This window comes from Streptococcus australis, assembly GCF_003943615.1.
GTDB lineage: Bacteria > Bacillota > Bacilli > Lactobacillales > Streptococcaceae > Streptococcus > Streptococcus australis_C.
The window spans coordinates 1-57,671 of record NZ_RJPZ01000004.1; the positions used below are offsets into that span (position 1 = coordinate 1).

Here is a 57,671-nt window from a genome sequence, read left to right on the forward strand (position 1 = left end):
CCACTCTCACACTCGTTCTTCTCTTACAACAGAGCTTTACGATCCGAAAACCTTCTTCACTCACGCGGCGTTGCTCGGTCAGACTTCCGTCCATTGCCGAAGATTCCCTACTGCTGCCTCCCGTAGGAGTCTGGGCCGTGTCTCAGTCCCAGTGTGGCCGATCACCCTCTCAGGTCGGCTATGTATCGTCGCCTTGGTGAGCCGTTACCTCACCAACTAGCTAATACAACGCAGGTCCATCTGGTAGTGGTGCAATTGCACCTTTCAAGCAAATGTCATGCGACATCCACTGTTATGCGGTATTAGCTATCGTTTCCAATAGTTATCCCCCGCTACCAGGCAGGTTACCTACGCGTTACTCACCCGTTCGCAACTCATCCGCTCGGTGCAAGCACCAAGCTTCAGCGTTCTACTTGCATGTATTAGGCACGCCGCCAGCGTTCATCCTGAGCCAGGATCAAACTCTCATTAAAATAATTGTTTGTCTAAACTCATTCTGTCACTGACAGATTTATTGTTTTTTTATTGTTCAGTTACTATAACTTCCGTTATAGCGCCCTGCACATTGGTTCGTCTTGTTCAGTTTTCAAAGGTCTTTGTCGCTCTCGCGCGACAACTATATTAGTATATCACGACCAATTATTCTTGTCAATATCTTTTTTCTATTTTTTTAAAAAAAGTTTTTCTTTTTTTAAAAAAATAGAAAACGAGAAGCAGGTTCTCCTCGTTTTCTTATGATTACATAAGTTCTTTATACTTTTTCTGTTCTGCTTTATTTGCCCAAACGTAATGCCCTGGTTTGATTTCAACCATTTCTGGTTTGTCAGTTGAATAATCATGCTGATCAGGATCATAAACTTTCAGAACTTTTTTGCGTTCTAGGATTGGATCTGGAATTGGAACTGCAGATAGTAGAGATTGTGTGTAAGGATGAATTGGATTGTTAAACAATTCTTCCGTTTCAGCTACTTCTACAATAACACCTTTGTAAATAACCGCAATACGATCAGAGATAAAACGAACTACTGAAAGATCGTGTGCGATAAAGAGATAGGTCAAGCCCAACTCTTTTTGGAATTTCTTCAGGAGATTCAATACTTGTGCACGAACTGATACGTCTAGGGCAGAAATTGGTTCGTCTGCAATAACAAATTCTGGCTCCATTACCAAGGCACGAGCGATCCCAATCCGCTGGCGTTGTCCACCAGAGAATTCATGGGGATAACGAGTTAAATGCTCTGCTAGGAGACCAACTTCATGCATAATCTCTTTTACTTTACGTACTCGATCTTCTTCATTCTCGAAGAGGTGATAATTGTACAATCCTTCTGAAATAATATAGTCGACTGTTGCACGCTCATTTAAGCTAGCTGCTGGGTCTTGGAAAATCATTTGAATTTTTCGGATTAATTCATTTTCATCCTTGCGAGATTGCTTCCCGTTGATCTTTTTGCCATCATATAAAATGTCTCCTGCACTAGTGTCATTCAAACCAATGATTGCTCGACCAATTGTGGTCTTCCCACTACCAGACTCACCAACGAGGGAAAATGTTTCCCCTTTATTGATGAAGAAATTTGCATTCTTTACAGCTACAAATTTTTTACTTCCTTCACCGAAGGAAATTTCTAGATCTTTAACTTCTATTAATTTTTCTGACATTTCCTTCTCCTAGTCCTTGATTGTAGTGAATCCCATTTTCGCACTAATCTTTTCATGAAGATTATCAATAATTTCTGGTTTATTAACTTTTGGTGCATCTTCATGCAAGAGCCACGTTTTAGCCCAATGTGTATCTGAAACATTGAAAACCGGTGGGTGTTCCTCAAAATCAATTTGCATAGCATAGTCTGAGCGCAAAGCAAAGGCATCACCTTTCACTGGTGAATACAATGATGGAGGAGTCCCTGGGATAGAATATAAATCACCTTTAGAAGTAGACAACTGTGGCAAACTTGAAAGAAGACTCCATGTATAAGGATGTCTTGGATCATAGAAGATTTCTTCTACTTTACCAAATTCTACAATTTCACCAGCATACATTACGGCAACTTTATCTGCAATACTTGCCACTACACCTAAATCATGGGTGATAAAGATTGTTGTAAAGTTATATTCTTTTTGCAATGATTTCAACAAGTCAATAATTTGGGCTTGAATAGTTACGTCTAGGGCCGTTGTAGGCTCGTCACAGATCAAGATATCAGGACGGCAAGCAAGCGCAATAGCAATAACGATCCGTTGGCGCATCCCGCCTGAATATTGGAAAGGATATTCATCAAAGCGACGTTCTGCTTCCGGGATTCCCACCTTTTCCATATAGTCAATAGCCATTTCTCTGGCTTCTTTGGCACTCTTGCCTTGGTGTTTAATAATAACCTCTGTAATTTGTGATCCGATTGTATTAATCGGGTCCAAACTGGTCATTGGGTCTTGGAAGATCGTTGCAATTTTTGCACCACGAATTTCTTCCCAATCTTTGTTTGACTTGAGTTCTGTTAATTCTCGCCCGCGATAATTAATGGTCCCATTGGCAATTCGTCCGTTTTCTTCTAACATCCCAGTAAAAGTTTTTGTCAAAACAGATTTACCAGAACCTGATTCACCAACAAGCGCCATGACCTCTCCTTCAACAAGGTCCAAAGAGACATTGCGAATAGCTGTTAAGACACGATCCCGAACATCAAATTCTACTACGATATCGCGAGCAGATAAGATTACATTTTTATCATTTGTCATACCTACTCCTCCTATCTATGTGTACGTGGATCGCTGGCGTCTGCAAGGTTTTGTCCAACGATATAGAATGACAAGGATACCAAGACTAAGACTGTCAATGGAATCCAGAAAAGATACGCATTGGTTGTTACGTTTTGTGAGTAGTCTGAAATAAGACGTCCTAAACTTGGAACTGTAATCGGCAATCCCAATCCAAAGAAGGAAAGGAAGGCCTCAGTCGAAATAAAGGCTGGCAACAACTGTGTAGTTGTCGTCACAATAACAGAAACCAACTGTGGCAAAATATTTTTCGTCACGATTTTAAGAGTTGGTGTCCCCAAGGTGCGGCTGGCCAAGTTGTATTCCAAATCGCGGTAACGCATAATTTGGACACGGATAGAGTAAGCAATCCCAATCCATCCTGTCACTGTCATCGCCAAAATCAAGTTCCAGAAACCAGCACCGATTGAGTAAGTCAAGACAATAACAATCAACATAAATGGAACGTTTGAAATAACGTTATAAACTTCCATCATGAAGCGGTCGATTGATTTTGACACACCCCAAATCCCACCGATTACTACTCCGATCACAACGTTGATCAAGGTAGCAATAAAGGAGATGATAATCGAATTGCGGGCACCAAACCAAACTCCATCAAACAAGGATTTACCATTGTTATCTGTACCGAAGAAGGCTTTGGCGCTTGGCGGGTTCAAACGAGCAGTGAAGTCATTTACTTTACTTACATCATTGTAGTCAAAGTTTGAAAACATTGGATAAACAAAACTCATCAAGAGAATGCCAACCAAGACTGCTAACATGAAAATAGTTGATTTCTTTTTAAAAAATTGGCGAAATACTGATTTCCAGTAGGAGTACGACGGCGCATCAATTGTTTCAGAGGCAAAGTCATCACGTTCAACAAATTGGAATTTCTTTTTATCGATTGTAGACATTATTTGCCTCCTTTCTTAGTTGTCAATTTGATACGAGGGTCTACCATAACCATGAGAATATCACCGGCCATTGCTCCAAATACAGCAAGAACAGTAAAGATGAAGACAAGACCCACTACCATAGTGTTATTCGATGCCTTGATGGAATCAATCAACATTTTACCCATACCAGGGAAGGCAAAGACTGTTTCTGTCAAGGTTGCCCCTGAAATAACCAAAACCAATTGAACAGGAATCCCTGTAACGATTGGAACCATGGCATTCTTGAAAATATGCTTGCGTGAAATTTCTTTTTCAGAAAGTCCTTTAGCACGTGCAAAACGGACAAAGTCTTGTGAGTGCAAGTCAATCATATAACGGCGAATCCAAACAGCCAAACCTGGAGCGGTCAACAGTCCCAAAATGACAGAAGGAAGAACATACGATCTCCAGTCCTGAGCTCCTAAGACTGGGAAGGAGTCTGGAAGACCGATTGTTGAACCAATCAAGCGGACAATGTAGACCAAGGCAATCGTTGGAAGAGCCATCATCAATGTCAAGACAGCGGTTGAGGCGCTATCAAACCATGTATTCTTCAACAAGGCCATGTAAGATCCCAATGGAATCGCAATCAAATAAGCAATTGCAATCCCGATCAAGCCGATAATAGACGAGCTCACAATCATGGATGGATTTTCATAATTACTCAAAGTTGCTGTATAAGCATCTCCTTTACCAAAGCGGGCGATATCTTGAGCATCTGCCTTGCTTGGTGATTTGTAAGTACGAGAGTAGATATTGATAGAAGATTCTTTTTTCCCTGTTGGGAAGTTTACTTCACTCTTCTTAGTTGTACCTTGTCCTTGGGTAATAACCTGAAGAACTGGTGTATTTGAATAAGTTGGGTAAGATTCACCCAAGTTTAACGATACAAAATTTTGATGAATGAACGGGAATTGACCATTGAAATACAAAAGATATTTATGTTTAGTCCCCGAACCAACTACTGACCAACCAATAGCTGGGTCATTTTCAATGCGAATATAACGTTCAAGTTTTGGATTTGAAGCATCTTTGATGACATTTGGATGGTCAATCTGAATCAGATTACCATAGAATCCAATGACACGTTCAAAAACAGGGACTTCACGAGTAGCGTAAAAACCTTTATTTTCAGGGAAACGTTTCAATACCCAGCCATTTCCAAGGTTAGAAATGTACTTTTTGTAAATCTTCTCGTTTTCTTTAGTAGGCTCTACTGTTACTGATGAGTCTTCCTTACTTGCTTTTTCTTTCAAAGCTTTTGAATCAAGATATTCTATATACCCCATGCGATCATAGACTGTATTTTCATAATTGATTTTAGAGTCTTTTGTTTTCGCAATCTTATTATAGTTAGGGTCGTTTTTGAAAATTAAATTTCTTGGGGTTAGCGTATAAATAATTGTATACGTCAATGTCGTAACCAAAAAGATCGACACCAACGAACGTAAAATACGCATAAATATATATTTTTTCATATTCCGTTCCTTTAATGTTCAAAAGAACTTTCTCCCCTATTAGAGAAAGTTCTGATGAAGGTGATTATTTAACGTGTTTTTCAAGATCTTGCTGAGCCTTCTTGTTTGATTCAGCTTTTTCTTTCAACCATTTTTCACGTTCTTGATCATATTGTTTTTTAGTGACAGGTTCATCTTGAACTTCAACATATTTGAAATAAGTTGATCCTTTGTTACCTGTTTGTGATGAAGGTCCAGAGAATGGAACTACTTTTGAAACAACTGTTCCAGCACCTGAACTTGTCATAGTTGGAATCACTAATGCACTATCTGTTAACCAAGCTTGAGCTGCTGCAAATTTATCGTAACGAGTCACTACATCTTGAGTTTCTTTTTCTGCATCATCAAGCAATTTCGCAAATTCATCTAAACCGACTGCTTTAGCAGAAGCATTATCGACACCACCAGCAAATCCAAGGTAAGTCTTAGTCTGGTCTGGTGAAGATGGTTGCAAGGTGTCAAGGTAAGTAGATGGATCATCGTAGTCTGGATTCCATCCTACAAGCCCTTGAAGATCCCAGTCAGTTTCTGCAGCTGATGGTACGTTCAATGTAATGTTCAAGACTTCATCTTGGTCCATCATTTGAAGGTCCACAACAACGTTTTCTGTACCAAGTGTTTCTTCAACTGATTGTTTGAAGGATTGCATCCGTGACACAAAGTTTGTTGAGTTTTGTGCAACCGGAACATCCAAGTGGATTGGGAATTGAACACCATCTTTTTGGAGTTCAGCTTTTGCTTTTTCAAACTGAGCTTTTGCTTTCTCCTTACTATAAAGGCCGTTTTGACCATCTGCAAGGTTCACGCCACTCCATTGATCTCCATAAGTTTGCAACTTGTCTGCTACTACATCACCAAAGTCTTTACCGTTTACTTGAACAAAGGCAGGTGCAGTGTACATATTCCGAATAGCAGCCTTAGCATAGTCTTTACCATTGACTTGGGCTGAATAATTCTCACGGTTCAAGGCAAAGGTGATGGCTTGACGGAAATTCTTGTTTAAGATAGCTTTCTTAGTAGAAGATTTCTGGTCATCTGACGTCTTAGAAGTATGGTTGTAGGCTTGACGGTCAATGTTGAAACCTAAGACTGCTACACCAGAACCAGGCTGTGTGTTGTAGATATTGTCTTTGTATTTTTTTTCAACAGACGCAAAGTTAGAGCTAGCAGGGAATAGACGAGCTTGGGAATATGAACCATCGCTAAAGCCACGCGCCAATGAATCTTGGTCTGATCCATCATAATAAGAGAATTTGATCTTGTCGATATGAACGTTGTCTTTATCCCAATACTCTTCATTCTTTTCAAAAGTGATTTCTGATTTAGAAGTGATTGATTTCAAAAGGAATGGACCATTGAACAAGATTGATTTAACATTACCTGGTTGACCAAATTCATCACCCTTGCTCTTCAAGAAATCTGTACTAATTGGGAAAAGAACACCATTAGTTGTTTTTGAATTCCAGAAAGTTTCTGGTTGGTTCAAAGTATACTCAAGAGTATAGTCATCCACTGCTTTGACTCCAACCTCAGAGAAATCTGAAATTTTTCCTTCTGAGTAGTCTTTCAATCCTTTGATTGAGTCTTTTACCAATGGAAGAGATTCTGATTTTTTATCCGCCGCATGCTTCAATCCAGTAACGAAGTCATGAGCTGTTACTTCCCCATGCTCTTCACCATCAGCATCATACCATTTAACACCCTTACGGATTTTGTAAGTATAGGTCAAACCATCTTTTGAAACAGACCAGTCTTCAGCAATAGATGGTACAAGGTTTCCGTATTTGTCGTTTTCCAACAAACCATCTACACCGTTTGTTGTAATATCATGTACGGAAGCTTTGGAAGATACGGTGTAATCCAAAGTTGTTGGATCATCTGTATAAACATAGCCATATGTTGTATCTTTTTTTGATGCAGACTTGCTATCTTTTGAGCCAGAACATGCTGCAAGGAAAGTTGCTGCGAGCAATGTTACTCCGGCAAATGCAAAAACTTTACTTTTTTTCATTTTGAGTCTCCATTTTATTGAATTTAGATAGAATTATAGCATAAGTGAGGAAAAAAGTAAACTAAATTTTCTGAATATTTGGCAAGTGAAAGGAGCCACTGAGTGGGGGACTGTCTAAAAAATCAATCCTTTTAGTGGCTCCTTCCTTACATAAACTTATGCACTCTTACTATCCTAGTTATTTTTTTCTATTTCGATTCGATGTGGTTCTTTAATTCTTCTTGAGCTTTTTTATTGGATTCAGCCTTTTCTTTTAACCATTTTTCTTTGCTTGCATCGTAATCCTTTGTCTTGATGACTTCTTCTGAAAGTTCAAGATATTTATAGTTGGTTCCAGTTCCTTTTGTTCCAACCCATGAAGCCGCACGACTATATGGAACAGTCCGTTGCAACATTGGAGTTCCACCATTTGAAACAGTCGGCAAGATCAATGAACTATCTGTTAGCCATGCTTGAGCAGCTGCGTATTTCTCATAGCGTACAGCTTGATCATTCACTTCAGCATTGGCATCTTTTAAGAGTTCTGCATACTTCCCAAAGTCAACTGCTGAAATAGCAGGACTGTTTGAGCCTGCATCCACACCTAGATAGTAGAAAACAGAACCGTTAACAGGACTTAAACTCTCTAAATAAGTAGATGGATCTTGGTAGTCTGGAACCCATCCTCCGCCTGCAAGGTCATAATCTTTCTCAGCAGCAGTATCTGTGAAATAGGTAATATTGTTAAAGTCATCATCAGATAATTTCTGAATATCTACGACAACATTGTCTGCACCGAGAACAGCTTCTACGGATTGTTTAAAGGAGCTAGCTTGTTGTACCTGACTGTTATCCGTTTGACTGACAACGTAATCCAAATGAATTGGGAATTCTACCCCTTCTTTTTGCAGTTGTTCTTTAGCTTTTGCAAACTCAGCCTTGGCTTTTTCTTGATTGTAGAGAGTGGTTTGTGCATCATCTAGATTGACATCTTTCCACTCATCTCCATAGGTCACTAATTGCTTCTCAACAACCTTACCGAACTCTTCGCCATTCACTTGAACAAAAGTCGGTGGAACCAAGGTATTCCGAAGGATTTTGGTCGCTGCATCTGCTCCTGATGTTTGAGCTGCATAGGCTTCACGGTCAAAGGCAAAATTCACAGCTTGACGGAAATCTTTGTTTAAAATTGCTTGTTTTGTGGACGATTTTTGAGCATCTGTCGTTTTAGCTGTATGGTTATACTTCTGACGATCAATGTTGAAGCCTAGGTAGTATGATGTGCCGTATTGAACACCATAAACAATATTATCACCAAATTTCTTTTTCACACTCTTATAAGTGGAGCTGTTTGGCATTACTGTCGCAAATGAATATTGTCCATTCTCAAATTTCTTGATAACAGATTCTGGATCTGACCCGTCATTGTAGGTCAACTTCACATTATCAATATGAACATTCTTTTCATCATAGTATTCTTTATTTTTTACAAGCTCAATTTGAGATTTTGAAGTTAAATTCTTCAAATAATATGGACCGTTATAGAGAATACTACTTGGTTTCAAAGAACCAAAGTCTTTTCCTTGAGATTTTAAGAAAGCTTCGTTAACTGGGAAAAGGACGCCTGATGTCGTCTTAGAATTCCAAAAGCTTTCTGGACGTTCCAAGGTATATTGAACGGTGTAATCATCTAGGGCTTTCACGCCAACCGTCTTAAAATCTGTCGTTTCACCCTTGGCATAGGCATCCAAACCTTTAATGGAGTTTTGGATTAAGAAGAGACCTTCAGATTTTGATTCCACAGCATGTTTGACCCCTGTCACAAAATCGTGAGCTGTTACAGCACCATACTCTTCCCCTTCACTGGTGTACCATTTAGCATCTTTTCGAAGTTTATAGGTATAGACTAAGCCATCTTCTGAAACTGTCCAGTCTTCTGCCAAACTTGGGATTAAATTTCCATATTTATCATTTTCTAACAAACCATCAACAAGGTTACTTGTAATATCAGACGTCGTTGTACGAGTCGATGCTATGTAGTCCAATGTATTTGGATCTGTTGAATAAATATAAGAATAAGTAGATTGATTGCTGCTTCCACCACCGCAGGCTGTCAATAGAAGAGCGCTGGCTAGAGAAACACCGGCCAGTACGAACCGTTTATTTACTTTCATCACTATCTCCTTATGTTAGGTTTTCTACCATTATACACTATTTCTTCCATTTTACCAACTATCTTTCAAATTTGCCTATGACCTTCGAGTCCTAAGAGAGCAAAAATAGGATTAGAGCAGTTGCCTTCTTTTATGATACAATAGTAGAGACAAAAAACAATCGAGGATTCAAACGTGAAAAAAATAATCACTTTACTTCTTTGTCTAATGCTTGCGCTTCTCAGTACTTCTCCTGTAAAAGCGGAGGACCTAGACCTTGGAGCCCAGCATGCTATTGCGATTGATGGGACAACAGGTAAAATACTCTACGAAAAAAATAGCGAAGAGAAAAAAGAGGTTGGTGGAATCAGCAACCTTTTGACCACTTATCTCGTCTATGAAGCCATTCAACAAGGAAAATTATCTTTAAATGACGACGTGGATATTTCGGACAAAGCCTACCAACTAACAGCTGTCGAAGGAATCAGTAACGTCCCCATGGAAGCTCGCAAGTACAAGGTTAAAGACCTGCTCACTGCTCTCCTTGTATCAAACGCCAATAGCGCTGCCATCGCCTTAGCTGAAAAAGTAGCTGGAAGCGAGGAAAAATTCATCATCCTCATGCAAGCAAAACTAAAGAAATGGGGGATTAAAGACGCTACGATTATTAATGCTAGTGGGTTGAATCAAGCTATCATTGATGGTGATGAGGAAAACAAAAAGCAAAACACCGAAAATAAGCTGAGCGCTTATGATGTTGCAGTCATTGCAAAACATCTCTTAGAAGACTACCCTGAAGTTACCAAAATCACCTCCCTTTCCCACGCAGAATTTGCTGGAATTCAATTGGAGAGCAGCAATTATATGCTGGAGAACATGCCCAACTATCGAGCAGGAGTAGATGGTCTAAAAACTGGAAATTCCGAAAAAGGAGGCATTTCATTTGTAGCTTCTACTAATCAAAACGGCATTCGAATAATTACTGTTGTCATTGGTGTCGAAGCAATCGATGAAGATCCCTACGCACGATTTGTTGCAACAGCTAATCTGATGAATTACGTGAGCCAAAATTTTGTTGCAAACTTGATTGTCAGCAAAGGCGAAGCCTACAACAACAGCAAATCAACGGTCCTTGATGGCAAGAAAACCAGCGCTATTGCTGTTGCCAAGGATGACTTCATCGTGATCGAACGGCAAGGAAGCCAAGCAGAACCTAAAATCACCTTCGAAAGCAGCCAACCTTCTTTTAGCGCTCCCTTAAAGAAAGGTACTTCCCTAGGGACCCTCACCTACACCGACCCAGAACCCATCGGGCGAGGGTATATCGAAGGTAAAGCTCCTAGTATGGAAATGGTGAGCGGAGAAACTATCCAAAAAAGTTTCTTCTTAAAGGTATGGTGGAATAAATTTGTTCGTTACGTCAACGAAAAGCTATAAATGCTAATAAACAAAAAAAGAGGTCCCCCTCTTTTTTTGTTTAGTTGAATCGGCCAATAGAACTTCTATCGAACTTCGAAATAAGGAAAAGCAGTGTCGCTGTCTATTGGATGAGTAGGGATTTCTTCTTCAATCACCCCACGCCAACCTGCTACCAATTCTTCAAAAGATAAGCTAGCTTCAGGAGTAGCTGTTGTTAATTTACGACCAAACCAAGCCATGGTTGCCGTTTCTAATTGAAGCATGGCATAGATAATCACAGGAACACTCGCAGCTTCGTAATTTTCATTTACTGCACGGGCTACAGCTGGTGCTTGTGGCAAGAGTTGAAGACGAATTTTTTCCACTAGCGCTGGATCTAATTCTTGCCAAGAAATTAATTTCCCATCGACTTGATAATACAAGTCAAATGTTTCTTGACCTGGCTTAAAATTCACTAGCATGAAGACACGATCAGCTTTATCAGGGCCACCAACGGCCTTCACAGCATTGATCAAGAGATTTTGTTCCATTTGTCTCCAATAACCATCCGCTTCTTCGGCTAGATCGTTTGTAAATGAGGGAACAATTTCCTCTGCAGGAATTTCGCCCTTATTCGCTTTTTCAACATTACCAAATAATTTTTTTAAGAAGCCCATTTACTACTCCTTGCTCCTATTAGCCGACAGATCCTTCCATTTCATAGCTAATCAAGCGGTTAAGCTCAACTGCATATTCCATCGGTAGTTCTTTGGTGAAGGGTTCTACAAATCCCATGACAATCATTTCAGTCGCCTCAGATTCTGACAAACCTCGGCTCATGAGGTAATACAATTGTTCCTCTGAAATTTTTGAGACCTTAGCTTCATGTTCCAATGCAACTTGTGAATTGTGGATTTCATTAAATGGAATGGTGTCAGATGCAGACAAGTCATCCATAATAATGGTATCACACTCGATGTGACTAACCGATTTCGCTGAATCTTTATTGAAGGTCACTTGTCCACGGTAGTCAACCTTTCCTCCACCTTTAGCAATAGATTTCGAAACAATTGAAGAGCTCGTGTGAGGAGCATTGTGGATCATTTTAGCACCTGTATCTTGGTGTTGCCCAGCATTGGCAAAAGCGATCGACAACATGGTCCCACGTGCACCTTCTCCATCTAGGTAAACTGATGGGTATTTCATAGTTGTTTTGGCACCGAGATTCCCATCGATCCATTCAACCGTCGCATCTTTCATCGCCTTGGCCCGTTTCGTTACCAAGTTATAGACGTTATCAGACCAGTTTTGGATAGTTGTATAACGCATATAAGCGCCATCCAAAGCAAAGATTTCGACAATAGCAGCATGCAAGCTGTTGCTTGAATAAGTTGGCGCTGTACATCCTTCTACGTAGTGGACACTTGCTCCTTCATCGACAATAATCAAGGTTCGTTCAAACTGACCTGTATTTTCATTGTTAATTCGGAAGTAAGTCTGCAAAGGAACATCAACCTTTACACCCTTCGGTACATAGATAAAGGTTCCGCCTGACCATACTGCTGAGTTTAATGCTGCTAACTTGTTATCTGTCGGAGGTACCAACTTAGCAAAGTATTGCTTGAACAAGTCTGGATATTCCTTCAAGGCAGAATCTGTATCGGTAAAGATGATTCCTAACTTCTCAAATTCTTCCTTCATATTGTGGTAAACCACTTCAGACTCATACTGAGCTGCTGCTCCGGCCAAGTAAGCACGCTCTGCTTCTGGAATCCCAATCCGTTCAAACGTCTCCTTGATTTTTTCAGGCACTTCATCCCAGCTACGTGCAGGTTTATCAGATGGTTTTTGATAGTAAATCAAATCATCAAAATCGATATCTGACAAGTCTGCCCCCCATGTTTGCATAGGCATTTTTTTAAATGCTTCATAGGACTTCAAACGGAACTCCAGCATCCATTCCGGCTCATTTTTCGCAGCAGATAACTCACGAATAACTGATTCATTCAACCCTTTTCCTGTCGACAAGATCGGGTCTACATCATCGTGAAAGCCAAATTTATATTCACCAAGATCAATTGGTTTTGGTTCTACTCTTTCTTCTGTCATATCTTTCCTTTCATTTTCTTTTTAGCGCTCTTTCCATATGATTCATCTTCTAGTCTGGACCATAAGCATCCAAGTTTTGAGTCAATTAAGTAAGAAGAAAATCGGTTAAAGGGCACACTAGAATTTGCACACTCTTATGCATCATTACGATTGAGAATCAATTGCTTTTTTGAGAGCATTCCAGGCTAGGGTCGAACACTTGATCCGTTGCGGGAATTTAGCAACCCCAGCTAAAAAAGCAGCATCTCCCAACTGGTCTTGACGGGCATCTTCTTTGCCTTGAACCATTTCTGAAAAAATAGTCGCCAACTCTAGCACTTCTTCCTTTGATTTTCCTAGGACAACATCCGTCATCATACTAGCAGAAGCCGTCGAAATCGTACAACCTGAGTTGACAAAGGCAATATCCTTGACCACTCCTTTATCATCAAACTGAACAGACAAACTAATCACATCCCCACAGGTAGGATTGTTCAGGTTGATTTGTTCAACTCCTTCAATCTTTCCATGATGATGGGGATTTTTTGAATGGTCAGCCACTACTGCCATATAGAGGCTATCTAATTTAGAAAGTGCCATTGAAAAACTCCTTTGTTTTTATCAGCGCTTCTACAAGCTTATCGCAGTCTTCTTTTGTATTGTAGAGATAAAAGCTAGCTCGAGCAGTCGCCGGAACCTCCAAATACTGGATTAAAGGTTGAGCACAATGGTGGCCTGCCCGAACGGCAACCCCTTCATAATCCAAGGCAGTCGCAAGATCATGAGGATGCAAATCCCCTAAATTGAAGGAAATCACCCCTGAACGTTTCGCTAAATCTTGGGAGCCATAAATTTTTAAGCCTTCAATCGCTTGAAGTTTGGGAAAGACATAGGCAATCAAGTCTTGCTCGTGACGCTCAATCGCATCCATGCCAATAGCCTCCAAATAATCAATCGCCGCAGCTAAACCAATGGCGCCAGCCATATTGGGAGTCCCTGCTTCGAATTTCCAAGGAAGTTCCTTCCAGGTTGCTGATTGTTCATAGACAAAGTCAATCATTTCTCCACCAAATTCAACAGGTGACATTTGGTTGAGATATTGCTCTTTTCCATACAAGACTCCAATCCCTGTAGGACCAGCCATTTTATGCCCCGAAAAGACAAAGAAGTCTGCATCTAGTTTTTGAACATCTATTTTCATATGAGGGACTGATTGAGCCCCATCCACTACCACAATGGCTCCTTTTTCATGGGCCAATTGAGCGATTTCTTGGACAGGATTTATCACCCCGAGTACATTAGAGGCATGAGCAATGGAAACAAACTTGGTTCGATCTGTCAATTTTTTTCGGAAATCCTCTAGATCCAGACCACCGTCTTTCAAATAGACATACACCAGTTTTGCTCCTGCCTTCCGACAAGCTTCCTGCCAAGGAAGGATGTTGGAATGGTGTTCCATAATGGAAATGAGAACCTCATCCCCCTCTTTTAGGATTTCTTCTGCAAACCGACCAATCCAGTTCAAGCCTGTCGTGGTCCCTCTTGTAAACAAGACCTCTTTAGTTGAGGAAGCGTTTATAAAGCGACGGACAGTTTCTCTTGCTGCTTCGTAGAAAGCGGTCGCCCGTTCGGCCAAGGTATGGACCCCGCGGTGAACATTGGCATTATCCTCTTGATAATATTGATTCATAGCTTCTAAGACAGCTTTTGGTTTTTGTGTCGTCGCTGCATTATCCAAATAGACAAGCGGCTCATCATTCACAATTTGATCTAAAATCGGGAAATCTTTCCGAATCTTTTCGACATCTATCATCTTTATCTCTTCAATAATTTATCTTCAATGGTTTGGATCATTTCTTCACGAACTTCTTTAACTGGAATCTCCACAATCACTGATCCAAGGAAGCCACGAACCACTAGGCGTTCTGCAGTTGCTTGATCCAAGCCACGGCTCATCAAATAATACATATCTTCAGGGTCAACTTGACCGATAGAAGCTGCGTGACCCGCTGTCACATCGTTTTCATCAATCAAAAGAATTGGATTGGCATCAGAACGTGCTTGATCAGAAAGCATTAACACACGGCTTTCTTGTTGGGCATCAGCCCCTTTTGCTCCCTTGATAATGTGGCCAATCCCGTTAAAGGTCAAGGTTGCCTTTTCAAGAATAACACCATGTTGCAGAATATTCCCCACTGAATTGCAACCATAGTTGGTTACACGGGTATCAATCCCTTGCACTTGACGCCCACTAGATAAGGCTACAACCTTAAGGTCTGCATGGCTTCCATTTCCTATCAAGTCACTATCAAAGTCAGCAACGACATTTCCTTCGTTCATAACACCGATCGCCCAGTCAATGCTGGCATCCTTGCCTAGTTTGCCACGGCGGCTAATGTAGGCAGTAACATTCTCCCCGAGGCGATCAATCGCTGCAAACTTCACTTGCGCTCCAGAACGCGCAATCACTTCGACCGTGATATTGGCAGTTGCTTTAGCACTTCCCTCTCCGCGAGATTCTAAGCGTTCGAGGTAGCTAAACTTACTGTTTTTACCAGCGATAATCAGGATGTGCTTGTTAAATGGTACATCGCTATCACTATCTTGGTAGAATACACCCTCGATTGGCTCTGCAATTTCTACATTATCTGGAATATAGAGAACAGCTCCACTATTGAAATAAGCTGTGTGGTAAGCGGCCAACTTGTCGTCATCGTATTTAACGGATGACATAAAAAATTCTTCTACTTGCTCTGGAATTTCTTCCAAGGCTGAGTGAAAATCTGTGAAGACAACACCCTGGTTCGCCAAGTCAACTGGAATTTGTTCAAATACTGTATGAGTCCCATGCTGAACCAATTTTAATTGATTGTCAATCGCAGTGAAGTCCGGTACAGCAGTGAGAGGTTCACTTTCTATGATTGTGCCATCTCCAAGATTCCAACGATGAAATTTCACACGTTCAATCACGGGTAGCTCTAAGTCATCCATTTTATCAAAAGCCTTCTGGCGCAAGTCTTGCAACCATTGAGGCTCTGCATGCATTTCTGAAAAAAGTTTGATATTTTCTTTGGTCATTTACTCCTCCTCAAAGATCCTGTTCAGTTGTTGACACAAGATTAGAGTTCTTCTTTGTAGTCGTAACCTAACTCTTCTGCTAATTTTGCGTATCCTTCACGTTCCAAACGCACAGCAAGTTCAGGACCACCTGAAAGGACCACACGACCTTCCATCATCACGTGAACCACATCAGGAGTAATATAGTTTAAGAGACGTTGGTAGTGGGTAATGATCATGGCACCGAAACCTTCACCACGCATTTCATTGACTCCTTTTGAAACCACTTTAAGGGCGTCAATATCCAAACCAGAGTCAATCTCATCAAGAAGAGCAAACTTCGGCTCCAACATCAACAATTGCAGAATTTCATTGCGTTTCTTCTCACCACCTGAGAAGCCTTCATTCAAATAGCGTTCTGCCATTTCTTCCTTCATATTGAGGAGTTCCATTTTTTCATCCAATTTTGTGATGAAATCACGAACAGAAATTTTTTCGTCCTCTTCTTTTCCAGCATTCATAGCTGCACGAAGGAATTCAGCATTGGTAATTCCTGGAATTTCTGATGGGTATTGCATAGCAAGGAAAAGTCCCATACGAGCACGCTCATCCACTTCCAACTCAAGGATATTTACGCCATCAAATAGAATTTCACCTTTGGTGACTTCATAGTTTGGATTCCCCATAATGGCTGCAGATAGGGTTGATTTCCCTGTTCCGTTAGGACCCATAATGGCTGCGATTTCTCCTGTTCTAAGAGTCAAGTTCACGCCTTTTAAAATTTCCTTACCTTCAATTTCTACATGAAGATCTTTAATCTCTAATACTGACATTTGTATTCCTTTCTGCTATAGAGTTTTGTCTTATCTAGTATAACAAAAAAAAGCCTAAAAGGCTTTTCTCATGTTTAGAATCGTTCTTATTTAATCTTATTTTTTCTATTTTGTCGAACTTCCTCTCGATAGGCAGAATTCCCTATATAGCGTAAACAATTGAGGAGCGGACTATGGTGAGGACCTAGGACTCCAATTAATTCCGCCAAGAGCTCAACCCCTAATACCAAACCGATGACCAGAAGAACGCCACCAATACGAGTAGAGATATTCAACAGCAGAGAGATCATAGCAAAAATCATCGAAATTCCATAGATAACCAAAACGGTTCCGCGATGCGTTAAGCCCAAAGTAAGTAAACGATGGTGCAAGTGATTCCGATCTGGTGCATAAAACTTCTGACCAGAGAGAGTCCGACGGACAATTGCTAAAAAGGTATCCGTAATTGGAACTCCCAAGATAATCATCGGCGTAACAACCGCAACAGCTGTCGCATTCTTAAGACCTTGCAAGGACAAAACAGAGATCATAAAACCAATGAAGAGGGCTCCTGTATCCCCTAAATAAAGAATCGCTGGATGATAATTAAAGGGGAAGAAACCAGCAATGGCCATGACTAAGACAAAAATCGTCATGGTCAAAAAGAGATTGGGCACTGGGAGAAAGAAATGAGAAACAATCCCCATCGTCACCAAGGAAATAATCGAAACTCCACTGACCAGGCCATCCAAACCATCAATTAGGTTGACTGCATTGGTAATAGAAATGATCCAAATGACTGTTAAAATATACGATAACCAAGGATCAAAATGAAGAAATGGTCCCCCGAAAGGTATCTTGAAATCATTTAAGCGAAAATCTGTAAAAAACCAGATTACACTAGCTCCTAGGAAAATCCCCAGCATCTTTAACCGCGGTGATAATTCTTTTATGTCATCGACTAAACCAGTCAGGCCAATAATCCATCCTCCAACGACAACTGGTAGGGTATAGGTCAGATAAGATGTCTTAGCTACATGCCCCTTTGTAATCATCGGCAACAAAATGACGGTTGCAATGGTAAAAGCAAGAATAATAGCTAAACCACCAGCGCTGGGCATGGGTTTATTATTGATCCGACGCGCATTTGGATAGTCTACGGCATCTATTTTAAACGCCAATAACCTCACAAAGGGAGTTAGAATCAAACTGATCAAAAAAGTTGCAATCAGGACCAGGATAAATTGTAACGGAAAAGTAATCATACCAAATTAACCTTTTGAAGTTCGTGAATAGCATCTGAGACGAGCAAGAGATGCCCATGTTCCTGAAGGACAGCTCTAGTAGTATCTGTATCTTCCGCATATTCACGCATGGTTGCCAAAAGCCAACCTGGATAATCCTGCGGACACCCTTCCAAATCGATCAGGATGGTTAAATAGTACATCCCGTCCATTTTATAAAGTTCAGAAGTCTCAACAGCATAATGAACTGTTTTTGTAAACCGAATCACTTCTTCTAACTGAGAAAACTGGAGGATATAATAAATATACCGTGTATCTACTGGATGATTCGATGTATCTTCTTCTGAAAGCTGATTTTCGTCAGCCAATTCCTCAGCTTCTAAATGACGGATCGCATCGCCGTCTCCCTTACTCTTTTCAGAGATGGTTTTTTCCAAGGTTTTGATAAATTCGTCCGGAGACATTTGCGACAATTCTTCCATATCAGGCAAGTCGGAAAAATCTTCAAAATTTAAATGCTGATCAATTTTTGATTTGGTCACAAAAACATCGAGTTTATCTGGTTTAGGGGTCACTCGGAAACTTAACATACCACTGTCTAAGAAACTTTCTGGCATTTCTAATTCATCTAAGATGGTATAGAAAAATTCTTCTGTTTTTTCTTGAGGCACCAAAAAATCGGCCATTTCCATGCCCCGTTCTTCTAAGTCCTCTAATTGAATCGTGATTTTAATGGTTGAATCACTGATTTGCTTCATCTTCATGACTGCACCTCATACTATTAGTCTTTCTATTATACTAAAAAGGGACATATTTTTCAAAACATGACCCCCTCCTTAGATATGAAACAAGACTTAAACAAAAGAGCACTTCCTCCCCCGCAACCATAGCAGTTTTAAGAAAAGGAAGAAGCACTCCAATTTCATTATTAGATAAAGATTTTAATCACTGCGTAGACGAGCAAAATCGCTCCCAGAACAATCCGATATTTCCCAAAGACTGTGAAGTCATGAGTTTTGACATAATCTGTCAAGAAGCGAATCGCTACCATACTAACACCGAAGGCTACCGCCATAGCAACTAAAAGGATTGTTCCCTGGCTGAAGCTTAAAGCATTTCCTCCCAAGACAAACTTAGCGACCTTTAATAGGCTAGCCCCAAACATGGCAGGAATCCCCAGATAAAAGGTGAATTCTGTCACAACTGAGCGACTAACTCCATTGACCAAACCACCTACAATTGTTGCACCTGACCGACTGGTTCCTGGGAAAAGCGACAAGACTTGGAACAACCCAATATAGAGAGCTGTCTTATAAGGCAACTTGTGTAATTCCGTCACTTCTGGCTCCACTTGCTCCCGTTTTTCAAGATAAATAAAGGCCCAACCATAGGTAATCAGCATGATGGCTACAGAAAAAGAGTTATGAAAATGAGCTTCAAACCAATCATCCAATTTAAAGACAAAGAGCAGCGGTAGAGTCGCCACAGCAACCTTGGCCCACAATTGCCAAGTCCGTCTTACCTCTTTTTTCGATTTTCCAGGCTTAAATGGATAAAGCTTGTCGAAGTAAATCACAACGACAGCCATAATGGCACCTAGCTGAATAACGACATTAAACATCTCCATAAAGGCAGGGTTTTGATCCTTAAACTGGATAAAGTCTTGAATCAAAATCAAATGGCCTGTACTTGAGATTGGAAGCCACTCTGTGACTCCTTCAACAATTCCAAAAAGAATCGCTTTTATCAGTTCAATGATAAACATCTTTTTCTCCTAAACTTACATTTGCTATATTATAACACATTTCTAGCCATAGAACCAGATGCGCTTGCAAGGATGCATAGACTAAAAGAGAGTGGGATAGAAATCGGTCATTCGTTCGAATTCGATTTCGTCGTCCCACCTCCGCACAGTTGAGTAGGGCTGTAAAAGCTGATAAAATCAGCGTAGTAGAGCCCACTCAACCACTGCGTCTTGCTCGACAATCCAAAGACAATTGAGAGGCTAGGACTTTTGTCCCAGCCTCCTATGAATTTGTATACACAAGATTGGCTAGACGGCACTTTTGTGACTCTAAAAAGCACCAAAGCCACCGCCTCCACCGCCTCCAGAGAAACCACCCCCAGAACTACCGCCTGAAGATACTGTGAAATGACTAGCGGTTGTAGCGGTCGTTCCATAATTAGATAAGAGACGGCTGGAATGGATTAGATTACTACGAAACGGAGTGTAGACATAGGCATCCATACTTGGGTTCTCTAAGTGGATTTGACGAAGCTTCATCACTTTGCTTACTTGATCTGCAAAACCAAACAGAGTAGCATAGACTAATAAACGATTCCATAAAACCAGCGATTGAATTTCTGCTTCTTCCAAATGAGCGATATCCCGCAACATATTACGGAAACTATCCCAATAATAGCGTTGCTCAGCCCCGATCTCCGTTGGGACCCCATCCCGTTGATAAAGGCTGAACTTCCCTTGGAAGGATGTCGGAAGGATCCACATCACCAACACATATATCACGCAAAAGATAGAGAGCCAGTTTAAGACAAAATAAGCTACTAAACCAGCTACCAAGGCAATGCTCCATGCAGCCCATCCAAAGAAGAGACTTTTACGTCCTGCACTTTCCTCCCCAGACTCTAAGGGACGATAATAAGAAGGAAGGGTAAATGTTTGGATCTTCTGCTGAACAGCTTGAGCGACACGAGAAATCGCTGTATCAATCCGATTTTGCGCTTGTTTTCCTCGCTCGCGAATCTCATCTTGGTCTTTCTTAGAAGCGTATTTATAGAGGGAATCTGAAATTTCATAATCTGAAAACAAGTCATCTGTTCTACAAGTTTTTTGAGAACCGAATGCAAGTCTAAGAAACTCTCGCTCAAATTCATCCAATGTATCTTCATTTTGAATCGTTAAAACTGTATGAGTGTCGTATTGCTCACAGATGATATTTTTTCGATCAATCAAATCAAGTAAGGTAGCTTGCACCAACTGATCAAATTTAAAGGCTCCCCGAGCGTGTTTTTTGGTTGGAGAGATTTCATCTAGCTCTGTAGAATAAACTATTGAAGCCATTAGTAGAGGCGCAACGTTATTTGGAATCTCATACAAGCGACTATTTTTCGGAAAAACCTTGGTAGAAGTAACAGATTGCATGAAGCGATGACGATAATAAATAGCAAGAAGAAGGAAAAGCAGAACAAGGATTGGAAGTAGGACCTTCATAAATAGGCGAATCCAGGTCCGTTTTTGAACAATTCCAGCTTCCGTCCGATGATAGTTGTCCTCCTCCATCAAGCCTGTATCCCTATCTGACTCCCCAAAGGAAGCTACATCCGATTTCAACCAGTAAGCATAAATTTCAACACCTTCTTTGCGCTTTAAATTTTTTAAGCTCGCAATATAGTTGGCACCTTCCTTCTTGATTGATGCATCTGGACCCATATAAGATGTATGAATATTTAATTCTGATTTTGAAACCTCTGAAGCAAATTTAGGGATAACCATCAATTCTACTTCACCGACCCCCTGATCCCCATCACTGATCGGCTTCCAGTTCAATAACAAGATATCCCGATGAACATAGAGCAGGTTTTTTAACTGCCAGGTAACCTTCACCTTGACGGTATCTCCTGCGCTTCCGCCATTGTAAATCTTAACCTGATAACCATCACCTAAATTTTGAACTTCTGGTTCTTGTGACAAGGTTCTGCCTTCTACTTCCACCAGGGGAGGAGTTGCTATTTCAAAACCTTGAGGCATTTTACCCGCCGATCCCAAGGTGACATATTGGCCATTATAGGAAGTTGTAAAATGATAGACCAATTCTTCCTCATAAGTAGCATCGTCCCAAGTTTCCATGATTAAAGTCCCCCGATAAGACTGAATCTCATAGGAAGGACCATCCGCCTTGACAAGACCCGTTACAAATAGACAGGTCATCACTGCAAATAGAACATACAGAATTTTTTTCATTTTCCTATACTCCTTTGGTATATTATAGCATTTTTTTATGAAAAGGCTATCAGGTTTGAAAAGTAGGCCAATTTCCTGTACAATAAGATGATACTATTTATATAGGAAGAGGAGACTACATGAAAAAAACAATTTATGCTCTCTTTACAGGACTACTTTTATGCCTGGGAATGAGCCATATTGTCAAAGCAGACGAATATCTCCGGATCGGGATGGAAGCCGCCTACGCTCCTTTCAACTGGACCCAAGAGGATGATGCAAATGGAGCCGTGAAGATTGATGGCACTAACCAATATGCCAACGGATACGATGTCCAAATCGCCAAAAAGGTTGCTGAGGGACTAGGTAAAAAACCGCTGATCGTAAAAACATCTTGGAACGGACTAATTCCCGCCCTCACCTCTGGTAAAATCGATATGATCATCGCTGGAATGAGTCCTACTGCTGAACGCAAGAAAGAGGTTGCTTTCTCTAATAGCTACTATACCAGTGAGCCGGTCATGCTGGTGCGCAAAGACGGGAACTATGCAAATGCGACTAGTCTAGATGACTTCAAGGATGCAAAGGTCACCTCTCAACAAGGGGTCTACCTCTATTCTCTCATCTCCCAACTCAAGGGCGCCAAACAAGAAACCGCTATGGGGGATTTCGCCCAGATGCGTCAAGCTTTAGAATCTGGCGTTATCGATGCCTATGTTTCTGAGCGGCCTGAAGCCTTGACAGCTGAATCTGCTAATTCAAAATTTAAGATGATCCAATTCAAAAAAGGTTTTGAAGTCGGGGAGGAAGATGCGACCATTGCTATCGGGATGAAAAAAGGCGACAGTCGAATCGACCAAGTCAATGCTACACTAGCTAAAATTTCGGCTGAAGACCAAGTCAAACTCATGGATGATATGATTGAGAAGCAACCCGCTTCCAACGATGCTAGTGATGATGAGCAGACTTTCTTCAGCCAAATGATGAAAATTTTGAAAGATAATGGACCACAGTTCTTACGAGGAACTGGAATGACCCTCTTAATCTCTATGACAGGGACCATTGCTGGTTTGATTATCGGTTTGTTAATCGGTGTTTTCCGAACTGCTCCTACGTCTAAAAACAAGGCTCTAGCTACCTTGCAAAAATTCTTCGGTTGGTTCCTCAATGTCTACATTGAAATCTTCCGTGGTACTCCGATGATCGTTCAATCCATGGTTATTTTCTACGGTTCAGCCCAAGCCTTTAACATTTCCTTGGATCGTACCTGGGCTGCTATCTTTATTGTTTCGATCAACACAGGAGCTTATATGAGTGAGATTGTTCGTGGAGGAATCTTAGCAGTGGATACTGGCCAGTTTGAAGCGGCTACCGCTCTGGGGATGACCCATGGACAAACCATGCGCAAGGTCGTTCTCCCACAGGTCGTTCGGAATATCTTGCCAGCGACAGGGAATGAATTTGTCATCAACATCAAGGATACATCTGTCTTGAATGTTATCTCTGTGGTTGAACTCTACTTTACAGGAAATACGGTTGCAACTCAAAACTACCAATACTTCCCAACCTTTACCATTATTGCGGTAATTTACTTTATCCTGACTTTCACCATCACCCGTATCCTTCGATACATCGAACGTCGCTTAGACTCTGATACCTACACAACTGGTGCCAATCAAATGCAAGTCAAAGAGGTGAAATAATGGCAGAAAAAATACTTGAAATCAAACACTTAAAAAAATCCTACGGTCAAAACGAAGTTTTGAAGGACATCTCTCTTTCTGTTGAGAAGGGCGAAGTTATCTCCATCATTGGGAGCTCTGGTAGCGGGAAATCTACCTTCCTTCGCTCCATTAATCTCTTAGAAACTCCGACTGATGGAGAAATCCTCTACCGGGGACAGAACGTTCTTGATCCTGATTACGATCTCACCCACTATCGGGAAAAATTGGGCATGGTTTTCCAAAGCTTCAATCTATTTGAAAACTTAAATGTCTTGGAAAATACCATTGTGGCACAAACAACCGTTCTCAAGCGTGATCGTGAAACAGCAGAGAAAATTGCTAAAGCGAACTTGGAGAAAGTTGGCATGGGAGAACCTTATTGGGCTGCTCGTCCAAAACAACTCTCAGGCGGCCAAAAGCAACGGGTGGCTATCGCTCGAGCCCTTTCTATGGATCCTGATGCCATTTTGTTTGATGAACCAACCTCAGCTTTGGACCCTGAAATGGTCGGAGAAGTTCTTAAAATTATGCAAGACTTAGCCAAAGAAGGCCTAACCATGATCGTGGTCACCCACGAAATGGAATTTGCCCGAGACGTCTCAAGTCGTGTTATCTTTATGGACAAAGGGGTCATCGCTGAACAAGGTGATCCAAAAGAAATCTTTACCAATCCAAAAGAAGAACGGACCAAAGAATTCTTACAACGTTTCTTAAATTAAAACAAACTCCCTCACTGGAATGATTCCGATGAGGGAGTTTTCGAATACCATTAAATGAAAGTGAAATTCCACACATAAACTTGTTAAAATCCTTTAATAGCCAGGGATCCAGCTAGTGATACTTTCCTACGATATCCTGATTTATACTATATAAAAAAGAAGGGAAGCTTGTTCCCTTCTTTTTTATATAGTATTTTAATTTTCAAATTTTTGATGATTCTTATCATAAAAATCGATTAAGCCAAGCGCAGTTTCAAACGAGATGTTTTTCACTTTTGCACGACCTTGCGCAAGTGCAATGATAGACATTTCACGGGCGTTCGTTTCTTTACTGATACGATACCCAGTGATCTTTTTATCACGTACCCAACCAACAACTGATTCCACTTTTTCGAAGTTCGATTTAGCCATGATCATTCTCCTATATTATTATTTCCAATACTAATATAAAATTTTTTGCATATTTTGTCAACCATAATAGCTGAAAGTACGAACATTTTTAAAAAAGTCAGATATTTTATTATTTTGCTTTTAAAGCTGAAAGTATTTGAGTACGAATATTCTCTACGCCATCCGGATTTGCTGGTAAGAAGAGGGTATTGGTTCCTTGCTTTTCTGCAAAGTTATTCAAAGTATCCAAATATTGGTTGGTCAAAAGAATGGACATAATCTGTTCTTCTGTCAAATTCACATTGGTATCTTTCAATTCCTTGATAGAATCAGCCAAACCATCTACGATAGCCTTCCGTTGTTCTGCAATTCCGACCCCGTGAAGACGATCCTTTTCAGCTTCTGCCTCGGCTGCTGTAACAATCTTGATCTTATCAGCTTCTGCCAGTTCTTGGGCTGCCACACGTTTCCGTTGAGCCGCATTAATCTCGTTCATGGATTGTTTCACTTCGGCATCTGGTTCAACTTTAGTAATCAAGGTTTTTACGATAATGTACCCATAGGTCGACATTTCTTCAGCTACTTGCTTTTGAACTTCAAGGGCGATTTCATCTTTTTTCTCGAACAATTCATCCAAGGTCAACTTGGGAACAGATGAGCGCAAGGCATCTTCAATGTAAGACTTGATCTGAGCTTCTGGGCGCATCAATTTGTAGTAAGCATCCGTTACATTGTTTTCATTTACGCGGTATTGTGTCGCTACATTCATGGTAACAAATACGTTATCTTGTGTCTTTGTTTCGACCACAATCTCGCTTTGCAAGAGACGCAATTGCACACGCGCCGCAATTTTATCGATTCCAAATGGTGCACGGACATGAATCCCACTGTTGCTGATCTTTTGATAGCGTCCAAAACGCTCAATAATTGCAACAGATTGTTGTTTCACCACATAGAGCGAGCTAATGAATACAGTAGCTCCAACGACTAAAATAGCCAATAGAAAAATCCAAATCATTTTCTGATTCTCCTTTATATTTTATTTACTTTTTAGAAGTGATTCTTTGTTAAAGAATCCATCATACCAACATGTTGTAGAGAGTTTCATTTCCATTTAAATTAATGAAAGAGGGGTCAAATTGTTCAATCCGATTGATCAGTCCTGCGTAATCATGCTTATCCGCTAAAGCAACCCCAATCAAAACTGGGCCCGTCCCCTTGCTTGCCCGTTTGATGTACTCAAACCGCGTGATATCGTCATTTGGCCCTAAGATATCATTTACAAACTCTCTCAAAGCTCCTGGACGTTGCGGGAAGTTGACGATGAAGTAGTGTTTGATACCATCATAGATCAAAGCTCGCTCTTCCATCTCTGGCATCCGGTTAATATCATTGTTCCCACCAGAAATCACACAACAAATGGTCTTCCCTTTGATATACTCTCTCAACACTTCTAAAGCCGCAACACTGGCAGCACCAGCCGGTTCTGCAACCAAGCCTTGCTTGGAATAAAGATCAATCAAGGTCTCAGAGATCAAGCCCTCGTTTACTCCAATTAGCGTCTCAACATTTTTTTTCGTTGCTTCATAAGTCAGCTGGCCAACCTTTTGAACAGCGATTCCATCCGCAAACTTATCAATTTGTTTGAGTTTGACCGGGCCTCCGGCTTCAAATGCCGCCTTCATCGACCGAGCTCCATCTGCTTCGATCCCAATAACATCGATCTCTGGTGCTTGCTCCTTTATATAGGTGGATACTCCAGCGATGAGACCTCCCCCACCAACTGGTACTAACACAGCATCAAAGTCAATCGACTCTTTTTTAGCTTCCTCTAGGATTTCGTAGGCTACAGTCCCTTGACCCGCTTGGACGTTGGCATCATCAAATGGATCAATGAAGGTACAGTTTTTAACCTCGGTGTATTCCTGCGCTGCCTTAGAAGAAGCATCAAAGGTATCTCCTACTAATTTAATGGTCACATACTCTCCGCCGAAGAAACGAACCTGGCTAATCTTCTGCTGAGGTGTCGTAATGGGCATAAAGATGGTCGCTGGGATTTTCATCTCTCTACATGTATAGGCGACCCCTTGTGCATGGTTTCCCGCTGAGGCACAGACAACTCCTCGCTCTCTTTCTTTAGCAGTCAGCTGAGAAATTGCATAGTAGGCACCACGAATTTTAAAGGAACGTACCCGCTGGGCATTCTCCTTTTTCAAATAGATTTTCGCTCCATACTTTTCAGATAAGTAATGATCATAATCTAAGGGAGTCTCAACAACCACACCTTTTAAGACCTTGTGGGCTTTAATAATATCTTTCGATGTTATCATGTCTTCCTCTTCTTCTCCTTATTTCATCTAATTATATCAAAAGACTGCAAAAATTTCATCGTGTTTTCCAAATTTTCAGAAAAATCACCCAAAATGCTCGCAATGGCACGTCTCTTCATACAGATTCTGCTAAGTGGTTGAAAACACCTTCCAAACCATCTCTACCATTGATGAAAAAGAAGTTGGGATTTCTCCCAACTTCAATCTCGATGGCTTAGTTGTAAATCTTAAATGCATCGTCATCGTTTTTTCCGACGAATGGCATTGCTTTACGCAATTCTGCACCAACTTTTTCGATTTCAAGGTTAGCAGCTTGTTCACGGTAAGCTGTCATTTTCGGACGACCTGCTTTGTAGTCGTTGACAAAGTCATTGGCAAATTTACCGCTTTGGATATCAGCAAGAACAGCCTTCATGTTTTCTTTTACTTGCTCAGTGATGACACGTGGGCCTGATACATAGTCACCGTATTCAGCAGTATTTGAAATTGATTGACGCATTTTCTTGAATCCACCTTCGTAGATCAAGTCAACGATCAATTTCATTTCGTGAAGAACTTCGAAGTAAGCCAATTCTGGAGCGTATCCAGCTTCAGTCAAGACTTCGAAACCTGCTTCGATAAGAGCAGTCAAACCACCACAAAGAACGGCTTGTTCACCAAACAAATCTTCTTCAGTTTCTTCTTTATAAGTTGTTTCCAAAAGACCAACGCGTGCTGAACCAACACCTTTACACCAGTCCATGGCGATATCTTTAGCATTTCCTGTAGCATCTTGGTAGACAGCGTAGAGCGCTGGCACACCAAATCCTTCTTCATAGGTACGACGTACCAAGTGTCCTGGTCCTTTAGGCGCACACATGAAGACATCAACATCTGCAGGAACTTTGATGAATTCGAAGTGGATGTTGAAACCATGAGCAAAACCAACAGCGTTACCAGCTTCCAAGTTTGGCGCAATTTCTGTTTCGTACAATTCTTGTTGGATTTCGTCTGGTGCCAAGATCATGATGACATCCGCCAATTTAGTTGCTTCTGCTACTGTGTAAGTATCAAAACCATCTTCTTTTGCTTTCTCAAAAGATTTACCAGGACGAACCCCGATGATCACATCATGACCTGAATCACGCAAGTTTTGAGCATGGGCATGACCTTGTGATCCGTAACCGATCACAGCAATTTTCTTACCGTCAAGTGCTGCTACTTTAACATCTTTTTCATATTCCATTTTTACTGCCATTGTGCTTTCTCTCTTTTCTATATTTATTTCCTGTTAGGCTGTTTTAACAAATTTAGGTTGGATTTTTAGTCGCGGGTAAATCCAGTTGCACCAGTCCGTGCGACATTCTTAATCCCATAAGGACGAATGACACGCAGAAGAGCTTCGTTCTTCTCTGCATTTCCTGTCATCTGCACTGTGATGGAGCTTGGAGCTACGTCTACCACAGTCGCGCGGAAGGGCTGGATAATCGCCAGCAATTCTGCCCGTTTCTCTGCAGGTGCTGAGACCTTGATCAGAATCACTTCACGTTCTAGGTGAGGTTTATCTGTGATATCTCGAACGCGAATCACATCGACCTGGCGGTTGAGTTGCTTGATAATTTGTTCCACTTCATCATGAGACGCAACATCAATGATAATGGTAATCCGTGATACATTAGGGTTTTCTGTCGCTCCCACTGAGATACTCTCAATATTGACTTGGCGTCTCGACAAGACACCGGTAAAGCGATTGAGGACCCCAGACCGGTTTTGAAGTTTGGCTGTTAACATTCTACGCATTAAACTTCACCCCCAACATCTCATGATTGCTCTTACCAGCTGGTACCATCGGTAATACATGTTCTTTACGAGAAATGTCAATCTCGATAAACATCGGTACATCTTCGGTAATGACTTCTAAATCTTTCTCAAGGGTTTCAGGATTATCAAATTTGTAGTTTTTAATCCCGTAGGCTTGGGCCATCAATTGGAAGTCAGGCAAGGTTTCAAAGACAGACTCTGATGTCCGTCCATCATAGAAGGCTTCTTGCCACTGACGAACCATCCCCAGTGAATGGTTGTTGAGCATGATGACCTTGATTGGAATCTTGTAAACATTCAAGATAGCCAATTCCTGGTTGGTCATCTGGAAACCACCATCTCCGACAAAGAGTACGACTTCTTTATCCGGATTGGCAATCTTAGCACCAATAGCGGCTGGCACACCGAATCCCATGGTTCCTAGTCCACCAGAAGTCACCAACTGCCGTTCATTTTGATATGGGTAGTACTGAGCTGCCCACATTTGGTGTTGTCCAACGTCTGTCACGACGATGGCATCCCCCTTAGTCAACTCACCAACACGTTCAATAACCGCTTGGGGTTGGACGACACGTTCTTTCTTATCATAAGAACGAACCCGATTTTTATCTTTGGTAACCTTCTCAACCCATTTCTCCGTATTGTTATGAACCAACGGCTCTGCTAACAACTGTTGTAGGGCTTTTTTGGCATCGCCAACGACTGGAATATCGACTGCAATGATTTTACCAATCTCTGCTGGGTCAATATCAATGTGAGCGACTTTGGCATTCTTCGCAAAGGTCTTAGGATTTCCTGTCAGACGATCATCAAAACGACAACCGATGCTAATCATAAAATCCGCTTCGGTCATGGCAATGTTGGCCGCAAAGGAACCGTGCATGCCTCCCATCCCAAGGAAGAGAGGATGACTGGTCGCAATCGTTCCCTGTCCTAAAAGACTAGTTACCACAGGAATCTGATAGCGTTCAGCCAAGGCTACCAATTCGTCCGCCGCTTCTGCATAGCTGACGCCACCACCAACTAAAAGAACTGGCTGTTTAGCCTTGCCAAGTTGCTTCAAGATTTTCTTAATCTGTAATTCATTTGGTTCAATAGTCGGCTGGTAACTTGGAATATTGATGGCCGGATTGTAAATATAATCTATTTCTAAGGCAGAGACATCTTTTGGAAGGTCAATGACGACAGGTCCTGGACGCCCAGTTGTCGCAATATGAACGGCTTCCGTGATAACCCGTGGAATATCAGCTGTCTCACGTACTTGGTAATTGTACTTGGTAATCGGCATGGTAATCCCAACAATATCTGCCTCTTGAAAGGCATCTTTCCCGATCCCAGAACGGTTGACCTGACCAGTAAACACAAGAAGAGGAACGCTATCACTCATGGCATCCGCAATCCCTGTAATGGCATTGGTTGCTCCAGGTCCACTTGTGACGACGGCCACACCTAGCTTCCCAGTTGATTTGGCGTAGCCTTCAGCTTCATGCAAGCACCCTTGTTCATGTCGACCAAGAATGTGTTTGATCCCTTTAAAACTATAAATAGCATCATAAAGGGGCAAAACCGCTCCACCTGGATAACCAAAAATGGTATCAATCCCAAGGTCTCGAAGCGTTTCTAGCACAAGCTCTGAACCTGTCTTTGCAGTTTCTAAGGTAATTTTCTCCATGTCTCTCCTTTCTGTTTCTTTGATTATCAAATGAGCATGCTACTATCATACCTTTTTTCAAATAACTTTTCAAGTAAAAATAACAAATTTTCTGAATTTTCTATCCAAATCCGAATAATGAGAGCTCTCCTAAAAAATTGACAAATCTAATCAAAAAAGAGGCTGGGACAAAAAGTTCCCAGTCACAAAAAAGCTAGAGATTCCCAATTGCGGAACCGTTGCTTTTTTTGGATATAAGGGACTTTTGTCCCAGCCTCTTTTTCAGTATCGTTACTAGCATTTTCATCACATACTACCAATAGCTAAAACGATGAAGGAGAGGCTGTTGCTTAACATATGAACAAGTAGGGGATAGTAGATATTCTCCTTTTCTTTCACAAAAATAATAGAAAAGGCAAGGCCAGTACCTAGGTAACCGACTGCACCAACCCACTCGGACAAATCCAAGCTGTGCATATGAGTTAAGGCAAAAGCAAATCCGACTATGAAAATACTCAGCCAAGTTGGCAGACTTTTTCTCAAATATCTCAATAGAGTTTGACGGAAAAATAATTCTTCTACCAGAGGTCCAATGACACAAGCCAAAACAGCTATCAGTATCGGTTGCTCTTGAAAGGCGCTTTGAATATTCGACTGGTTTAGACCTTGTCCGACTAGCCCAAAAAACTGCTTCAACATCTCTGATACAAATTCAAAGATAACAGTCATCAGAATGAAAAAGAGCCAGCCTTTTAAAACGCCAAAGAAGAATTTTCTTTTAGTTTTTCTGATCTCATTCCATTGTTGGATTAATTTATCCTTGAACAAGAAAGAGCCATATAGAGCTAATACTACATAGAGTAGATATTGTAGATAATTCGCAATGGCAGATGGCATCAAAGAAGCCAGCAATTTATCACCATCAAACTCAAATAGAACTGTATAGAATATCGAAAAAATCAGAATTCCCTTATATTTGTTAGACATCATTTAATTTTCCTTTCCATTCACAATCATTCTCATGATCATTGACCAGTCCTGCTGCTTGTAGGTAGGATAGGACCGCAATGGGGCCTGTAAACTTAAAACCACGCTTTTTGAGGTCTTTGGCAAGCTGTTCAGAAAGAGCTGTCTTCGCAGGAGCATCCCGGTAATCCAGAACATCATTGACGATGGTTTTCCCCTCGACAAAAGACCAGAGATAAGCATCAAAAGAGCCGAATTCTGCTTGGAATTGTAAAAAGACCTGGGCGTTAGCCCGTGTCGCAAAGATCTTAGCTCGATTTCGAATGATGGCTGGATTGTCTAACAAAGCTTCCAGCTCCTCATCCGACATCTCTGCGACACCTTGAAGGTGATAGCCATGAAAAGCCTCACGGAAAGCTTGACGTTTATTGAGTACCGTCTCCCAAGACAGACCAGCTTGATAGGTCTCTAAGCAAAGCAACTCAAAAAGGGCGTGGTCGTCATGGAGGGGCTGGCCCCACTCCTCATCATGGCAGGCTACATATAGTGGGTTGTTCATTTTGACCCAGCTACTCTCAATTGTCTTTGGATTGTCGAGCAAGACGCAGTGGTTGAGTGGGCTCTACTACGCTGATTTCATCAGCTTTTACAGCCCTACTCAACTGTGCGGAGGTGGGACGACGAAATCGAATTCTAACGAAATTACAGATTTCTGTCCCACTCTCTTTTCTTCCTTATAACCAACCCTTTTCTTGGGCAATCTTTGCTGCCTCAGTCCGATTCTCTGCATCCAACTTGGTCAGAATGGCTGACATATAATTGCGGATGGTCCCGTTAGAGAGAAATAACCGATCAGCAATTTCTTGGTTAGAAGCTCCTTTGGCAACTTCTTTTAGGACCGCTTGCTCCTGAGAGCTTAGAGGATTGGGGTGGGTTAGGATTCCCTCCATTAATTCAGGAGAATATTCTTTTTGCCCTGCCAAGACTGTATGCAGGGTGGCCATCAAGTCTGTAATGCGGCGTTCTTTTAAAACATAGGCATCGACTCCAGCCTTGAGGGCCCGCTCAAAATAACCCGGTCGCTTAAAGGTGGTAACGATGACGACCTTGAGCTGGGGTTGTTGACTTTTAGCCCATTCCAAGACTTCTAGTCCTGTTTTGATCGGCATCTCGATATCTAAGATAGCAATATCAACTGGATGGCTTTCGAGTAAGCGAATAGCTTCTTGTCCATCTCCAGCCTGCAAGACTTCTTCCACGTCCTCTTGCAAAAGCAAGAGCTGGCAGAGCGCATCACGCAACATACTTTGGTCTTCAGCAACTAATAAGCGCATCTTATTTCCTTTCTTGATAGGGGATCCGTATTTCTATCCGGGTCGGCTTGTATTGATGACTGATATCTAGCTCTCCTCCCAACAAGGCAATCCGTTCGCGGATCGAGTGCAGGTCCTTATCGGAGACCTTATCAAAGCCAATACCGTTGTCTTCTGCGACCATTTCTACCCCTGTTTCGGTGGAGCGATAAGTGAGAAGGGCCTGCGTTGCTCTGGCATGTTTGATCATATTGGTGGCTAGTTCCAGAGACACCATGGCCAGAGCAGACTCTAGGATCGGGGAAATACTAGCTGTATCGAGCTCGTTTTGGATCTCCACTTTGACTTGCGCCACTTCTAGCATTTGCCGGACAGTTTCTAACTCTCTTGCTAGGGTTCGTTGCTTCAAGTTCTCCACAATCTCCCGGACTTGGTGCATGGACTCTTGGCTAATGGCTTGAATCTCTTGTACCTGCTCCCGAGCCTTCTCAACCTGTCCGAATGCTAAGAATTGATCGGCTAGATCTGCCTTGACACTAAGCATGGCAAAGGTGTGTCCTAGACTGTCATGTAGATCGCGGCCAATCCGCTGACGTTCATTTTCCGCCAGCAAGAGATTGATCTGGGCGTTTTGCTTGGCATGATCAACTTTCAGCTCCTCCATCATTCGAATCCGGACCATGCTATAGGTCATCACCGCGATGAACAAACAAATAATCAGTATAAAAAGCCACTCGTCTTTTCTCAAATAGGGATTAAATAACAAGGCTCCAAAGAGGATTAATTGCGATAAAACAGCCGTCCAAAGAAAAGGGGAACGAAAATTATAGATTCGAAAATGATAGACTAAAATATTGCTAATATAGTAGTAAAACCATATATAGTTACTTCCAATATAAAAGGTACTTCCTGCAATATAAAACAAAAGATAGAGCCAAAAAAACCAGGTCAGTTTCTTATCTTCCGTAATGAGGATCCCTAGATAGCTCACCATAAAGAAGAGGGCAAAAAAGAAATGCCACCAGGGAATTTGCCCAAAGAAAATAGTAGCAAAAGGGAAGGTCATAAAGACCAAGCTTACGTAAAACATATAATGAATACGTTTCAGTTTTTCAATCATGAACGAACCTCAGAATGACGACGATAAACGATGACAAGAGTAAACAAGACCAAGGTAAACAAGCTTAAATAAAGACTTGCAAAGACATTAACCTGGCCCTTATTTAAAAAGGTCTTGATCAGTTCCATCAATTGATAGGTTGGCAGGCATTTGCCAATAGCCTGCATCCATTCTGGAAAGACATTAATCGGCATCCATAGACCACCCATGACAGCCAGTCCCATATAGAGGAGATTGCCCGCAACCGACATCAATTGACTGGAAGGAAGCAAGGTCAAGACCAGACCGATAGCTACAAAAGCTAGACTTCCTAGGATGAGAAGGAAGGCTGCCAAGACCCAATCCTGTAAGGGCATGTTCACATGGCGCACCACATGACCCACGGTAAAGACGACCCCAATAGAGAGGAGAAAGTCGACAAAGAGACCCGCAACCTTTATTAGATAATATTCTACCATAGATGCGGGGGTATGGCGCAAGACTTTTTGCCAATTATTAAGCCGATCGGTTTCAAGAACTGTTGGAAAGGAAAATAGAGCCGTAGACATCATGGAAAAAGCCGTCATGGAGAGGAGATAATCCCTCATAAAATGAGCTGGTGCCCCTGGTGTGTCCTGGTACATCCCTGAAAAGAAGAGATAAAAGGCCGTGGGCATCCCAATTGATAACAAGTAATAAATGGCTTGGCGTCTGGTCAAATGCCACTCAACCACGCCGAGAGCTTTCATGCGTTTCATCTTCTCAACCTACTTCCTTTGTATTTTCAAAAATAGAATCTAATAAACTTCGATTGGTCACTTCGATCTCTTGGATCGAACAGCCTTCTTCTTGCAATCGCGCCCACAAACGATTGGCATCGCTTGTCACAACTTGGAGGGCATCGGGTTTGACCGTCACTTGACCAATTCCGTCCATCCCTGCCACTAGAGCTTGGTAGCGCAAAGGCAGGGTGAAATGTTTTTCTACTTCTTCGCTTCTCATAGCGAGAGGAGTCGTATCCCGAAGCAAACGTCCCTGATGCAAGACCAGGATCCGATCGGCCGTATGCTCAACTTCCTCGATGTAATGGGAAGAATAGACAATGGTCACACCTTGATCTTTTAAATGCTCAACAATCTCCCAAAAGCGTTGGCGAGTGGACGTATCCATAGCAGCCGTTGGCTCATCCAAAAACAGAAGACTGGGACGACCAATCAAGGTCAGTACAAAGGATAGGAGACGTTTTTGCCCACCAGACAGCTTACTGGCCAATTGTCTCTTCTGTTCTGAACTAAAACGCAATAGATCATCGATTTCATTGACCGTTAAGGGTTGGGGATAAATAGAGCGAAAGAAGCTGATCAGTTCCTGCACGGTTAGTTTTTGCACGATGGCATTCTCTTGAGGAAGATAAGAGACACTAGCCTTTAATTGAGGATGACCAGGAGCTTTTCCCTCCACTTCAATGATTCCAGCTGTTGCCTTTATATCTCCTAGGAGGCAATTCATCAAGGTTGTCTTCCCTGCTCCATTTGGCCCAATCAAGGCCAGGCAATCTCCTCTCTCAACTGTGAAAGAAAGATCTTCTAAAATCACCTTTCCTTTAATACTTTTCTTCAAGTTCTCTACTCTAATGACACTCATGATGCTCTCCTTTCAACCAGATTTGGCCAGCTGGAATGATGACAGAGACGACCAAGGTCACTCCCCAAACCGTTTGGAAAAACCAGCTAGGGAAATGGGCAGAGAACCAACCCGTCATCTGCTCAGTTACCCAGAGGACCATACACAAAGCAAACATCCAGCCAATTTCTAGTTTCTTGTTCATTGCTCCATCTCCTTTTTAACAGCCTTGACCATTTTCAACACTTCTTGAACAGCCCAGCTCATGATTCCAATTCCCGCAAACAATTCCCATGGGAAATGGTAATAAAGACTATCATCTCCTGAAAATATTAAATAAACGACCATTCCAATAATTGTCATCGTAAAAACTTTCATTAACCACTGTTTCATTTTTATACCTCTCACTTTCTGACTTTATTATAGCCAAAGAAAAGAAAGGCCACTAGATGATTTTGTCACTGGCTCACATGACAAATGTCATAGAAAATAAAAAAGGCCGGACATGAGTCCGAACCTATGGTGCTGGCGTTTCTTCTTTGAAACCGTGGAGTTTTAATCCTGTGAAAACAGTAGAGGCCTTGATGTCTTTTAGGTCACCAATACCGAGATCTTTAAAGTAAGATAAGTCTTTGACCTTGTCCCAATCAATGGTTTCCATATCAACAGAAACTGTTGAGGCTAATTTTTTCTCTGGAGTGACCTTATATTCGATATTGAAACCAGCCATGTCTTTCAGTGCTGTGTATTCTGAATCTGACTGCAAGCCTTCATTAATAATTTTTGTCATCTCTTCAGGACTTAGATTAGCTGAATTGGTAGCAATTTTTTCAGGTAGGGCCGATAAAACATCTAACTTCAATTTCTGAACCTTGTCACCTTTTGTCGTGATGGTGTAGCGATGTTGATTGCCATTGATTTCTGCAGTGAGAACTTTGGTTTCTTCCTTTGCCTCACTTGTAACAGTTTCACTTTTTTCTATCGAAGTAGTGGTTGAGCTTTTTGATGTTTCTGTGGATTGAGACTTAGTGGCACAACCTGTCATCACAAAAATCAAAGCTCCTAAAAAGCAGATTACCTTTTTCATGTGCTTTTTCTCCTATTTCTATTTTTCTAAAGTATAACATATCAAACAAAAATTGTCTAAAAACACCTATCTAATCGCTTTCATAAAGCTTTTTTTTACCAAAAAAAGAGCTAAAAAATCATTTTTTGGCTCTTTTTCTTTCTATTTTTGAAATCTTTTGATTATTCGACGCTAAACAAATATGGGTAAACTGGTTGATTTCCTTGATGAATTTCGACTTCAACATCTTCATATTTAGCCATCAAGTTTTGAGCCAACTCATTGGCTAGATCTTCTTGACCATCTTCACCGATATAGATCGTAACAATTTCACTATCTTCGTCCAACATCTTATCAAAGGTAGCAGTCAAGGTTTCCATCATATCTGGATTGGAAACAACGATTTTACCATCGACCATTCCAAGATTGTCGTTTTCATGGATTTCAAGACCATCAATAGTGGTATCACGAACAGCTGTCGTCACACTACCTGAAACAACATCTTCCAATGAAGCGCTCATGCGCTCGTAGTTTTCTTCGATAGACTTGCTTTCATCGAAGGCAAGAAGACTGGTCAATCCTTGAGGGATGGTCTTGGTCTCTACAACGGCTGCAGATTGTTCAATGACTTCTGCTGCTGATTGAGCAGCCATCAAGATGTTCTTATTGTTTGGCAAGATAATGATGTTGCGCGCATTCAACTCTTCAACAGCTTTGACAAAATCTTCTGTTGAAGGGTTCATTGTTTGGCCACCAGAGATGATGTAATCCACTCCTTGCGCTTTGAAGATATCCGCTAATCCATCACCTGCAACGACTGCGATGATAGCATATTCTTTTGCTTCAGCTGGTTTAGCTTGACGCTCTTCTTTTTCAACCTGCGCTTCGTGTTGGTTACGCATGTTGTCTACTTTTACTTTAACCAAGCTACCATATTTCAATCCTTCTTGCATGACAAGACCTGGATCTTCAGTATGGACATGGACTTTGACGATTTCATCATCGTTGACGACTAGTAGAGAATCCCCAAGGTTGTTCAAATAGTTACGGAACTCGTCGTAGTCAAAGTCTTTCACATAGGTTGGGCCTTGTTTCAAAGCTACCATGATCTCTGTACAGTAACCAAATTGGATATCTTCGGTTGCCACATGACCTGCTACTGACTTGTGGTGCTCTGCGTTGATCATTTCTGACATGGTTGCTGGAGTCGCCACAAATTCTTCAGATGCGATGAACTCTCCTGTCAAAGCTGATAGGAACCCTTCATAGATGAAGACCAAACCTTGACCACCAGAGTCCACTACACCGACTTCCTTCAAGACAGGAAGCATATCTGGTGTTTTGGCAAGAGCTGTCTTAGCTCCTTCAAGGGCCGCACGCATGACTTCAACCGCATCATTAGTAGATTCTGCTTTTTTCTTAGCACCGATGGCAGCACCACGAGAAACGGTCAAGATGGTTCCTTCTACAGGCTTCATAACTGCTTTATAAGCAACTTCAACCCCTGCTTGGAAGGCTGCTGCAAGAGCTGCTCCATCCAATTCATCCTTGTCTTTGACACTTTGAGAAAATCCGCGGAACAACTGAGAAGTGATGACTCCTGAGTTTCCACGCGCTCCCATCAAAAGCCCCTTAGCAAAGATATTTGCTGCTTCTCCAACAGTTGAAGCAGAGCGATCAGCTACTTCTTTTGCACCATTTTCAATGGTCATTCCCATATTGGTTCCAGTATCACCGTCCGGTACAGGAAAAACGTTCAATGAATTGACATACTCGGCTTGTTTATTTAAGCGAGTAGCCCCTGCTTGGACCATTTCTTGAAATAAACTAGTTGTAATTTTAGACACGATTATTCTCCCACAATTTTAATGTTTTGGATATAGACGTTGACTGTATCCGTTGTGATTCCAAGTTGATTTTCTAGACTGAATTTGACACGCTCTTGAATATTTTTTGAAACTTCGCTAATCTTTGTACCATAGCTCAAAACAGTGTAAACATCAACCGCAATACTTCCTGCTTCTGTTGTCTTCACAACTACACCCTTAGAGTAGTTTTCCTTACCTAAGAGAGCTTGGAAATTATCTTTAATCGCTTTTTTGCTGGCCATTCCAACCACTCCAAAAATTTCAGTGGCTGCACCGCCTACAACAGTTGCGATGACATCATCGGTCAATTCAATTTGACCATCTTTTGTATTGATTTTTACTGTCATAATTTCTACCTCAAAAGTATTTTATATTCTATTTTACCATAAAAGAGGGCGCGTGTAAAAGGGATACACCTTTCTCCTATCGGTTGATACAAATGTCCAAAAAGAGAAAAAAACGAAGAAAAAAGAAAAGGACCTCCAAGAGATCCTGATTTCTGATTAAACGCGTTCTACTTTACCAGATTTCAATGCACGAGCTGAAGCCCAAACTTTTTTAGGTTTACCATCGATAAGGACAGTTACTTTTTGAAGGTTTGGTTTTACGGCACGTTTGGTTTGGTTCATCGCGTGTGAACGGTTGTTTCCTGATACAGTCTTACGACCAGTGAAATAACATACTTTAGCCATTCTGTTTTGCCTCCTATTAGATCTAATATTACGGATGTGCTAGCACCACATACCGTACTATATTACCAAAAAAACTTCCTCTTGGCAAGACCTTTGAATAAGTTTTTCTTAGATAGGCTTATTCGAAGGATTTCTCACCTACATAGATGATTTCTAGGTTCCCCAGTGAGACCTCTCCGACGATGTAAAAGTCCTTGCTGGTTAAATTGCTTGGATTTTCCTGGTGTTGGATGGCTGACAGAGAATTTTCTACATTGACATGAACCCGCCAGTCGCTTGGAACATAGAGGCTCAGACTTCCAAGGGAAACATCCACTGCGAACTGGGCAGACGGACCTTCCATCCGGCAATTATCAAAATAGATCGAAGCTTCTCCAAAACTCACATCGGCACTTCCACCTGTAAAGTTCTGGTCGTTCAAATACTTAGTCACTGTAGAAAAGGAAACATCGATATCATTTCCAGCAGCTTGGGCATGTGATCCTGCTGAATAGGAACTCCAAGTCGTTTTTGCTTTTTTAGAGGGCTTAAAGAGAATATTCAGACCAATCACCGCTAAAATAGAAGAAAAGATGACCACCGAATTGGATACTGGAAGAAAATGATATTGACCATTAAGGGAGAAGAGAGCCAAGATCCCATATAGGAAGCCCCAGCCAAAGTGTCGCTTCAAAAAACTTGAGAGGGAAAGGACTGCTAGGAAAACAACCCAAGCCAGCGTCCAGATACTGATTTCCCATTTTACAAAATAACCTTGTAAGAGCACTAGGGCTGCTAGGAGGATTAAGAAAATCCCAATTAATTTATTTTTCATCTTGCTACCTCATTTCCTTTAACCGTTCTTTTAAGAGTTGATAATAGTGCCGGGACACGTGTACCTGTTTATGGGTTTGATAAAAGTTTACTGTACTGGTTCCCGAAAAAGATTTTTCAATAGAATAAATCTGCTTGGCATTGACAATGGTCGACTTGGAGATGCGACAGAAAGCAATCGGCAAGATTTCTTCCAACTCATAGAGTTTTTGACGAACCTCATAGGCCTCTTCTCTGGTATGCCCATAGATCTTTTCGCCATCTGTCTCAAAAAAGAGAATTTCTGACACATCTACGAAGTACTCGCTTCGATCCTTGTAAAAGGTCAGTGGCGTCATTTTTTGCTCCAAGATCAACTGTTGCAAGCGGGCGACTTCCTCCGTCAATCGAGGAGCCCGGATGATCATTTCTGGCTCATCCATCTGCGGATCTAATTCGATACGAACTTTCATAGGACTCCTTTCTTAACCTTTGTTAGTAACATTATAACAGCTGTTCAAAATCTTACAAGTCCTTTTCGGTAAGTGGTTATTTTCAGCCCCTAAGTGGTTATTTCAGATAGCTAAAAAGAGGCTAGGACAAAAGTCCTAGTCTCTCAATTGTCTTTGGATTGTCGAGCATGACGCAGTGGTTGACTGGGCTCTACTACGCTGATTTCATCAGCTTTTACAGCCCTACTCAACTGTGCGGAGGTGGGACGGCGAAATCGAATTCTAACGAATTACCGATTTCTGTCCCACTCTCCTAAAGCGAATGAAATCGGAAGCATTATTTTTCTTTTGGTGCGTCTGGAAAGAGAAAACCTAGACCAAGACAGGCCAAGACCCCAGCAGTCATCACGACCCCATTTGAAATTGGAAGAAGATCATAGATGGCATTGGCAATGATGAAGCCAATCACTGCACAAATCAAGCTGGACTTGTAGTCTTTCTTGAGTGCATTTTCAAGAGTAAAGAAAGCAAACAAGACAACTGGAACCAAGGGCCAAAGATTGGCATCTATTTTTGGATAACCAATGATACCAAAGGTGATGACGGCGATAGCTGCAAGGATAAATCCAAAACCAATTAATTTTTTCATGATACTACCTCTTTTTATAATGTTATCAGAAGACTAGCTTCTTTTGATAATCCTACTATAGCAAACAGAGGCAAGAGTGACAAGGAAATTTGGATAAGTGGTTGAATTATCGGACTATCTGGTCACATGAACATTGATGAGCCAGATGAAGTATCCATATTTAAGTTATGGTTCCTCTCCTTCATTAAACAATTAAAGTCCGTATCGATCGATAAGATTAACGATGAATATGAGAACATCCGAAAACTTTTATAATTTTTTGGTACAAAAAGAAATTTAATATCAAAAAATCCCGTTATAACGGGATTTTTTTGATATCATTTGATGCCGAATGCAGGGATCGAACCTGTGACCTACGCGTTACGAGTGCGTTGCTCTACCAACTGAGCTAATTCGGCTTTTACAAGGTATATTATAGCACTTTAAAAGAGCGTGTCAATGGGGACTAGAAGACATAAGCTTCATCTCCTCTTGCTCAATAAAAAAGGCTTATCCTTACGGATAAGCCTTCTCACATGTTTATTTCTTTATTCAATCACTTGGCTTCCTGCTACTTTCTTGTACCAGTGAGCTGATTTCTTTGGATAACGTTCTTGGGTTTCAAAGTCCACATAAAAGAGACCATAGCGTTTTTCGTAACCATTTGACCAAGAGAAGACGTCCATGAGTGACCAAATGAAGTAGCCTTTGACGTTTGCCCCATCCGCAATCGCATCGGACAGAACTTCCAAGTGTTGTTTCACATAATCAATCCGTCCATCGTCATAAACTGTATTGTCCACAAACTCATCTTTGTAGCCCAGTCCGTTTTCAGTGATGTAGATTTTCTTATAATTTGGATAATCCGCCTTCACACGCATGATCTGATCATATAGCCCTTGAGGATAAATGATCCAGTCCCAGTCAGTGCGAGGTACATAGTCAGGAGCTACACGACGACCAACACCTTTAATTTGGTACTTAGAGCTTCCTTTTTCCCCTTTACCGTTGTGGATGATTTCAGTTTCACCATCAAATGCTTCCATCCAATCACTCATGTAGTAGTTAATTCCAAGGAAGTCGTTCAAATCTTTAGCTGCTTCAAGCGCTACAAAGTCTTCGTCACGAAGATCCAAGCTACCACCATTTACTGATAAGATGTGGTTTACCCCTTCCATGGTTGCATCTGAGTAGTGTCCAAGGTAAGTAGCATCCAAGATAAATTTGTTGTGGATGATATCTTCCAACTCAGCCGCACGAACATCTGCTGGATTTTTCGGATCCAAAGGATACTTAGTTGGAAGAGCATGTACGACACCAATTTCACCCGCATAACCTTTGTCTTTGTACAATTTCACAGCACGGGCGTGCGAAATCATCATATTATGGTGTGATTGGAAAACTTTGGCAAGATCATACTGGATTCCTGGCGGGAATTTACCTACCAGGTACTGACCATCACCGATGGGACCAATTTCATTGAAGGTTGTCCAATAGTTAACTTCTGGGAATTCTTCAAAACAGAAGGCAGCATAATCTACAAAGTGTTGGATGTTTTCACGATTCAAGAAATCTCCATTTGAATGAAGAGCTTCTGGTGTATCAAAGTGATGGAGGGTTACAAAAGGCTCCACATGGCGTTTGTGGCATTCCGCAAATAGATTGTGGTAGAATTCAACCCCTTTAGGATTGACTTCCCCGTAGCCAGTTGGGAAGATCCGCGACCAAGCGATGGAAATCCGGATGCCATTGACACCGTATTCTTCAGCCAATTGAAGATCTACTGGATATTTGTGGTAGAAATCACTTGCTGGTTCTGCTGTATACCAATAGTTATCAGCTAAGTATTTGTCCCAAGCAACTGGACCTTTTCCATCAGTATGAGTAGCACCTTCTGCTTGATAGGCAGCCGTTGCCCCACCAAAAATAAAATCTTTAGGAAGTGTTTTTGTCATTATTTCACCTATTTCTTGATTGAATCAAATGAAAAGTGAGAGGAGAGGAGCTAGTGAGCCATCCATCTCCATCTCACTTCTTAGTTCTTATTCTTCAAATTGAGCTTGAACAAAGGCGAGAGCACCTTGTCCATCACGTGTTAGTTTAATGTACTGAGCACCTTCTGTCTTAGCCAGTTTGATGCCCAACTTGTCTGTTTCTGCCTTCATATCTTCGAAGTTTGAAGCAACCTGAGGAGCTAAGATGACTAGATCAAACTCTGGCAACATTTCACGGTGGGCACCGTAACCACCTGCTGCCGCTTTGACAGGAACCTTATATTCAGCTGCAGCCTTATTCAAGGCATTGGCAAGGAGGCCACTGGTTCCTCCACCTGCACAGAGAACCAAGACGTTTGTTTCTTCTGTAATCGTATTTTCAGCTGGTGCATCTTCAACACCTGCTTTTTCAAGAATAGCGTCTGCTTTGGCAGTATTGAAGTTTGCAGCTACTTTTTCTTTTAATTCATCGTTTGCTTTACCAGAGCGTTCTTCTTCAAGAATCTGCTCATCATAAACCTTGAGGAATGGATAGTAAATAGCAACGTCTACAACAATCAGGAGGGCCGCCAAGATAAAGGACAAGACTTGGAAGTTCGTACCCAAGATTTGGCCAAGTGGTGCTGGAGTAGTCCATGGAAGGTTGGTCGTGAATGAGTTCATCCCAAGCGTTTCAATAAAGAACTTAAAGATCCAAACGTTAGCGATTGGCGCAAAGATAAATGGAATAAAGAAGATTGGGTTCAATACAAGTGGTGCACCGAACAAGATTGGCTCGTTTACACCGAAGAAAGTAGGAACGACTGATGCACGTCCAATAGCACGATTTCGTTTCGATTTACATAGCCACATAAACATAAATGGAACTACTAGGGTCGCACCTGTTCCACCCATGGTAACGATAAACATTTGCGTACCAGAAGTGAGAATCTTATCCGCATGCATCCCTTCTTTTAGCAAATTCAAGTTAACTTCGGCATTTGCGTAAGTAATCGCTGCAATAGCAGGTTCAACAATAGATGGTCCGTGAATCCCAACAAACCAGAAGAAAGCAAAGGCCCCAAAGATAATGGTAATTCCTACATAGCCATCTGCTGCAGAGAAGAGAGGAGCGAAGAGTTTACCAATCGATTCGGCCACACTTGCCCCGTCAATATGACGAACAATCAAATCAAGAGCATAAAGAGAAACAACTGAGAGTGTGAATGGAATCACATCTTTAAAAACTTGAGAGATATTCGGTGGAACTTCGTCCGGCATGCGGATGGTAACATTGTTTTTCACACAGACCTTGTAAATATTAACAGTAACAAAGGCCGCAAGGAAAGCAGAAAGCAAACCTTTTGTTCCAAGGAAACCTGTAGAAATACCACCTTCAATTGGGTCAGCAGCCAGCATCAACAAACCAACGATTGCTGCCAAAAGTGTTGACATATAGTTGATTTGATTGGTTTTTTCCATATTACGATTGACAGAGTCTGTTAAGGACTTGGCTGTTGTTCCTGCTACCAATAGAGCAAGGATCCCCATGGAATAGCTGTAAGGTTTCATCAAGAAGCCCACTACATCATCAGACCATTGGAAGCCCCATGAGTTTGGTACGAAGGCAATCAAGATAAAGATACTTGAAAAGAGAATGACTGGCATTCCCGCAATAAAGCCATCACGGATGGCGCGGAGATAAATATTCCGCGATAATTTTTCAAAGAAAGGTTTCTTTTTTTCAATAAATTCAATTAATTTATGCATTATTTTACTCCTCTTTTGTATAGTTCAATGAGATGATGAATCACATCTTTTAATAGGATCGTTGTCATTAAGTGGTCCTGCCCATGCATCATGGTAATGCTGTAAGGGAGGTCTTCTCCGGCTGCTTCTTGCGCTAGCATAGTTGTTTGAGACTTGTGAGCCTCTGCGATGCAGCTTCCTGCTTCTTCTACCAAGCTTTCCGCTTGAGCGAAGTCACCCTTCTCAGCTGCCTTGAGGGCCTCCAAAAGTTTAGAACGAGCATCCCCTGCATAGGCAACGATCTCAAAACCTAATAGTGTCATTTCTTCTTTGGTCATGACCAATTCCTCCAATTTGAATTTCTTAATTTTTAAAAGTTGTTACAATAATCGTTGAATGTGTAAGACAAGATAGACCCGTTCGCTCTTGTACAAGTCAACTCCAGTCTCCCTAGAAATCACATCATAAATCTTGGAACCAATCTCAAAGGCTTTGGGATAGGAGCTTTTGATGTGCTCCTCCATATCTAGAAGTGATTGATTATCGTCTCGATTGCGATCCAGGTAATCCAAGAAGTAGTTGAGATGAATCATGAAGCGATCATAAAAGTTATTGTTGGTCTCGGTTCGTTTGATTGAGTAACTATCCAAAACCTCTTCCACACCTTTTAAGATTTCTTTGCGCTGGTCCATGGAATCCACGATTTCCACTCCATTTTCACCTTCTGCGTTGATGAAATGATAGGCGATGCGAGTGACCTCATCTTCAGGGAAGCTAGTTGTGAGCTTCTCCCGATAGATATCTACTGCCTCTTTGGCAATCTCAAAAGCCACTGGATAGTTCTCCGAGATATCCAAAAGATTACTTTCCTTATACCTGCCTTGGGTCATTGCTTGATAAGAGCAAAACATGTGGTCGGTCAAGGTCACATAGATATATTCTTGAACGGGATAGTGATACTTTTTGGTCAAGTAATCAATCATCTCGTAGGTCACTGTGATGAAATCTAACGGAACATCTTTTAGCAGGGTCATAAAGTTCTCTCGGGATTCCTCTGTTTTCATCCGAAAGAGCTTTTCTACCTTTTCTTTAGGGACTAGGTCGCCCTTCTTTTTCCCAAAAACAATTCCTTTTCCAATGACAATCAGTTCTTCCCCTTTGTCATTTCTCACCAGAGCAACATTGTGATTGAGTGGATTTAAAATCCGATACATGGTACTCTCCTTGCTAGTTTATTTAAGGTTTAGGGTATAAAAAATGACCACAAATGAGATCAGAGAGGGTTCTCCCCGATTCATCTGTGATCATGCGTAATCTAACTTACTAACACTCACCTTGTATTCACTTATGGACTAAGTATAGCACACGCTTTTGTTTTTGTAAACCCTTTCTTAACAACTTTTTAACTTTTTTGTTTTTTCCTAACAAATAGCTGTTTATAGCTGTCTTCTCTGGGCTCTTCAAGGAAATTTGAACGCCCATCGTTAAAGGAGTGGTCTACACTTTTAAATACGCTCTTTCCAAGAAGTTGCGACTTGGTCCAAGACTTGGTTGAGTTCTTCAATGTTGCGACGACCTTCGGTACGCAACCATTCACGAGCTGCAGCTTCCCCATTCTTGATGTAGGCTTCTACAGATCCAGCCCAAGTTGCACGTCCGCAAAGAACCCCGTTGAAGTTTGCGCCTGCTTCATGCGCAAAGACTAGAGTTTCTTGGAAGAGTTTGGCAGAAACACCTGCACTCAAGTAGATGTATGGAAGGTTGGTTGCTTCTTCTTGTTCTTTAAAGAAGGCCGCAGCTTCCTCACGACTATGCACAATTTCTCCATCGCCAAATCCTTCTACATATTTGACATTGACTGGCACTTCTACTTTCAAGACATCGATGTTGAAGCGTGGGTCTGAGAAGACTTTCATCGCTTCGATGACCTTGCGAGGTTTCACTTTAGCGTATTCTACAGAACCTGCATCAGCGATTGTTTCATCGTAAGCCAAGATTTCAAGGAAGAATGGAATTTCTTCTGCCGCACATTCTGAACCGATGCGTTCGATGTAGGCTTGTTTTTCTTGGTTGAGTTCGTCTGCACTATCCACATCATAGTAGAGCAAGAATTTCACTGCATCTGCACCCTGCTCTTTGATGCGTTTAGCTGACCAAAGGTTGAGGCAGTCTGGCAGACGCTTGGTGCTAGAAGTGTCATAGCCTGTTTTTTCATATGCCAACAAAAGCCCTGCTTCTGCATCCAAGACCTTGGTCGCTGGAAGTCCATACTCAGGGTCCAAGAGCATAGAAGATGCGAATGGTGTCAATTCTTCAGCCACCAAGACCTTCAATTCTTCCATTTGAGCCACTGTTGGTTCTGTATCTTGATACTGAGCCATGAGACGTTTCAAGGCACCGCGTTGGTCAAAAGCCAAGGCAGAGATCACACCCTCTTTGGTGCTCAATTTTTCTAAATAGTTGCGTTTTTGTTCTGTTAATACCATCTTATACCTCTTTTACATTTATCTGTTGATACAAATCATCATAGTGATGAATATTGATATGGCCTGTCGTTGCTTCTTGAGCATTCAACATGCCAAGGACATTGGCTTTGGTTAAAAGCGCTTGGTCATCTTCCTGATGATAGAGAGCTGAGGCAATCCCAGCAACCGTTGAATCACCAGAGCCCACTGGGTTGACGACTTCAATTTTTGGAATATCCACTTTATAGAAGACATCTCCGTGTTTGGCAAAGGCACCGTCAGCTCCTAGGGAGACGATGATCCAGTCAATGCCTTCAAATAAGTCAGTTTGAAGAACTTCTTTTAATTGATCAAAATCCTTGGTCACCTCATAGCCCAGTAATTGGGACAATTCTTCATTATTTGGCTTGATAACCGTTGGTTTAATAGGGGCTGCTAGAGCTTTTTCTAAGGAAGCACCTGAGCAATCCAGAACGACTGGTTTTCCTGCCTTCTTAGCACGCTCGACCAATTTCACATAATAATCAACTGGTAACCCAGCTGGTAAACTTCCTGAGATAACAACAACTGTTACAGCTGGAAGCAAAGCTTCAAAGTGAGACAGAAAGGCTTTCCCTTCTTCTTCAGAAACAGATGGACCTTTTTCCAGGATTTCAGTTTGTTGCCCTTCGTGGAGAATAGCAATACAATTGCGGGTCTCCCCTTGAATTTCAAAGAATTCTTTGCCGATCTTCTGATCCAGATGTTCCAAGATAAATTGGCCTGTTGAACCACCAATCAGACCAGTTGCCGAGACAGGATCTCCAATCTCTGCAAGGACCCGTGTGACATTGAGACCCTTCCCTCCTGCGGTTTTGCTTACCTTGTCAACTCGATTGACCGTATCCAAGTGTAAGGTTTCTAATGGATAGGAAATGTCGATTGAAGGGTTCATGGTTACCGTTAGTATCATAGACTCACCTCTTAGTCGTGGTATTCCCCACGGTCCCATTTTTCAAGGAATTCTGTGAAGAAGTCCTCATCTTCTTGATGGTCGTTGTGGGTTTCCAAATGTTGAATCTTGGCGATCAATTTCTTGTTTTCTTCACTTGGTTTGTATTCCGCGTGGTTGAAAGCTTCAATGATATCGCACATGAGCAACTCACCAGTTACTTTCCCACCAAAACCAATGACGTTGGCATTGAGTTCTTCTTTGGCATAAAGAGCAGTTGTCATATCGCGGACCAAGGCTGAACGGATTCCAGAGACCTTGTTAACCGCATTGTTAATCCCAACGCCAGTTCCACAGATACATACTCCAAGATCTGCTTGGCCACTAGCTACTGCCTCTCCGACTTTTTTCCCAAAAATTGGGTAGTGGGTGCGCGCGTGGTCATAGGTTCCGAAGTCAAGAACCTCATAGCCTTTTGATTTCAAAAATTCAGAAACAGCCATTTTTTCGTTTGTGACAATATGGTCACATCCAATTGCAATTTTCATTCTTTTACTCCTCCCTTTAGCACATCTTGTTGAGCATATCGACACGGATTTGGTGGCGACCACCGTCATACTTACCGTTTACAAATCCCTTGGCAATATTTTTGGCCAATTGGTCACCTACGATTTGAGCACCCATGGTAATCATACGAGAATTGTTGTGTCCACGAGTCATATAAGCAGAACGCTCATCAGACACTTCCGCCGCAACCATTCCTTTGATTTTAGTTGCGACCATGAAAGGACCTGCTCCATAAGCGTCAATAACAATCCCAAGATTGTCTTCTGCTTGTTTCACTTCTTTTGCAACAGCCAAAGTCACATCGACAAAGTCTTGCCCTTCTTCTGTCACGTCCACCACTTGGAAACCTTCTGCTTCCAAATATTCTTTGACTACTTCTTTTAAGCGGATACCTGCTACATCCGTACCAACTACAATTGCCATATGCTTCTCCTTTTTGCATTTCCGTCAACAAAGAAAGTTCTCCTCTTTCTTCATTCGACTTCGTTTTGTTATTCACAAACACAGTATAGCGCCAATTTTGTTTATTGTCAACTATTTTTTGTTTATATTTTTCATTTTTCTTTATTTTTTATTATTTTTTAGCCCCAAATTGTTTGTAATAAACAAAAAAGAGAGAATCGCTCTCTCTTTTCAATTTATTATTTATACAATCACACGTGTATATTCCTCTAATTCTTCATGTGCTTTCTCAGATGCATCGTCCGTTATCACTGCCGTCACTTTTTTTAAGGAACAGATAGAGGTAAAGTCTTCCTTGCCAATCTTGGAGGAATCAATCAGTAGGTAGGCTTCGGAAGAACGTTCTAAGGCCAACTTTTGCGTATAGGCTTCTTCAAAAGAAGAGGTCAGAACGCGCCCATCCACAATGCCATTCCCACTAAAAAACATCTTGTGGAAGTACATTCTTTCCATGAGAGTGTTCGTTATCTCGCCGACAAAAGCTTGGCTGGTTTCTCGTAGCTCCCCTCCCAAGAGGATTACCTTAAAGGTATCACTTTTCTTCTTTAACAACTCTTGGAAAATCGGCAGACAGTTGGTCACCACGCGCAATTCCTTATTATTAATAGCTTCGGAAAGAACTTCAACAGAGGTCCCAGGTCCAAGGAAGATACTCTCACCTTCTTTTATCAGTTCGCAAGCTTTCTTCGCTACCTCACGCTTAGCCAGTATATTCTTGAGCAACTTCTCTTCATGAGGAAGTTCTCGTGAAGGGAGGAATTGGTTACTTTTAGCTCCGTTTCGAACCCGAATAATCAGCCCCTGTTTTTCCAGTTCAATCAAATCACGACGGACCGTCATATCCGACACCTGCATACTTTCCATTATATCTTGAACGTAAACGGTTCCAGCCTTATTAACTAGATTGATAATCTCATTCAGTCTTTCCTGTTTCTTCATTTCCTACCTACTTGCTTCGTTTTTGTTTATTATAACCTTAAACTGTCAGAATCGCAATCATTATTTGTTTGAAACAAACATTTTTCCAAAAAAGAGAAATCAAAAAGGCTTATCCGTACGGATAAACCTCTGGTTAATATCGTTTCAAGCGAAATTAAGCTTTGTTTTCTGAACCGAATACGTCGATACGTTCTTCAACTGAAGCTGTGATTGCTTCGAATCCTGGTTTCAAGAATTTACGTGGGTCGAAGAGTTTCTTCTTATCGTATTCTGCTTCGTTTGCATCGTATTCACGTACGAATTGACGAGTTGCGTTAGCGAATGCGATTTGGCACTCAGTGTTAACGTTAACTTTCGCAACACCAAGTTTGATAGCTTCTTGGATTTGGTCATCAGGGATACCTGAACCACCGTGCAATACGATTGGGAATCCTGGAAGAGCTTCTGTCAATTTCTTCAAGTGGTCAAGGTCAAGACCTTCCCAGTTTGCTGGGTATGGACCGTGGATGTTACCAATACCTGCTGCCAAGAAGTCGATTCCTGTAGCAACCATTGCTTTAGCATCTTCGATTGGTGCCAATTCACCTTTACCAACGATACCGTCTTCTTCACCACCGATTGTACCAACTTCAGCCTCAACTGAGATACCTTTAGCGTGAGCTTTTTCTACAACTTCTTTCGCCAATTTAAGGTTTTCTTCAACTGGAAGGTGTGATCCGTCAAACATGATTGAAGTGTAGCCAACTTCGATACACTCAAGAGCATCTTCGTAGTGACCATGGTCCAAGTGGATTGCAACTGGTACAGTGATACCCATTGCTTCAACAAGGTTAGCGATCATGTTGCGAGCTACTTTGTAACCACCCATGTATTTAGCAGCACCCATAGAAGTTTGGATCAAAACTGGAGCTTTTTTAGCTTCTGCTGCACGCAAGATAGCTTGAGTCCACTCAAGGTTGTTTGTGTTAAATCCACCAACTGCGTAACCATTGTCACGAGCTGCTTGGACAAATTTTTCTGCTGAAACGATTGCCATTAGTAGTAGGCCTCCTCTAATTTTTTGTGGTTAAACCACTTACATTGTTTATTTTATCACTTTTTCATTGAAAATGCTAGCTTTTCCTGAACCTTTAAAGCGTTTTCTTCTCTTTTCAAGCTGTCTTTCTGCTAAATGAACAAGAAAAAAGATAGCCGAAGCTATCTCGATAATCCGATGCGGAGAGAGGGACTTGAACCCTCACGACCTAAAGCGGTCACAGGATCCTTAGTCCTGCGCGTCTGCCAATTCCGCCATCCCCGCGATTGAGTACCTTACTAGTATATCAATCTTCTACTTTCTTGTCAAGATTTTTTTCAAACTTTTTTACAGGTTAGGAAGATCATTGGCACCTTCACTTCTCTCTCCTGTTTAGATGCTGACAAATCCTCCTTACTGAAAGACTCCTTTAAGGGACTGGAATTGTCTCACTGGGGGTAACCAGAAACTTTTCAAATTCTAAATCAGGCATGCATGAGATCAAATCTTCTCTGATCCGATCGAGTGCTTCCAAGCGCATCTCTACAGAGGTCGCTCGATTCCCCTGTATGATAAAGAGGACATTACGGGTAGTCTCCTCCATCTTGTAGCGTTCACCATCTCTCACATCTAGCCAGGCCATAATACCTTGTTGATCTCGGTAGACCGGATCGCTTTCACTAACATGCTTTTCGGTTGATAAGATGGGCAAAAAGCTATCCTCTCTTTGGCTAATCGTAAATTCGATTGGCCCCTGGATCTTATCTAAATCATGCCCTCCGATGGCTAAAAAGGAACTGAGGCATTCGACATTATAGATATCAATCACACTATTAATCGTAGGAAGGAAGCCACGACTTTGAATATTCTTAATCAAAGCAAGAATAGTCGGTGGGTTCTTCTTAACACTACGCCCCACATCCTTCAATAAGTCAAGGTAGCCTTGTACAACCGGCTCCTCTTTCACCGAGCTGAGATCGCAATTTAAAGCCCAAGCTTCCATCTCCTTCTTTTTAGCTAAAAATTCTGCAGATAAGGGAGCTTGTGGATTCACCTGTTTTGCCACTCCAATCACTACCGTCTCAATCCCTAAATCCACCAAACTTTGATTCAGTATCCAGTCCATATTTCCTTCCTCCTTCTGCGCTAGGTTAGGCTTACACCCTCATTATACTCCTCTTTGAACCATCCTTCAAGTAAAGAAAAGAGAGTGGGATAGTTGAGTAGGGCTGTAAAAGCCGATGAAATCAGTGTAGTAGAGCCCACTCAACCACTGCGTCCTGCTCGACAATCCAAAGAAAATAAAGAGGCTAGGACTTTTGTCCCAGCCTCTTTTTTGGATTATTCTTCTTCTTCGTAAGACTCTTCTTCGTCTTCTTCGTCAGTTAACTCAACTTCCACATCCAACTCATCTGGTGAGATTTCATTAATTTCAGCGTCATACGCTTCCACTTCATCCTTCTCATCTTCTGGGTTTTCATCATCGTAAGTAAGCGCTGGATCTGCTTCATAGACATCTTCGTCTTCTGGATCATCCGCATTGTAATCAATCGCGTCTTCATCTCCATCCATAAAGGCGTTGACACGTTTTTTCTTACGTTTCTTAGGCTCTTCGTCTTCATCTGTTTCTTCAAGAGCGATGATTTCTTCATCTACCTCATCGATGGCATACCATGAGCGAAGTCCCCATTTGTTATCTCCTAGTGGGATAAAGCTTCCATCCACATTCAATTCCGTATAGAACAATGGAAGAGCTTCACGAATTTCACTGTTTGATTTTTCGAGGTAGTTTTGAATTTCATTGACCAGGTCATTAAAATACATTTCATGATCACGGCCACGTGACTCCAAAATGGCACGGGCTACTTCAATCATTGAAAGTTCACTTTTTTCTTGTCCAGCAAATACTTCTAATTCCAAGGTAGATCTCCTTCATTTTTATCTCAAGGTAGCACTCTTTTTCATTAAAAAAGAGGATACCCCTAGAATACATCATTTATCGTTACACTCTATTGTACGATAATTTTCCCCTTTCGTCAAAGGAAAATTCCGCGCCAATAAGAAGAGAAAAGCCGGGACACATGGCCTCAGCTTTTCCTCTTATGATTGGTTTCCATAAAGATGGAAGATCATCTTTTTTATTTTACTTTCGCAGTGCTTGTGATCACTTCAACAGCTTTCTTCACAGCGATATCATGTTTCAACATTTCTGGTGAAAGCAAGCTGCGGACTTGTTCAACTGGCATGTTGTAATCTGCTGCCAATTGTTCGATTTCTGCAGTTACTTCTTCGTCAGTTGCTTCGAAGCCTTCTGCTTTGGCAACCGCTTCTACGACAAGGTTTGTCTTAGTACGTGCTGCTGCGTCTGCTTCATATTGTTTGTGAAGATCTTCTTGAGTTGTTCCAGTGATTTGGAAGTACATGTCTGGAGAGATTCCTTGACGTTGCATGTTTCCAAGGAATTCATTAACAGCACGGTGTACTTCTTCGTGGATCATTTCTTCTGGAAGGTCAACGATTTCTGCATTTTCTACCGCGAGATCAATTGCTGCTGATTCAACTGCATCTTTGTAAGCTTCTTCTTTTGCTTCAGCCAACTCTTTGCGGTATTTTTCTTTCAATTCAGCGAGAGTTTCAACTTCTTCATCGATGTCTTTTGCCAATTCATCGTCAAGAGCTGGTACTTCTTTTGCTTTTACTTCGTGGATAGTTGTCACGAATTTCGCTTCTTTACCTGCAAGGTCAGTTGCTTGGTAGTCTTCTGGGAAAGTTACGATCACATCAACTGTTTCACCAGCAGAGTGTCCAACCAATTGGTCTTCAAAACCTGGGATGAATTGACCTGAACCAAGTCCAAGCGAGAAGTTATCTCCTTTTCCTCCGTCAAACTCAACACCGTCAACAGAACCTACAAAGTCGATCACAACTGTATCACCTTCAGCTGCTGGTCCTTCTTTGATGACCAATTCAGCCAAGTTGTTGCGTTCGCGTTCGATACGTGCATCTACATCTTCATCTGTTACTTCTTTAGAAACTTCTACAGATACTTCAAGGTCTTTGTAAGCACCCAATTTTACTTCTGGTTTTGTAACAACATTTGCTGTCAAAGTCCAATCTTGACCTTTTTCCATTGATACAACGTCAAAAGTTGGTTGAGCAACAACTTCAAGACCTGCTTCTTTTACTGCTGCCTCATAAGCTGCTGGAAGAAGATCGTTCAAAGCATCTTGATAAAGTGATTCTTCACCAAAACGTTGGTTGAAGATTGGACGTGGAAGGTGACCTTTACGGAATCCTGGTACGTTCAAGTTTTTCTTAACAGATTCAAACACGCGATCTAAAGCTGGTTTAATTTGTTCTTGACTAATAGTGAAAGTCAATACACCGCGGTTTGTTTCTTTGTTTTCAAATGATACAGACATTCTGTCTCTCCTTAAAATAATATAGTCATTCCTAATAATTTTACCATAAAACTTCGAAAATGCAAGTTTTTGGGCATTCTGGTTTTGTGGAAACTGCTTCTTTTTTAAGCTTTTTTATAGTGGTTTCTGCAGACCAATAGATTTCAAATCCCTTTCCTCTCTCAAAATTGGTCCCGAAACAAAAAAACTAGTCCATGTCTTAAACTAGTTTCCTTCTTATTAAGATTTTCGAAGCGGATCTTCTTGGTAAGAAGCACGCGCCCCACCGATTAACTTCGGACGACTGGCTAGAGCCGTCACATGGGCGCCACCCAGTTCTTTCAAGACAGGGCGAACGGGTACTTGCACATGCTTGACATGCATCCCGATAGAGGTATCTCCAATATCCAAGCCAGCCTGAGCTGTAATAAATTCAACTTCGACTGGGTCTTTCATATAACTGAAAGCTGCCAACTGACCGGCACCACCCGCATGGAGGCTCGGTAGTACATTGACGATTTCTAAGTCTTTCTTTTCTGCTAGTTCACGTTCGACCACCAGAGCTCGGTTAAGGTGCTCACATCCTTGAACCGCTAAATAAATCCCTTTGGGAGTTAGGGTATCCAGGATGGTTTTCACAACGGCTTGCCCAATCTCTAAACTTGAGTTCTTACCGATACTTGCGCCAGCGACTTCACTGGTTGACAGGCCTAACACGAGGATTTGCCCCTGACGCAGATTAGACTTAGATAAAAGATCCAGCAAGATTTCCTGGGTTTCTCTTTTTAATTGCTCCAACTCCATCTTCTAATTTCCCTTCTTTGGTAAGAAATGATAAAGAGCATATCCTAGAGCCATACCAACGAAGTTTTGAACCAAATTATGAGGAATCTCCGCTAAGGCTGGCCCCCAGTTGTTTCCTAAAAAGAGCGCTGAAGCTAGTGCATAGCCACCTACCATGATGACAGTAGCAAGTAACAGACCGATGTAGCGGGCTTTTCCTTTAAAGCCAGCAAAGTAGCCTTGAGCTCCGTGGAAAAGAAGACTAAAGAACATCCATTGAGGATAACCGGAGACGAGGTCTAAGAGAAAGGCGCCAAGACCACCAACCACTGCTCCTTCTTTGCGCCCCAAATAAAAGGCGGTGAAGTATACACCTAGATCCAGCAAGGTCACCATCCCGGTAGGAGTTGGCAACTTGGTATAATAGCCTAGCACTACCGTCAAGGCAGATAAAATGGCTAAGCGGGCGATTACTTGGGTACGTTTATTGGTCATATTGAACTACTCCATATTGATCTGATTTTTGAATGGCTTGGTAGACGAAGTCTTTAGAGGCTTTGACAGCTTCAAGAGGAGTTTTCCCTTGAACCAATTGGCTGGAAATGCTAGAAGCAAAAGTACAACCCGCTCCTGTATTATTCTTTTCTAGGACGGCTTCTTCGAAGACCGTAAAGTCCTTTCCGTCATAAAAGACATCGATGGCTTTTTCTTGGTTGAGACGATTGCCCCCTTTGACCACGACATTGGCTGCTCCCAATTCATGGAGCTTACGAGCAACCTCCTTCATATCATCGAGAGATTGAATTTTGCTTTGGGTCAAGATCTCAGCCTCTGGTAAGTTTGGTGTGATGATGGTCACAGAAGGGAAGAATTTGATCAATTCATCTCGAAGGGCTGACACTTCCACATCATGGGTCTCCTTGCAGACCAAGACAGGGTCTAAGACGACAGGGATATCCGCATGAGCCTTTACGTAGTCCAAGGCCAGGTCTGCCACTTCAACATTTGGCAAGAGGCCGAGTTTAATTGCGGAAAAAGGAACATCCTTGAGAGAGTTGAGCTGTTGGGCAAAGGTCGTCGGATCCACCGGAATGACTTCAAAACCATGCTCGGTCATGGCTGTCAAACAAGTTACTGCTACAAAACCATGCTGCTTGTTGGTTGTATAGGTCGCAAGGTCGGCATGAAGGCCTCCCCCACTAAAAATATCATTTCCTGAAATAGCTAGAATCAATTCATTACTCATAACGGATCTCCTTTAAATATAAGCCATTTGGCGCTGCTGTTGGACCTGCTAGATTGCGGTCCTTTTTTTCTAAAATCAAGTCAATTTGCTCAACCGGCATTCGTCCATTGCCAATCTTTAGCAAGGTCCCCACCATATTGCGGATCTGTTTGTAGAGAAAGCCATTGCCCGAAAAGGTAAAGAGAAGGCAATGATTTGCCGCATCCTCGACCAAGCGGGCCTCTGTAATCGTACGCACCTTGTCTTCCACACTGGTTCCCGAAGCTGTGAAGCCAGTGAAATCGTGGGTCCCCTCCAACTTTTGGATGGCTTCTTGCATCTTGGCCACATCCAAGGGGTAAGGATAGTGGGTTGCATAGTGGCGCATCATGGGATTCTTGGGGCGACCATAATCCACGATGAATTCGTAGGTCTTGCTATGCTTCTGGTAGCGTGAATGGAAGTCATCAGGTACTTGCTCCACCCGGATAAAGTCAATATCCTCTGGAGTTTGGGTATCGAGGGCAAAGCGGAGCTTTTCCTCATCCCGTGGCTGGGGGAGATCAAAATGGATGACCTGGCCAAGGGCATGGACACCTGCATCCGTCCGTCCCGCTCCGTGAATGGTCACAGGATTTCCTTGATTCAGACGCATCAAGGTCTTCTCGATTTCTTCTTGCACACTACGCGAATGCGGTTGTCGTTGGAAACCTGCAAATAGAGTTCCATCGTAAGAAATAGTTGCTTTATATCGTGTCATGTTTTTATTTTATCAAGTTCATCCAAGCGGAACAAGGCAGAAAAACGACAACTGTCTGGGTACAGTTTTTAGGACAAAAAAGAACTAAGTCTTTCCTTTTCCATCTCTGGAAAACTAGAAAAACTTAGTTCAGTCGGGGGGCTGATTACTCTTCTTCCCTTCCTTTGAGACTCATACCTGTCGCTCCTAAGATGGCTCCAAGCAAGGCCCTTCCTAAGCAACTGTGTAGGGGCACTAAAAAGGTCCTGTGGACCTTTTTTGCCCGAGCCTTAAATCCAAAAAGCGAGGAAGAAATCGAGACTGCGTCTACTGATTTCTGTCTCTCGGCACAGTGGTTGATTGCTCAAAACACTGTTTTGAGGTGGCGGAT

The 57,671-nt window shown here is 41.8% G+C and carries 57 protein-coding genes, 2 tRNA genes and 1 rRNA gene; 3 read left to right on the forward strand and 57 right to left on the reverse strand.

Translation table 11 applies throughout. From position 1 onward, the window contains the following. The 7 genes from D8785_RS05335 to D8785_RS05365 form a co-directional block, all read right to left on the reverse strand. Positions 1 to 473 (reverse strand): 16S ribosomal RNA (locus D8785_RS05335); the annotation flags it as partial. Positions 474 to 738: 265 nt separating this feature from the next. Beyond that, positions 739 to 1,662, reverse strand: coding sequence for an ATP-binding cassette domain-containing protein (locus D8785_RS05340; protein WP_125374731.1), 924 nt, complete (start codon positions 1,660 to 1,662; stop codon positions 739 to 741). A 9-nt stretch (positions 1,663 to 1,671) separates the two neighbouring features. Further along, positions 1,672 to 2,739, reverse strand: a complete 1,068-nt coding sequence (locus tag D8785_RS05345) for an ABC transporter ATP-binding protein (protein ID WP_125374732.1) — start codon at positions 2,737 to 2,739, stop codon at positions 1,672 to 1,674. 11 nt (positions 2,740 to 2,750) lie between these two features. Then, positions 2,751 to 3,677, reverse strand: a complete 927-nt coding sequence (gene oppC / locus D8785_RS05350; RefSeq protein WP_048692005.1) for an oligopeptide ABC transporter permease OppC — start codon at positions 3,675 to 3,677, stop codon at positions 2,751 to 2,753. After that, a complete protein-coding gene (locus D8785_RS05355) occupies positions 3,677 to 5,176 on the reverse strand; it encodes an ABC transporter permease (RefSeq protein ID WP_125374733.1) in 1,500 nt (499 codons plus the stop codon). Before D8785_RS05355 ends, oppC begins: the two co-directional genes overlap by 1 nt. Positions 5,177 to 5,240: 64 nt before the next feature. Then, positions 5,241 to 7,226: a peptide ABC transporter substrate-binding protein gene (locus D8785_RS05360; RefSeq protein ID WP_125374734.1), complete on the reverse strand. Its 1,986-nt coding sequence runs from the start codon at positions 7,224 to 7,226 to the stop codon at positions 5,241 to 5,243. Between the two features lie 188 nt (positions 7,227 to 7,414). Continuing rightward, complete coding sequence (locus D8785_RS05365) at positions 7,415 to 9,379, reverse strand: peptide ABC transporter substrate-binding protein (protein WP_125374735.1); 1,965 nt, start codon at positions 9,377 to 9,379, stop codon at positions 7,415 to 7,417. A 174-nt stretch (positions 9,380 to 9,553) separates the two neighbouring features. On the opposite strand from D8785_RS05365, the gene pbp3 reads away from it, so the two are divergent. After that, positions 9,554 to 10,795: a D-alanyl-D-alanine carboxypeptidase PBP3 gene (gene pbp3, locus D8785_RS05370; RefSeq protein ID WP_125374736.1), complete on the forward strand. Its 1,242-nt coding sequence runs from the start codon at positions 9,554 to 9,556 to the stop codon at positions 10,793 to 10,795. A gap of 65 nt (positions 10,796 to 10,860) precedes the next feature. Here the strand turns inward: pbp3 and D8785_RS05375 are convergent, their stop codons facing one another. From D8785_RS05375 to D8785_RS05420, 10 genes are all read right to left on the reverse strand, one after another. Then, positions 10,861 to 11,433: a hypothetical protein gene (locus D8785_RS05375; protein WP_125374737.1), complete on the reverse strand. Its 573-nt coding sequence runs from the start codon at positions 11,431 to 11,433 to the stop codon at positions 10,861 to 10,863. A 19-nt stretch (positions 11,434 to 11,452) separates the two neighbouring features. Continuing rightward, complete coding sequence (gene sufB, locus D8785_RS05380) at positions 11,453 to 12,865, reverse strand: Fe-S cluster assembly protein SufB (protein ID WP_023022212.1); 1,413 nt, start codon at positions 12,863 to 12,865, stop codon at positions 11,453 to 11,455. A gap of 144 nt (positions 12,866 to 13,009) precedes the next feature. Next, entirely contained in the window at positions 13,010 to 13,444 is a 435-nt protein-coding gene (gene sufU, locus D8785_RS05385) for a Fe-S cluster assembly sulfur transfer protein SufU (protein ID WP_023022211.1), read from the reverse strand. Next, positions 13,431 to 14,657 carry a cysteine desulfurase gene (locus tag D8785_RS05390; RefSeq protein WP_125374738.1) on the reverse strand — a complete coding sequence of 409 codons (1,227 nt, stop codon included), beginning with the start codon at positions 14,655 to 14,657 and terminating at the stop codon, positions 13,431 to 13,433. Before D8785_RS05390 ends, sufU begins: the two co-directional genes overlap by 14 nt. A gap of 2 nt (positions 14,658 to 14,659) precedes the next feature. Then, the gene (gene sufD / locus D8785_RS05395) at positions 14,660 to 15,922 is read right to left on the reverse strand and encodes a Fe-S cluster assembly protein SufD (RefSeq protein WP_125374739.1); all 1,263 of its coding nucleotides are present in this window, start codon (positions 15,920 to 15,922) and stop codon (positions 14,660 to 14,662) included. Between the two features lie 41 nt (positions 15,923 to 15,963). After that, a complete protein-coding gene (sufC, locus tag D8785_RS05400) occupies positions 15,964 to 16,734 on the reverse strand; it encodes a Fe-S cluster assembly ATPase SufC (protein ID WP_023022208.1) in 771 nt (256 codons plus the stop codon). A gap of 86 nt (positions 16,735 to 16,820) precedes the next feature. Continuing rightward, a complete protein-coding gene (locus D8785_RS05405; protein ID WP_125374740.1) occupies positions 16,821 to 17,978 on the reverse strand; it encodes a glycosyltransferase family 4 protein in 1,158 nt (385 codons plus the stop codon). Continuing rightward, a complete protein-coding gene (gene mecA / locus D8785_RS05410) occupies positions 17,975 to 18,721 on the reverse strand; it encodes an adaptor protein MecA (RefSeq protein ID WP_120701239.1) in 747 nt (248 codons plus the stop codon). The genes D8785_RS05405 and mecA overlap by 4 nt, the downstream gene beginning before the upstream one ends. Before the next feature lie 164 nt (positions 18,722 to 18,885). Next, the gene (locus D8785_RS05415; protein WP_023022205.1) at positions 18,886 to 19,722 is read right to left on the reverse strand and encodes an undecaprenyl-diphosphate phosphatase; all 837 of its coding nucleotides are present in this window, start codon (positions 19,720 to 19,722) and stop codon (positions 18,886 to 18,888) included. A gap of 309 nt (positions 19,723 to 20,031) precedes the next feature. Further along, positions 20,032 to 21,939, reverse strand: coding sequence for a DUF2207 domain-containing protein (locus D8785_RS05420; RefSeq protein ID WP_125374741.1), 1,908 nt, complete (start codon positions 21,937 to 21,939; stop codon positions 20,032 to 20,034). Positions 21,940 to 22,058: 119 nt separating this feature from the next. Between D8785_RS05420 and D8785_RS05425 the strand changes: the two genes are divergently transcribed. Then, on the forward strand, positions 22,059 to 23,621 hold the full coding sequence (locus D8785_RS05425; RefSeq protein WP_123160851.1) for an ABC transporter substrate-binding protein/permease: 1,563 nt from the start codon (positions 22,059 to 22,061) through the stop codon (positions 23,619 to 23,621). Next, positions 23,621 to 24,361 (forward strand): amino acid ABC transporter ATP-binding protein, encoded by a 741-nt coding sequence (locus D8785_RS05430; protein WP_009732258.1) that lies wholly within the window; start codon positions 23,621 to 23,623, stop codon positions 24,359 to 24,361. The genes D8785_RS05425 and D8785_RS05430 overlap by 1 nt, the downstream gene beginning before the upstream one ends. Positions 24,362 to 24,556: 195 nt before the next feature. Here D8785_RS05430 and D8785_RS05435 read toward each other — a convergent pair whose 3' ends face one another. The 40 genes from D8785_RS05435 to truA all read right to left on the reverse strand — a co-directional run bounded on the left by D8785_RS05435 (position 24,557) and on the right by truA (position 57,301). Next, the gene (locus D8785_RS05435; protein ID WP_006594972.1) at positions 24,557 to 24,772 is read right to left on the reverse strand and encodes a capsule biosynthesis transcriptional regulator; all 216 of its coding nucleotides are present in this window, start codon (positions 24,770 to 24,772) and stop codon (positions 24,557 to 24,559) included. Positions 24,773 to 24,881: 109 nt separating this feature from the next. Further along, positions 24,882 to 25,769, reverse strand: a complete 888-nt coding sequence (locus D8785_RS05440) for an SPFH domain-containing protein (protein ID WP_023022202.1) — start codon at positions 25,767 to 25,769, stop codon at positions 24,882 to 24,884. Between the two features lie 61 nt (positions 25,770 to 25,830). Further along, a complete protein-coding gene (gene ilvA, locus D8785_RS05445) occupies positions 25,831 to 27,081 on the reverse strand; it encodes a threonine ammonia-lyase IlvA (protein WP_125374742.1) in 1,251 nt (416 codons plus the stop codon). Between the two features lie 214 nt (positions 27,082 to 27,295). Beyond that, positions 27,296 to 28,318 (reverse strand): ketol-acid reductoisomerase, encoded by a 1,023-nt coding sequence (gene ilvC / locus D8785_RS05450; RefSeq protein WP_023022200.1) that lies wholly within the window; start codon positions 28,316 to 28,318, stop codon positions 27,296 to 27,298. A gap of 65 nt (positions 28,319 to 28,383) precedes the next feature. Further along, positions 28,384 to 28,860, reverse strand: a complete 477-nt coding sequence (gene ilvN, locus D8785_RS05455) for an acetolactate synthase small subunit (RefSeq protein WP_006594976.1) — start codon at positions 28,858 to 28,860, stop codon at positions 28,384 to 28,386. Then, the gene (locus D8785_RS05460; RefSeq protein ID WP_125374743.1) at positions 28,853 to 30,553 is read right to left on the reverse strand and encodes an acetolactate synthase large subunit; all 1,701 of its coding nucleotides are present in this window, start codon (positions 30,551 to 30,553) and stop codon (positions 28,853 to 28,855) included. Before D8785_RS05460 ends, ilvN begins: the two co-directional genes overlap by 8 nt. Positions 30,554 to 30,838: 285 nt before the next feature. Further along, positions 30,839 to 31,522, reverse strand: coding sequence for a CPBP family intramembrane glutamic endopeptidase (locus D8785_RS05465; protein WP_125374744.1), 684 nt, complete (start codon positions 31,520 to 31,522; stop codon positions 30,839 to 30,841). Then, positions 31,512 to 32,057: a DNA-3-methyladenine glycosylase I gene (locus D8785_RS05470; RefSeq protein WP_125374745.1), complete on the reverse strand. Its 546-nt coding sequence runs from the start codon at positions 32,055 to 32,057 to the stop codon at positions 31,512 to 31,514. Before D8785_RS05470 ends, D8785_RS05465 begins: the two co-directional genes overlap by 11 nt. Before the next feature lie 175 nt (positions 32,058 to 32,232). Next, entirely contained in the window at positions 32,233 to 32,832 is a 600-nt protein-coding gene (locus tag D8785_RS05475) for a response regulator transcription factor (protein ID WP_125374746.1), read from the reverse strand. A gap of 1 nt (position 32,833) precedes the next feature. Continuing rightward, positions 32,834 to 33,931 (reverse strand): sensor histidine kinase, encoded by a 1,098-nt coding sequence (locus tag D8785_RS05480; protein ID WP_125374747.1) that lies wholly within the window; start codon positions 33,929 to 33,931, stop codon positions 32,834 to 32,836. Next, positions 33,928 to 34,668: an ABC transporter permease gene (locus D8785_RS05485; RefSeq protein ID WP_125374748.1), complete on the reverse strand. Its 741-nt coding sequence runs from the start codon at positions 34,666 to 34,668 to the stop codon at positions 33,928 to 33,930. Before D8785_RS05485 ends, D8785_RS05480 begins: the two co-directional genes overlap by 4 nt. 4 nt (positions 34,669 to 34,672) lie before the next feature. Then, positions 34,673 to 35,554, reverse strand: a complete 882-nt coding sequence (locus tag D8785_RS05490) for an ABC transporter ATP-binding protein (protein ID WP_125374749.1) — start codon at positions 35,552 to 35,554, stop codon at positions 34,673 to 34,675. Continuing rightward, the gene (locus D8785_RS05495) at positions 35,541 to 35,738 is read right to left on the reverse strand and encodes a hypothetical protein (protein WP_023022192.1); all 198 of its coding nucleotides are present in this window, start codon (positions 35,736 to 35,738) and stop codon (positions 35,541 to 35,543) included. The genes D8785_RS05490 and D8785_RS05495 overlap by 14 nt, the downstream gene beginning before the upstream one ends. Continuing rightward, positions 35,735 to 35,926: a hypothetical protein gene (locus D8785_RS05500; RefSeq protein WP_125374750.1), complete on the reverse strand. Its 192-nt coding sequence runs from the start codon at positions 35,924 to 35,926 to the stop codon at positions 35,735 to 35,737. The genes D8785_RS05495 and D8785_RS05500 overlap by 4 nt, the downstream gene beginning before the upstream one ends. Positions 35,927 to 36,050: 124 nt before the next feature. Further along, positions 36,051 to 36,620: an SP0191 family lipoprotein gene (locus tag D8785_RS05505; protein WP_125374751.1), complete on the reverse strand. Its 570-nt coding sequence runs from the start codon at positions 36,618 to 36,620 to the stop codon at positions 36,051 to 36,053. Positions 36,621 to 36,781: 161 nt separating this feature from the next. Next, on the reverse strand, positions 36,782 to 38,446 hold the full coding sequence (locus tag D8785_RS05510) for a DAK2 domain-containing protein (protein ID WP_125374752.1): 1,665 nt from the start codon (positions 38,444 to 38,446) through the stop codon (positions 36,782 to 36,784). A 2-nt stretch (positions 38,447 to 38,448) separates the two neighbouring features. Further along, a complete protein-coding gene (locus tag D8785_RS05515) occupies positions 38,449 to 38,814 on the reverse strand; it encodes an Asp23/Gls24 family envelope stress response protein (RefSeq protein ID WP_023022188.1) in 366 nt (121 codons plus the stop codon). Positions 38,815 to 38,970: 156 nt separating this feature from the next. Continuing rightward, entirely contained in the window at positions 38,971 to 39,159 is a 189-nt protein-coding gene (rpmB, locus tag D8785_RS05520; RefSeq protein WP_001140948.1) for a 50S ribosomal protein L28, read from the reverse strand. A gap of 118 nt (positions 39,160 to 39,277) precedes the next feature. After that, positions 39,278 to 39,973 carry a LiaF transmembrane domain-containing protein gene (locus tag D8785_RS05525; protein ID WP_125374753.1) on the reverse strand — a complete coding sequence of 232 codons (696 nt, stop codon included), beginning with the start codon at positions 39,971 to 39,973 and terminating at the stop codon, positions 39,278 to 39,280. A 4-nt stretch (positions 39,974 to 39,977) separates the two neighbouring features. Continuing rightward, on the reverse strand, positions 39,978 to 40,424 hold the full coding sequence (locus tag D8785_RS05530; RefSeq protein WP_023027676.1) for a LytTR family DNA-binding domain-containing protein: 447 nt from the start codon (positions 40,422 to 40,424) through the stop codon (positions 39,978 to 39,980). A 316-nt stretch (positions 40,425 to 40,740) separates the two neighbouring features. After that, entirely contained in the window at positions 40,741 to 41,052 is a 312-nt protein-coding gene (locus tag D8785_RS05540) for a hypothetical protein (protein ID WP_125374754.1), read from the reverse strand. 325 nt (positions 41,053 to 41,377) lie between these two features. Then, positions 41,378 to 41,450: transfer RNA gene (locus D8785_RS05545), tRNA-Thr, on the reverse strand. A 129-nt stretch (positions 41,451 to 41,579) separates the two neighbouring features. Then, positions 41,580 to 42,986: a 6-phospho-beta-galactosidase gene (gene lacG / locus D8785_RS05550; protein ID WP_023027670.1), complete on the reverse strand. Its 1,407-nt coding sequence runs from the start codon at positions 42,984 to 42,986 to the stop codon at positions 41,580 to 41,582. Positions 42,987 to 43,073: 87 nt separating this feature from the next. Next, the gene (locus D8785_RS05555) at positions 43,074 to 44,774 is read right to left on the reverse strand and encodes a lactose-specific PTS transporter subunit EIIC (RefSeq protein WP_023027669.1); all 1,701 of its coding nucleotides are present in this window, start codon (positions 44,772 to 44,774) and stop codon (positions 43,074 to 43,076) included. Beyond that, positions 44,774 to 45,091: a PTS lactose/cellobiose transporter subunit IIA gene (locus D8785_RS05560; RefSeq protein ID WP_117745228.1), complete on the reverse strand. Its 318-nt coding sequence runs from the start codon at positions 45,089 to 45,091 to the stop codon at positions 44,774 to 44,776. Before D8785_RS05560 ends, D8785_RS05555 begins: the two co-directional genes overlap by 1 nt. A gap of 42 nt (positions 45,092 to 45,133) precedes the next feature. Continuing rightward, positions 45,134 to 45,967, reverse strand: coding sequence for a PRD domain-containing protein (locus D8785_RS05565; protein ID WP_123160839.1), 834 nt, complete (start codon positions 45,965 to 45,967; stop codon positions 45,134 to 45,136). Positions 45,968 to 46,258: 291 nt separating this feature from the next. Continuing rightward, complete coding sequence (lacD, locus tag D8785_RS05570) at positions 46,259 to 47,239, reverse strand: tagatose-bisphosphate aldolase (RefSeq protein WP_125374755.1); 981 nt, start codon at positions 47,237 to 47,239, stop codon at positions 46,259 to 46,261. Between the two features lies 1 nt (position 47,240). Next, positions 47,241 to 48,170, reverse strand: coding sequence for a tagatose-6-phosphate kinase (locus D8785_RS05575; RefSeq protein WP_125374756.1), 930 nt, complete (start codon positions 48,168 to 48,170; stop codon positions 47,241 to 47,243). 11 nt (positions 48,171 to 48,181) lie between these two features. Then, positions 48,182 to 48,697, reverse strand: a complete 516-nt coding sequence (gene lacB, locus D8785_RS05580; RefSeq protein WP_125374757.1) for a galactose-6-phosphate isomerase subunit LacB — start codon at positions 48,695 to 48,697, stop codon at positions 48,182 to 48,184. 16 nt (positions 48,698 to 48,713) lie between these two features. Beyond that, a complete protein-coding gene (gene lacA / locus D8785_RS05585; RefSeq protein WP_125374758.1) occupies positions 48,714 to 49,139 on the reverse strand; it encodes a galactose-6-phosphate isomerase subunit LacA in 426 nt (141 codons plus the stop codon). A 222-nt stretch (positions 49,140 to 49,361) separates the two neighbouring features. Beyond that, the gene (locus D8785_RS05590; RefSeq protein ID WP_023027661.1) at positions 49,362 to 50,117 is read right to left on the reverse strand and encodes a DeoR/GlpR family DNA-binding transcription regulator; all 756 of its coding nucleotides are present in this window, start codon (positions 50,115 to 50,117) and stop codon (positions 49,362 to 49,364) included. Between the two features lie 154 nt (positions 50,118 to 50,271). Then, the gene (locus D8785_RS05595; RefSeq protein ID WP_023027660.1) at positions 50,272 to 51,153 is read right to left on the reverse strand and encodes a class II fructose-bisphosphate aldolase; all 882 of its coding nucleotides are present in this window, start codon (positions 51,151 to 51,153) and stop codon (positions 50,272 to 50,274) included. Positions 51,154 to 51,331: 178 nt separating this feature from the next. Continuing rightward, positions 51,332 to 51,417: transfer RNA gene (locus D8785_RS05600), tRNA-Leu, on the reverse strand. Between the two features lie 145 nt (positions 51,418 to 51,562). After that, complete coding sequence (locus D8785_RS05605) at positions 51,563 to 52,258, reverse strand: B3/B4 domain-containing protein (protein WP_125374759.1); 696 nt, start codon at positions 52,256 to 52,258, stop codon at positions 51,563 to 51,565. A 215-nt stretch (positions 52,259 to 52,473) separates the two neighbouring features. After that, complete coding sequence (rpoE, locus tag D8785_RS05610; RefSeq protein ID WP_023022170.1) at positions 52,474 to 53,052, reverse strand: DNA-directed RNA polymerase subunit delta; 579 nt, start codon at positions 53,050 to 53,052, stop codon at positions 52,474 to 52,476. A gap of 218 nt (positions 53,053 to 53,270) precedes the next feature. Continuing rightward, complete coding sequence (gene tig, locus D8785_RS05615) at positions 53,271 to 54,554, reverse strand: trigger factor (RefSeq protein ID WP_125374760.1); 1,284 nt, start codon at positions 54,552 to 54,554, stop codon at positions 53,271 to 53,273. A 219-nt stretch (positions 54,555 to 54,773) separates the two neighbouring features. After that, positions 54,774 to 55,337 (reverse strand): TIGR01440 family protein, encoded by a 564-nt coding sequence (locus tag D8785_RS05620; RefSeq protein WP_125374761.1) that lies wholly within the window; start codon positions 55,335 to 55,337, stop codon positions 54,774 to 54,776. A 3-nt stretch (positions 55,338 to 55,340) separates the two neighbouring features. Beyond that, complete coding sequence (locus D8785_RS05625) at positions 55,341 to 55,811, reverse strand: ECF transporter S component (protein ID WP_023022167.1); 471 nt, start codon at positions 55,809 to 55,811, stop codon at positions 55,341 to 55,343. Further along, entirely contained in the window at positions 55,801 to 56,562 is a 762-nt protein-coding gene (locus D8785_RS05630; protein ID WP_125374762.1) for a bifunctional hydroxymethylpyrimidine kinase/phosphomethylpyrimidine kinase, read from the reverse strand. Before D8785_RS05630 ends, D8785_RS05625 begins: the two co-directional genes overlap by 11 nt. After that, entirely contained in the window at positions 56,555 to 57,301 is a 747-nt protein-coding gene (gene truA / locus D8785_RS05635) for a tRNA pseudouridine(38-40) synthase TruA (protein ID WP_125374763.1), read from the reverse strand. Before truA ends, D8785_RS05630 begins: the two co-directional genes overlap by 8 nt. Positions 57,302 to 57,671: the final 370 nt, after the last annotated feature.

Bases quoted from the DNA above. Each gene is read 5' to 3' on its own strand.
- D8785_RS05420 (WP_125374741.1), bottom strand. From the start codon at position 21,939: ATGAAAAAAATTCTGTATGTTCTATTTGCAGTGATGACCTGTCTATTT.
- D8785_RS05465 (WP_125374744.1), bottom strand. From the start codon at position 31,522: ATGATGTCTAACAAATATAAGGGAATTCTGATTTTTTCGATATTCTAT.
- D8785_RS05505 (WP_125374751.1), bottom strand. From the start codon at position 36,620: ATGAAAAAGGTAATCTGCTTTTTAGGAGCTTTGATTTTTGTGATGACA.
- D8785_RS05490 (WP_125374749.1), bottom strand. From the start codon at position 35,554: ATGAGTGTCATTAGAGTAGAGAACTTGAAGAAAAGTATTAAAGGAAAG.
- D8785_RS05355 (WP_125374733.1), bottom strand. From the start codon at position 5,176: ATGAAAAAATATATATTTATGCGTATTTTACGTTCGTTGGTGTCGATC.
- D8785_RS05390 (WP_125374738.1), bottom strand. From the start codon at position 14,657: ATGATAGATGTCGAAAAGATTCGGAAAGATTTCCCGATTTTAGATCAA.
- sufD (WP_125374739.1), bottom strand. From the start codon at position 15,922: ATGACCAAAGAAAATATCAAACTTTTTTCAGAAATGCATGCAGAGCCT.
- D8785_RS05605 (WP_125374759.1), bottom strand. From the start codon at position 52,258: ATGGACTGGATACTGAATCAAAGTTTGGTGGATTTAGGGATTGAGACG.
- rpmB (WP_001140948.1), bottom strand. From the start codon at position 39,159: ATGGCTAAAGTATGTTATTTCACTGGTCGTAAGACTGTATCAGGAAAC.
- ilvN (WP_006594976.1), bottom strand. From the start codon at position 28,860: ATGCGTAGAATGTTAACAGCCAAACTTCAAAACCGGTCTGGGGTCCTC.
- D8785_RS05470 (WP_125374745.1), bottom strand. From the start codon at position 32,057: ATGAACAACCCACTATATGTAGCCTGCCATGATGAGGAGTGGGGCCAG.
- lacA (WP_125374758.1), bottom strand. From the start codon at position 49,139: ATGGCAATTGTAGTTGGTACGGATGTAGCAGGTATCCGCTTAAAAGAA.
- mecA (WP_120701239.1), bottom strand. From the start codon at position 18,721: ATGAAGATGAAGCAAATCAGTGATTCAACCATTAAAATCACGATTCAA.
- D8785_RS05515 (WP_023022188.1), bottom strand. From the start codon at position 38,814: ATGACAGTAAAAATCAATACAAAAGATGGTCAAATTGAATTGACCGAT.
- ilvA (WP_125374742.1), bottom strand. From the start codon at position 27,081: ATGATAACATCGAAAGATATTATTAAAGCCCACAAGGTCTTAAAAGGT.
- D8785_RS05480 (WP_125374747.1), bottom strand. From the start codon at position 33,931: ATGATTGAAAAACTGAAACGTATTCATTATATGTTTTACGTAAGCTTG.
- D8785_RS05530 (WP_023027676.1), bottom strand. From the start codon at position 40,424: ATGAAAGTTCGTATCGAATTAGATCCGCAGATGGATGAGCCAGAAATG.
- D8785_RS05375 (WP_125374737.1), bottom strand. From the start codon at position 11,433: ATGGGCTTCTTAAAAAAATTATTTGGTAATGTTGAAAAAGCGAATAAG.
- D8785_RS05625 (WP_023022167.1), bottom strand. From the start codon at position 55,811: ATGACCAATAAACGTACCCAAGTAATCGCCCGCTTAGCCATTTTATCT.
- D8785_RS05485 (WP_125374748.1), bottom strand. From the start codon at position 34,668: ATGAAACGCATGAAAGCTCTCGGCGTGGTTGAGTGGCATTTGACCAGA.
- D8785_RS05565 (WP_123160839.1), bottom strand. From the start codon at position 45,967: ATGTATCGGATTTTAAATCCACTCAATCACAATGTTGCTCTGGTGAGA.
- D8785_RS05415 (WP_023022205.1), bottom strand. From the start codon at position 19,722: ATGTTTATCATTGAACTGATAAAAGCGATTCTTTTTGGAATTGTTGAA.
- ilvC (WP_023022200.1), bottom strand. From the start codon at position 28,318: ATGGCAGTAAAAATGGAATATGAAAAAGATGTTAAAGTAGCAGCACTT.
- D8785_RS05435 (WP_006594972.1), bottom strand. From the start codon at position 24,772: ATGGCTAAATCGAACTTCGAAAAAGTGGAATCAGTTGTTGGTTGGGTA.
- oppC (WP_048692005.1), bottom strand. From the start codon at position 3,677: ATGTCTACAATCGATAAAAAGAAATTCCAATTTGTTGAACGTGATGAC.
- D8785_RS05590 (WP_023027661.1), bottom strand. From the start codon at position 50,117: ATGAAGAAACAGGAAAGACTGAATGAGATTATCAATCTAGTTAATAAG.
- D8785_RS05525 (WP_125374753.1), bottom strand. From the start codon at position 39,973: ATGAAAAATAAATTAATTGGGATTTTCTTAATCCTCCTAGCAGCCCTA.
- D8785_RS05575 (WP_125374756.1), bottom strand. From the start codon at position 48,170: ATGATACTAACGGTAACCATGAACCCTTCAATCGACATTTCCTATCCA.
- D8785_RS05475 (WP_125374746.1), bottom strand. From the start codon at position 32,832: ATGCGCTTATTAGTTGCTGAAGACCAAAGTATGTTGCGTGATGCGCTC.
- lacG (WP_023027670.1), bottom strand. From the start codon at position 42,986: ATGACAAAAACACTTCCTAAAGATTTTATTTTTGGTGGGGCAACGGCT.
- D8785_RS05340 (WP_125374731.1), bottom strand. From the start codon at position 1,662: ATGTCAGAAAAATTAATAGAAGTTAAAGATCTAGAAATTTCCTTCGGT.
- sufU (WP_023022211.1), bottom strand. From the start codon at position 13,444: ATGGCACTTTCTAAATTAGATAGCCTCTATATGGCAGTAGTGGCTGAC.
- D8785_RS05630 (WP_125374762.1), bottom strand. From the start codon at position 56,562: ATGAGTAATGAATTGATTCTAGCTATTTCAGGAAATGATATTTTTAGT.
- D8785_RS05500 (WP_125374750.1), bottom strand. From the start codon at position 35,926: ATGAAACAGTGGTTAATGAAAGTTTTTACGATGACAATTATTGGAATG.
- lacD (WP_125374755.1), bottom strand. From the start codon at position 47,239: ATGGTATTAACAGAACAAAAACGCAACTATTTAGAAAAATTGAGCACC.
- D8785_RS05495 (WP_023022192.1), bottom strand. From the start codon at position 35,738: ATGAACAAGAAACTAGAAATTGGCTGGATGTTTGCTTTGTGTATGGTC.
- D8785_RS05345 (WP_125374732.1), bottom strand. From the start codon at position 2,739: ATGACAAATGATAAAAATGTAATCTTATCTGCTCGCGATATCGTAGTA.
- truA (WP_125374763.1), bottom strand. From the start codon at position 57,301: ATGACACGATATAAAGCAACTATTTCTTACGATGGAACTCTATTTGCA.
- D8785_RS05440 (WP_023022202.1), bottom strand. From the start codon at position 25,769: ATGATTTGGATTTTTCTATTGGCTATTTTAGTCGTTGGAGCTACTGTA.
- tig (WP_125374760.1), bottom strand. From the start codon at position 54,554: ATGTCTGTATCATTTGAAAACAAAGAAACAAACCGCGGTGTATTGACT.
- sufB (WP_023022212.1), bottom strand. From the start codon at position 12,865: ATGACAGAAGAAAGAGTAGAACCAAAACCAATTGATCTTGGTGAATAT.
- D8785_RS05460 (WP_125374743.1), bottom strand. From the start codon at position 30,553: ATGGAGAAAATTACCTTAGAAACTGCAAAGACAGGTTCAGAGCTTGTG.
- D8785_RS05365 (WP_125374735.1), bottom strand. From the start codon at position 9,379: ATGAAAGTAAATAAACGGTTCGTACTGGCCGGTGTTTCTCTAGCCAGC.
- D8785_RS05620 (WP_125374761.1), bottom strand. From the start codon at position 55,337: ATGGAGTTGGAGCAATTAAAAAGAGAAACCCAGGAAATCTTGCTGGAT.
- D8785_RS05540 (WP_125374754.1), bottom strand. From the start codon at position 41,052: ATGAAAAAATTAATTGGTTTTGGATTTATCCTTGCAGCTATCGCCGTC.
- D8785_RS05555 (WP_023027669.1), bottom strand. From the start codon at position 44,774: ATGCATAAATTAATTGAATTTATTGAAAAAAAGAAACCTTTCTTTGAA.
- D8785_RS05360 (WP_125374734.1), bottom strand. From the start codon at position 7,226: ATGAAAAAAAGTAAAGTTTTTGCATTTGCCGGAGTAACATTGCTCGCA.
- D8785_RS05405 (WP_125374740.1), bottom strand. From the start codon at position 17,978: ATGATTACTTTTCCGTTACAATTTATCCTGGTCCTGATTGCAACTTTT.
- D8785_RS05430 (WP_009732258.1), top strand. From the start codon at position 23,621: ATGGCAGAAAAAATACTTGAAATCAAACACTTAAAAAAATCCTACGGT.
- sufC (WP_023022208.1), bottom strand. From the start codon at position 16,734: ATGTCAGTATTAGAGATTAAAGATCTTCATGTAGAAATTGAAGGTAAG.
- D8785_RS05560 (WP_117745228.1), bottom strand. From the start codon at position 45,091: ATGACCAAAGAAGAAATGACACTATTAGGTTTTGAGATCGTTGCCTAT.
- lacB (WP_125374757.1), bottom strand. From the start codon at position 48,697: ATGAAAATTGCAATTGGATGTGACCATATTGTCACAAACGAAAAAATG.
- D8785_RS05595 (WP_023027660.1), bottom strand. From the start codon at position 51,153: ATGGCAATCGTTTCAGCAGAAAAATTTGTCCAAGCAGCTCGTGACAAT.
- D8785_RS05425 (WP_123160851.1), top strand. From the start codon at position 22,059: ATGAAAAAAACAATTTATGCTCTCTTTACAGGACTACTTTTATGCCTG.